Source organism: Streptococcus sp. 2100 (genome assembly GCF_013276335.1).
Lineage (GTDB): Bacteria > Bacillota > Bacilli > Lactobacillales > Streptococcaceae > Streptococcus > Streptococcus pseudopneumoniae.
In genome coordinates this window covers 1-46,277 of record NZ_VMKV01000066.1, presented here as the reverse complement: position 1 = coordinate 46,277, position 46,277 = coordinate 1, and the positions used below count along the sequence as shown (strand labels likewise).

General features: G+C 40.0%; 39 protein-coding genes and 2 pseudogenes. 9 read left to right on the top strand and 32 right to left on the bottom strand.

What is annotated here, in order from left to right; translation table 11 throughout:
- From HT669_RS09240 to gyrA, 17 genes and pseudogenes are all read right to left on the bottom strand, one after another.
- Positions 1-1,719 (bottom strand): YSIRK-type signal peptide-containing protein (locus HT669_RS09240; RefSeq protein ID WP_172933689.1); only part of this gene is annotated, 1,719 nt, incomplete at its 3' end.
- A 728-nt stretch (positions 1,720-2,447) separates the two neighbouring features.
- Positions 2,448-3,359 (bottom strand): annotated as a pseudogene (locus HT669_RS09235) (Rpn family recombination-promoting nuclease/putative transposase).
- A 337-nt stretch (positions 3,360-3,696) separates the two neighbouring features.
- A complete protein-coding gene (lepA, locus tag HT669_RS09230) occupies positions 3,697-5,520 on the bottom strand; it encodes a translation elongation factor 4 (protein WP_078238629.1) in 1,824 nt (607 codons plus the stop codon).
- A gap of 78 nt (positions 5,521-5,598) precedes the next feature.
- Positions 5,599-6,327: a metallophosphoesterase gene (locus tag HT669_RS09225; protein ID WP_172933688.1), complete on the bottom strand. Its 729-nt coding sequence runs from the start codon at positions 6,325-6,327 to the stop codon at positions 5,599-5,601.
- Position 6,328: 1 nt separating this feature from the next.
- Positions 6,329-7,996 (bottom strand): DNA repair protein RecN, encoded by a 1,668-nt coding sequence (gene recN, locus HT669_RS09220; RefSeq protein ID WP_023940154.1) that lies wholly within the window; start codon positions 7,994-7,996, stop codon positions 6,329-6,331.
- A 6-nt stretch (positions 7,997-8,002) separates the two neighbouring features.
- Complete coding sequence (locus HT669_RS09215) at positions 8,003-8,434, bottom strand: arginine repressor (protein WP_001034403.1); 432 nt, start codon at positions 8,432-8,434, stop codon at positions 8,003-8,005.
- A complete protein-coding gene (locus tag HT669_RS09210; RefSeq protein ID WP_166728209.1) occupies positions 8,427-9,242 on the bottom strand; it encodes a TlyA family RNA methyltransferase in 816 nt (271 codons plus the stop codon). Before HT669_RS09210 ends, HT669_RS09215 begins: the two co-directional genes overlap by 8 nt.
- Positions 9,235-10,110 carry a polyprenyl synthetase family protein gene (locus HT669_RS09205; protein WP_172922718.1) on the bottom strand — a complete coding sequence of 292 codons (876 nt, stop codon included), beginning with the start codon at positions 10,108-10,110 and terminating at the stop codon, positions 9,235-9,237. Before HT669_RS09205 ends, HT669_RS09210 begins: the two co-directional genes overlap by 8 nt.
- Positions 10,107-10,319 carry an exodeoxyribonuclease VII small subunit gene (locus tag HT669_RS09200; protein ID WP_000043226.1) on the bottom strand — a complete coding sequence of 71 codons (213 nt, stop codon included), beginning with the start codon at positions 10,317-10,319 and terminating at the stop codon, positions 10,107-10,109. The genes HT669_RS09205 and HT669_RS09200 overlap by 4 nt, the downstream gene beginning before the upstream one ends.
- Positions 10,297-11,637, bottom strand: coding sequence for an exodeoxyribonuclease VII large subunit (gene xseA, locus HT669_RS09195; protein ID WP_172922719.1), 1,341 nt, complete (start codon positions 11,635-11,637; stop codon positions 10,297-10,299). The genes HT669_RS09200 and xseA overlap by 23 nt, the downstream gene beginning before the upstream one ends.
- A 128-nt stretch (positions 11,638-11,765) precedes the next feature.
- The gene (gene udk / locus HT669_RS09190) at positions 11,766-12,404 is read right to left on the bottom strand and encodes a uridine kinase (RefSeq protein ID WP_001181366.1); all 639 of its coding nucleotides are present in this window, start codon (positions 12,402-12,404) and stop codon (positions 11,766-11,768) included.
- Positions 12,405-12,511: 107 nt separating this feature from the next.
- Entirely contained in the window at positions 12,512-12,814 is a 303-nt protein-coding gene (locus HT669_RS09185; RefSeq protein WP_000983427.1) for a bacteriocin immunity protein, read from the bottom strand.
- A gap of 366 nt (positions 12,815-13,180) precedes the next feature.
- Positions 13,181-14,059: a tRNA pseudouridine(55) synthase TruB gene (gene truB / locus HT669_RS09180; protein WP_172933687.1), complete on the bottom strand. Its 879-nt coding sequence runs from the start codon at positions 14,057-14,059 to the stop codon at positions 13,181-13,183.
- A gap of 9 nt (positions 14,060-14,068) precedes the next feature.
- The gene (locus tag HT669_RS09175) at positions 14,069-15,343 is read right to left on the bottom strand and encodes a DUF2130 domain-containing protein (RefSeq protein ID WP_050207941.1); all 1,275 of its coding nucleotides are present in this window, start codon (positions 15,341-15,343) and stop codon (positions 14,069-14,071) included.
- Positions 15,344-15,438: 95 nt separating this feature from the next.
- Positions 15,439-15,720 (bottom strand): annotated as a pseudogene (locus tag HT669_RS09170) (PLP-dependent transferase); the annotation flags it as partial.
- Positions 15,721-15,879: 159 nt separating this feature from the next.
- Positions 15,880-16,623 (bottom strand): sortase SrtA, encoded by a 744-nt coding sequence (gene srtA, locus HT669_RS09165; protein ID WP_023936196.1) that lies wholly within the window; start codon positions 16,621-16,623, stop codon positions 15,880-15,882.
- Positions 16,623-19,097, bottom strand: coding sequence for a DNA gyrase subunit A (gene gyrA, locus HT669_RS09160; protein ID WP_172922726.1), 2,475 nt, complete (start codon positions 19,095-19,097; stop codon positions 16,623-16,625). The genes srtA and gyrA overlap by 1 nt, the downstream gene beginning before the upstream one ends.
- 193 nt (positions 19,098-19,290) lie before the next feature.
- Between gyrA and HT669_RS09155 the strand changes: the two genes are divergently transcribed.
- On the top strand, positions 19,291-20,259 hold the full coding sequence (locus HT669_RS09155; RefSeq protein ID WP_172922721.1) for an L-lactate dehydrogenase: 969 nt from the start codon (positions 19,291-19,293) through the stop codon (positions 20,257-20,259).
- Between the two features lie 259 nt (positions 20,260-20,518).
- On the opposite strand, the gene HT669_RS09150 is transcribed toward HT669_RS09155, so the two are convergent.
- From HT669_RS09150 to HT669_RS09105, 10 genes are all read right to left on the bottom strand, one after another.
- Positions 20,519-23,776, bottom strand: coding sequence for a DEAD/DEAH box helicase family protein (locus HT669_RS09150; protein ID WP_172922722.1), 3,258 nt, complete (start codon positions 23,774-23,776; stop codon positions 20,519-20,521).
- A 22-nt stretch (positions 23,777-23,798) separates the two neighbouring features.
- Positions 23,799-24,749, bottom strand: coding sequence for an Abi family protein (locus HT669_RS09145; RefSeq protein WP_172922723.1), 951 nt, complete (start codon positions 24,747-24,749; stop codon positions 23,799-23,801).
- A gap of 109 nt (positions 24,750-24,858) precedes the next feature.
- Positions 24,859-26,742: an Eco57I restriction-modification methylase domain-containing protein gene (locus HT669_RS09140; RefSeq protein ID WP_172922724.1), complete on the bottom strand. Its 1,884-nt coding sequence runs from the start codon at positions 26,740-26,742 to the stop codon at positions 24,859-24,861.
- A 75-nt stretch (positions 26,743-26,817) separates the two neighbouring features.
- A complete protein-coding gene (locus HT669_RS09135; RefSeq protein ID WP_014017264.1) occupies positions 26,818-27,072 on the bottom strand; it encodes a type II toxin-antitoxin system RelE/ParE family toxin in 255 nt (84 codons plus the stop codon).
- Position 27,073: 1 nt separating this feature from the next.
- Positions 27,074-27,316 (bottom strand): DUF6290 family protein, encoded by a 243-nt coding sequence (locus HT669_RS09130; RefSeq protein WP_000208079.1) that lies wholly within the window; start codon positions 27,314-27,316, stop codon positions 27,074-27,076.
- 90 nt (positions 27,317-27,406) lie between these two features.
- The gene (locus HT669_RS09125) at positions 27,407-28,216 is read right to left on the bottom strand and encodes an MBL fold metallo-hydrolase (RefSeq protein WP_055356800.1); all 810 of its coding nucleotides are present in this window, start codon (positions 28,214-28,216) and stop codon (positions 27,407-27,409) included.
- Between the two features lies 1 nt (position 28,217).
- A complete protein-coding gene (gene vicK, locus HT669_RS09120) occupies positions 28,218-29,567 on the bottom strand; it encodes a cell wall metabolism sensor histidine kinase VicK (protein WP_000886221.1) in 1,350 nt (449 codons plus the stop codon).
- Positions 29,560-30,264, bottom strand: a complete 705-nt coding sequence (yycF, locus tag HT669_RS09115) for a response regulator YycF (RefSeq protein ID WP_000722069.1) — start codon at positions 30,262-30,264, stop codon at positions 29,560-29,562. The genes vicK and yycF overlap by 8 nt, the downstream gene beginning before the upstream one ends.
- A 55-nt stretch (positions 30,265-30,319) precedes the next feature.
- Positions 30,320-31,495 (bottom strand): A/G-specific adenine glycosylase, encoded by a 1,176-nt coding sequence (mutY, locus tag HT669_RS09110; protein WP_172922725.1) that lies wholly within the window; start codon positions 31,493-31,495, stop codon positions 30,320-30,322.
- 414 nt (positions 31,496-31,909) lie between these two features.
- The gene (locus HT669_RS09105) at positions 31,910-33,580 is read right to left on the bottom strand and encodes a formate--tetrahydrofolate ligase (RefSeq protein WP_172933686.1); all 1,671 of its coding nucleotides are present in this window, start codon (positions 33,578-33,580) and stop codon (positions 31,910-31,912) included.
- Between the two features lie 229 nt (positions 33,581-33,809).
- Between HT669_RS09105 and coaB the strand changes: the two genes are divergently transcribed.
- The 5 genes from coaB (at position 33,810) to HT669_RS09080 (ending at position 36,839) form a co-directional block, all read left to right on the top strand.
- On the top strand, positions 33,810-34,499 hold the full coding sequence (coaB, locus tag HT669_RS09100; RefSeq protein WP_050975885.1) for a phosphopantothenate--cysteine ligase: 690 nt from the start codon (positions 33,810-33,812) through the stop codon (positions 34,497-34,499).
- 11 nt (positions 34,500-34,510) lie between these two features.
- Positions 34,511-35,062, top strand: a complete 552-nt coding sequence (gene coaC, locus HT669_RS09095; protein WP_050975884.1) for a phosphopantothenoylcysteine decarboxylase — start codon at positions 34,511-34,513, stop codon at positions 35,060-35,062.
- Positions 35,046-35,609, top strand: coding sequence for an ECF transporter S component (locus HT669_RS09090; RefSeq protein ID WP_000747412.1), 564 nt, complete (start codon positions 35,046-35,048; stop codon positions 35,607-35,609). The genes coaC and HT669_RS09090 overlap by 17 nt, the downstream gene beginning before the upstream one ends.
- A 175-nt stretch (positions 35,610-35,784) precedes the next feature.
- Positions 35,785-36,312 (top strand): ECF transporter S component, encoded by a 528-nt coding sequence (locus HT669_RS09085; RefSeq protein ID WP_101514433.1) that lies wholly within the window; start codon positions 35,785-35,787, stop codon positions 36,310-36,312.
- Positions 36,313-36,323: 11 nt separating this feature from the next.
- Complete coding sequence (locus HT669_RS09080) at positions 36,324-36,839, top strand: transcription repressor NadR (protein WP_000159183.1); 516 nt, start codon at positions 36,324-36,326, stop codon at positions 36,837-36,839.
- On the opposite strand, the gene HT669_RS09075 is transcribed toward HT669_RS09080, so the two are convergent.
- From HT669_RS09075 to HT669_RS09055, 5 genes are all read right to left on the bottom strand, one after another.
- Positions 36,836-37,303 (bottom strand): 8-oxo-dGTP diphosphatase, encoded by a 468-nt coding sequence (locus HT669_RS09075; protein WP_101514434.1) that lies wholly within the window; start codon positions 37,301-37,303, stop codon positions 36,836-36,838. The two genes, HT669_RS09080 and HT669_RS09075, sit on opposite strands and share 4 nt — an antisense overlap.
- A gap of 72 nt (positions 37,304-37,375) precedes the next feature.
- On the bottom strand, positions 37,376-37,864 hold the full coding sequence (locus HT669_RS09070) for a GNAT family N-acetyltransferase (RefSeq protein WP_101514435.1): 489 nt from the start codon (positions 37,862-37,864) through the stop codon (positions 37,376-37,378).
- Positions 37,830-38,393 (bottom strand): GNAT family protein, encoded by a 564-nt coding sequence (locus HT669_RS09065; RefSeq protein ID WP_000639828.1) that lies wholly within the window; start codon positions 38,391-38,393, stop codon positions 37,830-37,832. Before HT669_RS09065 ends, HT669_RS09070 begins: the two co-directional genes overlap by 35 nt.
- A 9-nt stretch (positions 38,394-38,402) precedes the next feature.
- Complete coding sequence (gene uvrB, locus HT669_RS09060) at positions 38,403-40,391, bottom strand: excinuclease ABC subunit UvrB (RefSeq protein WP_101514436.1); 1,989 nt, start codon at positions 40,389-40,391, stop codon at positions 38,403-38,405.
- A 76-nt stretch (positions 40,392-40,467) separates the two neighbouring features.
- Complete coding sequence (locus HT669_RS09055) at positions 40,468-41,421, bottom strand: CPBP family intramembrane glutamic endopeptidase (protein WP_101514437.1); 954 nt, start codon at positions 41,419-41,421, stop codon at positions 40,468-40,470.
- Between the two features lie 174 nt (positions 41,422-41,595).
- Between HT669_RS09055 and HT669_RS09050 the strand changes: the two genes are divergently transcribed.
- The 3 genes from HT669_RS09050 to zwf all read left to right on the top strand — a co-directional run bounded on the left by HT669_RS09050 (position 41,596) and on the right by zwf (position 46,142).
- The gene (locus HT669_RS09050; protein WP_000726253.1) at positions 41,596-43,761 is read left to right on the top strand and encodes an ABC transporter permease subunit; all 2,166 of its coding nucleotides are present in this window, start codon (positions 41,596-41,598) and stop codon (positions 43,759-43,761) included.
- The gene (locus HT669_RS09045; RefSeq protein ID WP_001096330.1) at positions 43,761-44,501 is read left to right on the top strand and encodes an amino acid ABC transporter ATP-binding protein; all 741 of its coding nucleotides are present in this window, start codon (positions 43,761-43,763) and stop codon (positions 44,499-44,501) included. Before HT669_RS09050 ends, HT669_RS09045 begins: the two co-directional genes overlap by 1 nt.
- Before the next feature lie 150 nt (positions 44,502-44,651).
- Positions 44,652-46,142, top strand: a complete 1,491-nt coding sequence (gene zwf, locus HT669_RS09040) for a glucose-6-phosphate dehydrogenase (RefSeq protein ID WP_000096154.1) — start codon at positions 44,652-44,654, stop codon at positions 46,140-46,142.
- Positions 46,143-46,277 lie beyond the last annotated feature (135 nt).

The window sequence follows — 46,277 nt, the reverse complement described above, 5'->3', positions numbered from 1 at the left end:
TTTAAGCTTATCTTCTATTACTTTTTTAGCTTTGTCCTTAATTTTCTGACCTTCATCTAATTTTTTCCACTGTTCTACAGCCTCTCCCACTACTGTTTGGTAATCACTAGTACTAGCTCCAGAATCAATCTTCTCCTTAATTTCTTGCAATTTTGCTTCATAAGCAGCCTTGGTTTCAGGAGTTGACCATTTTGTATCTTCTGCTTTTGATTCGGTTAATTTATTATAAACTTTTTCAGATAAGTCCTTGGCTACTTTCCTAGTATCCTGAGTAACTGAAAACCCTGTTCCAACAACTGGTAGAGCATAATGTTCCCAAGGTATTTGATACCCCATACCTAATTTGTTATTATCAGCCGCACTAATACGAACTGTATACTCGGTTACACCTGGTGGCAATTCAATTCCTTTACTTTGAAATGTACCAAAATTCATCCCTAATTTGTTTTTATTAGCATCTTGAGCTAACTTGGAATTTAATTCATCCCGACTAGGAATTGGATTCATATTAGTATCAAATGTTTTAATTCCTGCTGCATCAACTTTTGTTACCTTCTTTTTATCATTATCTATATTATCAGTAGGTTTAAATGTTTCTTCGTAGATAGTTAAAGATGAGCCATCTCCAGCCTTAGTCATAACTACTACCTTATACGCAGCCTTATTCCCGTCAATATCTCCTGTAAATCCCGTTCTAAAAGCAATTGTTACTCCAGTTCCTGTGGAAGAAGAATAAGCTTTAAAAGTTTTCTCGATACCATTGTAACCTACTATCCCTTTTCCTTTATTTCCTTGATTTCCATTATCATATTTTTTGTATTCAGTATTATCAAATACTTGTTTATCTTTAGTTTTTTCCGTTCTAACTTGCCCTAGAAAAAAAGCATAATTTTGTGAACGATCGAAAGAGCTCTCATCTAAATAAGTTTTAAATTTATTATTTGAAATAACCGTATTCACAGTCTCAATGGGAAATACCCCGTTATCTGTCTTTCTTGCAACACCGAATTTTCCGCCATTGACTGCCTTCCAACCGCCAAATTCATCTAAGTCACTCACTTGACCTGGAGTTATATTTTTGGTAGCACCAACTTGGTCTATGTTAGCAAGTTTTTTCTCATTCTCTACTGTTGCAGGCAGTTCTCTTAATTTGTTCGCCAATGTATCTACACTTGCACCATCCCCTGGAGCTGTATAAGTCTGATGTGCATCTGGGTCGTCATCGGTTGCAGTCGCTGGTGGGGCAGATGCATCACGTCTTTTACGTACTTTTGGCTTGTTGCTTGCTTCTTCTGATCTTGTACCTTCACCTTCAGATTTTGGAGAGCTAGAGTCCCCACTCACAGAGTCTTCATCCGATTGAGTCTTTGTTGTAGTTTCGCTTCTTTCAGATGAGTTGGCTTCTTCCTCTTTGGTCTCTGGATGACTCTCTTGCTTGCCTTCATCCCCTGCTTCAGTATTGGTTGCAGATCCTTGTTCCTTTGCAGCAGGAGCAGCGTAGGTTGGCTGCTGATTCTCTGATTTTTTCTCTGTTTCCGAATCCTTATCAGCTGCCACCTCCTCATTTGACTGTACGGCCTGTGCTTCCTCAGCAGATACCGCTCCACTTCCCATAAAGAGATACAGCGCCGCCACGGCTACCGAGGCCGCTCCAAAACTAACCTTCCGAATCGAAAAACGTAATTGTTTTTCTCTATCGTCCTTCTCACTATAAAACATATTAGATGTTCCCCTTTTTAGTTTAAATTTTTTCAAGTGTAATTACTGAGTCCATAACTGTAACACAATGCAAAGGTTTGCCTTGTGAATCAAAAATGCACTCAATCATTCAACCTGATATGACTAAACTATTATACCTTAAATTACTTTAAAAAGATAATCATTTGACTTCTTTATCTCACTTAGTATCAAGAAAAAGACAGCCTATCCATATATATATATATATATGGATAGGCTCTACAAAGCTATTCTATCAAGCTTCCTGACGATTCTGTCTTGAGAAACATATACAAATCAAGGTTTTATTACAATTTGATAACATTTTAGTTACGGTTTGTTTCGAAGTGTTTCCACCTGATGTTAAGCACATCAAAAGCTAATTGATAAAAACAAATCCTAGCATTGTATGATTAAAAAGCCGCTCTTCTGTAGTAGCCACGCCATACCCTCTTTTTAATCATTTATGGATAAAACTAAATCATAGGCCAGTTTATAGATTCTAACCCCTTGCTTAGGGATTCTTATAGATTAGATTATTAGCTAGCCAGCTCCAGTTTTTCTAAGATCACTACTTCTCTTAGGCTTACTTGATTTACAAATGACCTAACTAGCTAACTCCGAAATCACTGTATTTTATCGAACCCTATCTAGGAGATAGAGAGTTACAAAAAACTCCAACCATGGCTTGCAAACCTCGTCTTTGCTGGTTTCTCTATATTTTTTAGGGCTTATTTGTATTTTTTCAATAGCTCCTCAAACTCAGCGACGGTTATGCCCAACTGCTGGCTAGCAACCTCAGAAGTCAGAAGACCTTGGCGGACTAGATTTACTAAACCTACTTTTAATCCCTGTTCAAGCCCCTCTGCACGACCTCTCTCCAACCCTTTTTCTTCAGCTTGTTCCAAGGCATAGTCCTGTGCTAATAAGGCTTGTTCTTCTCGCATACGTAGTTAACTAAACATCTCCCTGTCCTCCTCGGACCAGCTCTTGTAATCTAGCAGTTGGTCTGCTTGGCTGATGGCTCGCTCAGGTTCTTGGGTAAAGGGTTTATTCCCGAAAAACTCCAACCATGGCTTGCGAACCTCGTCTTTGCTGGTTTCTCTGTATTTTTTTAGTTCCAAGAATGCCATCTTAACCAGATGGTTTTCCTGTCCATTGTTTGTAATTGTTAAAACCTCACCTGTCCTATCCTCTCGCATGCTAAAACTATGAAAAGCCAAGTCATCTGAGAACTAGTTACTATCCACAATTGCGATAGCGTATACTGGTGAGATGTGTTTATAACTCTGATGAGTATCACCTTCTCGTTGACGAATTTTTTCAAGATTTTGATTGACCTGACTGCAAAGGTAAGCCCATAAACGATTGATGAAAAAATTCTGATGATGAACCTGAATTTCGATGATAACTTGCGTACCATTATCCAACTCCGCCAAAACATCTATACTGGTATAGAAATCTTGCGCCGAATAGGGCATGGAAGGCAAGACATGAATATTGCTTCCCTCCAAAATGGTCACATTTTTTGCTGGTAAATCCAGCATATCGCGAATAAATTGACAAGTGATTTCCGGATTGCTAAAAATCTTCTTAGCAACCAAATCGTTGGTCGGGCTAATGCCCGGATGACGTACAGTCATATTGCTTCTCCTTTCATTATAGCACATTTTTTAATCTAGATTTGATTATTCTATTTATTTATTCGAAAAAGAGAGGAAAATACAGTCAAGATATGGTCACAAATTTAAAATTTTATAGTGAAATGAAAAAATAAGAACAGGGCAAATCTATCAGGACAGTCAAATCTATTTCTAACAATGTTTTAAAAGTAGAGGTGTACTATTCTAGTTTCAATCTACTATACCATTATTTTCTCCGATTTCTTGATAGTTTATAAAAAAGCAGGCCATTAAAGCCTGCTTTACTATTGATTCTTATATACATTTCCTGTGAACAAGGAAAGACATTTCTGATAACTTATTCTTCATCCATGCTCAAGACGCTGAGGAAGGCTTCTTGTGGGACTTCAACTGATCCAATAGCTTTCATACGTTTCTTACCAGCTTTTTGTTTTTCAAGGAGTTTACGTTTACGAGAAACATCACCACCATAACATTTAGCAAGTACGTTCTTACGAAGGGCCTTAATATCAGTACGAGCGACAATCTTGTGTCCAATTGCTGCTTGGATTGGAACCTCAAATTGTTGACGAGGAATGATTTTCTTGAGCTTATCAACGATGAGTTTCCCACGTTCGTAGGCAAAGTCCTTGTGAACGATAAAGCTGAGGGCATCCACCTTGTCTCCATTGAGAAGGATATCCATTTTCACTAGCTTAGATGGACGATACTCTGACAATTCGTAGTCAAAACTTGCATAACCACGTGTCGAAGATTTGAGTTTATCAAAGAAGTCGAAGACGATTTCAGCCAGCGGAATTTGATAGATAACATTGACACGGTTATCATCAATATAGTCCATAGTCACAAAGTCACCACGCTTGCGCTGAGCTAATTCCATTACTGCCCCGACAAACTCCTGTGGTACCATAATTTGCGCCTTAACATAAGGCTCTTCAATGGTCGCAATCTTAGTTGGGTCTGGAAACTCAGACGGGTTAGACACATCCATTGACTCCCCGTCGGTCAAATTAACCTTATAGATAACGGATGGAGCTGTCATGATGAGGTCAATGTTGAACTCACGTTCCAAACGTTCTTGGATAACATCCATATGGAGAAGTCCAAGGAAACCACAACGGAAACCAAATCCAAGTGCCTGAGATGTTTCTGGTTCAAATTGGAGACTAGCATCATTCAGCTGCAATTTTTCAAGGGCTTCACGTAGGTCATTGTACTTGTTTGATTCGATTGGATAGAGACCCGCAAAGACCATAGGATTCATCTGTTTGTAACCATGTAATGGCTCTGCCGCAGGATTGGTTGCCAAGGTAACGGTATCCCCCACACGAGTATCCTGAACTGTCTTGATAGAAGCCGCAATATAACCAACGTCACCAGTCGCAAGGAAATCACGACCAACTGCCTTGGGTGTAAAAATACCGACTTCGGTCACATCAAAGGTCTTGCCATTGCTCATAAGCTGAATCTTATCGCCAGGTTTGACCACCCCATCCATGACACGCACTTGGAGGATAACCCCACGATAGGCATCGTAAACTGAGTCAAAAATCAAGGCCTTGAGTGGTGCCGTCACATCACCCGTTGGTGCTGGTACTTTTTCTACAATTTGCTCAAGGATGTCTTCGATCCCAATACCAGCCTTGGCAGAAGCCAAAACTGCTTCACTGGCATCCAAACCAATGACATCTTCAATCTCCGTACGCACGCGCTCTGGATCTGCAGCTGGCAGGTCAATCTTGTTAATGACAGGCATGATTTCCAAATCATTGTCCAAGGCCAGATAAACATTGGCAAGAGTTTGAGCCTCAATCCCTTGGGCAGCATCGACCACCAAAATCGCTCCCTCACAGGCAGCTAGCGAACGGGAAACTTCATAGGTGAAGTCTACGTGTCCTGGTGTGTCAATCAAGTGAAAAATATAAGTTTCCCCGTCTTTTGCAGTGTAATTGAGCTCGATGGCATTTAACTTAATGGTAATCCCACGTTCCCGTTCTAAATCCATACTATCCAAAAGCTGAGCTTGCATTTCACGACTGGAGACTGTCTCAGTTTTTTCCAAAATGCGGTCTGCTAGAGTCGACTTCCCGTGGTCAATATGGGCAATAATAGAGAAGTTACGGATCTTCTCCTGTCGTTTTTTCAATTCTTCTAAGTTCATGAGTCTCTTCCTTTCAGGGTATCTATTTATTATAAATTGTTTTTGATATTTTGACAAGACCATCCCCTGCTAGGAGTACTAATCTTCAGCGACAAAGCCGTCATTTTCGATAAAGTGGTGTTCTGTCATCCCTTGGTCTGTAAAGACAATCCCGTGAAGGACACCACCATAAACAGCTCCTCCGTCCATTCCAATCTTACCATTTTCTGCAATCCAAAGCTCAGCTGTACCACGCTCTTGCTTTAACAAACCATAGACCGGTGTATGACCGAAGACAATGGTTTTTCCAGTATGATTTTCGGCTTCGTGGAATGGTTTTCTAAGCCATACTTTCTTGTAATCTGTGGTTTCATGCCAGTCGTCCAAGGTCAGATCAATACCAGCATGTACAAAGATACACTTGTCTGTCTCTACTACAAATGGCATTTGACGAATGAATTCGACCAAGTCTGCCGCTTCAGTAGCAACACGCTTGGCATCCTCCACTCCGTCAACTGGTGCATCCAAGGGACGACCTAGGATAGAGTTAATAGTTGTATCACCACCATTACGACGATAGTGGTCATAGCTTTCTTCTGGATCATCTAGCCAAGTCAAAAACATATACTCATGATTTCCTGATAAACAGATAGCCCCTTGATTGTCCACTAAATCCTTGACCATTTCAAGGACACGGCAACTATCTTCACCACGGTCAATTAAATCCCCTAGAAAGAGCAACTGGGTCTGACCATCCCAGGTTTTGAGAAGGTCTTCCAGCATCCCAGCTTTTCCGTGAACATCTCCAATTACATAATAGTCAGTCATCTTATTTCTCTCTGTTTCTCAACAATTCTCTGGCTTGCGTCAGGGCTGCTTCGGTCACATCATCACCTGCCAACATCTTAGCAACTTCCTCCACTCGCTCTTCGACCGTCAAGAGACGAACAGTCGAAACCGTTGAATGGTCATTACTAATCTTCTCAATAAAGAATTGATAATCCGCAATCGCAATCACTTGTGGTAAATGGGAAATAGCTAGAACCTGCCCATGTTGGCCAATCTTGTGAATCTTCTGTGCAATAGCTTGAGCTACACGACCTGAAACTCCTGTGTCCACCTCATCAAAGACTATGCTGGTCTTGCCTTCTTTACGTGAAAAGGTAGACTTAATGGCTAACATGAGACGAGATAATTCCCCTCCAGAAGCAACCTTAACCAAGGGTTTAAAGTCTTCTCCAGGGTTGGTTGAAATATAAAACTCAACCATTTCATTGCCCTCACGACTGAATTTGCCCTTGCTAAAACGAACCTGAAACTGGGCTTTTTCCATATAAAGGTCTTGCAGTTCTTGTTTAATCTCAACTTCGAGCTGCTGAGCCAAGTCATGACGAGCAGAGGCAAGCTGACCTGCCAAGTCGACAAGATTGACTTCCAACTTCTTGAGCTCTGCTTCCATGTCCTCAGACGAAAGATTATTGCCTGTCAAGAGATTGTATTCTTCCGTGATCTTGGCAAAATAAAGCAAGATATCGTCTACAGTCCCACCGTACTTACGGGTAATGGTATGAAGGAAATCCAAACGATTCTCAACCTGCATGAGACGATTGCCGTCAAAATCAAGATCCTCGATAATAGCTTCCAAACGTTTGCTAATGTCTTCTAAGACATAGTAGGTCTCAGACAGTGAGCTTGAAATTTCACGGTATTCAGGGTCATACTCTTCGACACTTTCCATGTCATTCATGGCTGAACGAACATTGGCCAGACTTGAAAAGTCTTCATTGTCCAACATACTGTAGGCATTGGTCAGTGTATCCGCAATATTTTTATGATTGAGAAGTTTATCACGCACTTGATTGAGAGACAAGTCTTCTCCAGCCTGCAAGTTTGCTGCCTCAATCTCTGCCATTTGAAATTCCAACATTTCGATACGTGCCTTGTGTTCCTGTTGGTTTTTCTTGACTTCCAGAACCTGCTTGCGCATTTTTCGATAGGCATCAAAACTTGTTTGATAGGTTTCTTTTAAGTCCCAAAAGGCTGTATCACCAAATTCATCCAGCATCTGGATATGCAGTTGGGGACGCATTAACTCTTCTTGATCATGCTGACCATGAATGTCCACCAGATGTTGCCCAATAGCACGCAAAACAGACAGATTAACCATCTGGCCATTGACACGACTAATACTCCGACCATTTTGCAAGATTTCCCGACGGATGATAATTTCATCACCCAATTCCAAACCTTGCTCATCAAAAATTTCCTGTAAAAGACGACTATTCTCAACTGAGAAAAGCCCCTCAATCTCTGCCTTTGGTGCACCATGACGAATAACATCTGTCGTCGCACGAGCTCCCAACATCATATTCATGGCATCAATGATAATCGACTTCCCTGCGCCTGTTTCACCAGTCAGGACTGTCATCCCCTTTTCAAAATGGAGGGAAATAGCCTCAATAATGGCAAAGTTTTTTATCGAAATTTCAAGTAACATATAGACCTACCATTTTTTTACTTGTTCAAAGATTTCCTCAGCTAGACTTTCACTTCTGGCCATGACTAAAATCGAGCTATCATCAGCCAAACAGCTGAAAATCTTATCCGCAAAAGTCTCAATTAACTGAGCTTTTACAAAAGCCGTATTTCCTGGAATAACTTGGAGATTGATCATCTTGTCCATCAATTGAGCCGATTCGATATTATATTCAGCTAGTTGCAAACTTTTTACGATTGATTTTGGCAATTCATAGACATAGGTGTTATCTCTCAAAGGAATTTTGACAATGCCTAGCTCTTTGATATCACGTGATACTGTCGCCTGAGTGGCAGTGATGCCTGCCTCTTTCAAATGTTCTACAATTTCTTCTTGTGTACCGATTTGATAATCTGTCACAAATCGTCTAATTTTTTCAAGTCTCTCTTTTTTATTCATTTTTAAATTGACTATGCGCCCTTTCTACTATTTCTTCAATCTCAGCAAGAACCTGATTGCTTGCTGACTCTTCTTTTTTCAAATACGCTAAAAACTCGATATTTCCATGTCCACCTTGGATGGGAGAAAAATCCAATCCAAGGACTGAAAAGCCTTCCTCTACTGCCATAGCTGTGACAGATTCAAGGACATGTTGATGGACCTTGGCATCACGAATGATTCCATTTTTCCCAATCTGCTCACGTCCTGCCTCAAACTGGGGCTTAACCAAAGCCACAACCTGACCCTGATTAGCCAAGACACGGTGCAAGGCCGGAAGAATCAGACTGAGGGAAATGAAACTCACGTCAATACTGGCAAAGCTCGGTTCCTTTTCAAAATCAGTCTTTTCTGCATAACGAAAATTGAACTGCTCCATGCTGACCACTCGTGGGTCTTGGCGTAGTTTCCAAGCCAACTGATTGGTGCCGACATCAACTGCAAAGACTAACTCAGCACCATTCTGCAACATGACATCGGTAAAGCCTCCAGTAGAAGCACCGATATCAATCGTGGTCGCTCCATCAACTGACAAATCAAATACCTGCAAGGCCTTTTCTAATTTCAAGCCACCACGGCTGACATACTTGAGTTTTTCACCCTTGAGTTTTAGCTCGGTGTCATCTGGAATTTTCTCTCCTGGCTTGTCAAACCGTTCTCCGTTCAGGACTGCAACGACTAGTCCAGCCATGACGCCGCGTTTGGCTTGTTCTCGCGTTTCAAACAAGCCCTGTTTATAAGCTAGTACATCCACTCTTTCCTTAGCCATTGATTCTCAAACTTTCTACTACACTTACAATTGATTCTGTTTCAAAGGGAACCTGCTGGGCAATGTCGTCTAATTTGGCATTGGCTTGATCCAAGGTTTGGTTACAAAAGGCAATGGCCTCTTCCAAGCCCAACAAGGCAGGATAGGTTGACTTTTCTGCCTGTAGATCCTTTTGTGGTGTCTTGCCGATTTCCTCAAAACTAGCTGTCACATCCAGCACATCATCTCTGACCTGAAAAGCAAGTCCAATCAATTCACCAACAGTTTTCAGCTTTGCCTGCATTTCAGGTTCCAATTCAGCTATGATAGCAGCTGCTTGGAAAGGAAAGGCTAGTAGTTTTCCAGTCTTATTGGCATGAATAGTCTGGAGTTCTTCCAAAGACAAGTGCTGGTGTTCACCCTCCATGTCCAAAACCTGCCCTGCTACCATACCCAGACTACCTGAAGCAAGGGATAAGTTGGCAATCAAGTCCACTTTGATCTGACTTGGCAAATCTGCCTGCGCTATCAAAGCATAAGGATCTAGGAATAAAGCATCTCCAGCCAAAATTGCCATAGCTTCACCAAATTTCTTATGATTGGTCAAACGTCCCCGACGGTAATCATCATCATCCATAGCTGGAAGATCATCATGAATCAAGCTCCCTGTATGAATCATTTCCAAGGCTGCAGCCACCTGCGCGTGAGCAAGTTTGATGGCAACTTGTAAAGCTTCCAAAACTTCCAACAAGAGAAAAGGCCGAATACGCTTGCCACCAGCATGAATGGAATAGAGAACCGACTCTCTCAAACTAGAGGCAAACTGCTGGTCTCCATAAAAGTCTTCCAAAGCCGACTCAACAAGAGCTAATTTTTCTTGCTTTTTCATTCAAAATCACTTTCTGTTCCGTCTTCTTGCATGACCTTGACCAAGGTCTTTTCAGCCTTGTCCAGCGTCGCTTGGAGCTCTTTTGACAAGACCATGCCCTTTTGAAAGGCAGCAATCGCATCTTCCAGAGCAATTTCACCATTTTCCAAACTTTGGACAATGGTCTCCAGTTCTGCTAGATTTTCCTCAAATTTCTTTTGTTTTGACATCTTTAACCTCTAATTCTACTTGACCATCTCGCATCAAAAGCGTTACTTGGTCTTTTTTCTTCAAACTCTCAACCGAATCTACAACGGACTCTTCTTTTTTGACAATAGCATAACCACGCGCCACGATTCGACTGGTATCCAACATGAGCAAGGCTTCTGAAAGTCTTTTCACCTCAGCAACCTTGGCATCATAAACCAAAGCCATTTGGCTGCGGAGAAGCTTGTCCAACTGACCTAGACGATCTTGATAACGTTGAATTTTGGTAGCAGGTGATAACTGAACCAGTAGATGCATCCGTGCTTGGACGACTTGCTTGTTATCAGAAATCCGTGTTCGCAAACTCTGTTTTAATCGCAGTTGCAGTTGATCCAAGCGTTGCAAATAGCCATCATACAAACGTTCTGGTTGTCTAAAGATAACAGACTGACTGCATTTTTTCAAAGCTTCTTGTTTCTTCGATAGGACATTTCGAACTGCTGTTGCCATCCGTTTTTCCTGATTTTGCAAATGAGCTAATAGATCCAACTTGGTCACAGGTGTTGCTAGTTCAGCAGCAGCTGTTGGTGTCGCAGCCCGTCGATCTGCCACAAAATCTGCCAAGGTCACATCCGTCTCATGCCCCACACTAGAAATAACTGGCAAACGAGACTCAAAAATAGCTCGTACCACAATTTCTTCGTTAAAGGCCCAGAGATCCTCGATGGAACCACCACCACGACCAATAATCAACAAATCCAAATCGTCTCGTTGATTAGCACGCGAAATATTCCGTGCTATTTCCTCTGCCGCTCCATCTCCTTGAACCTTGGTCGGATAGAGAAGAATATCGACACCTGGGAATCGCCTGCTGACGGTCGTGATAATATCTCGAATCACGGCTCCACTGCGACTGGTCACTACACCAATTCTCTTAGAAAATTGGGGCAGAGGTTGCTTGAAACGTTCTTGAAACAGGCCTTCTTCTGTCAATTTTTTCTTGAGTTGTTCAAACTGAATCGCAAGCGCCCCAACCCCATCAGGCTCAGCCTTTTCAATGATGATGGAGTAGCTACCACTCGGTTCATAAACCTGAACACGCCCAATCACATTGATCTTCATTCCTTCTTCCAGATCGAAGCCTAATTTCTGATAAATCCCAGACCAGATGGTCGCTTGAATAACTGCCTGGTCATCCTTTAGGGAGAAATATTGGTGAGTAGGTCGTTTACGAAAGTTGGAAACTTGACCAGTTAAATAGACCCGTTCCAAGTAAGGGTCTTTATCGAATTTCATTTTCAGATACTTGGTCAAAGTTGTTACCGATAAATACTTTTCCATCTCCACCTACTATTCATTTCCTTGCTCTTTCATGGGTATTATTATACCAAAAATATGCCTAAAAATCTCCATTTATGTACCATGTATGAAGGAAAAATAGAAAAAGGAGGCAAGGCCTCCAATTCTGTTTATTTGCTATTTCGAGCTTCTTCCAAAATCTTAGCAATCTTGGTCGTCAACAGGTCGATAGCTACTGTATTGCTGACTCCCTCAGGAATGACGATATCAGCATAACGCTTAGTCGGCTCGATAAACTGATGGTACATGGGTTTAACCACACCTAGATACTGGTCAATAACGCTATCAAGGCTACGGCCACGTTCTTCCATATCGCGCTTGATACGACGAATAATGCGCACATCGTCATCCGTATCCACAAAAATCTTGATATCCATCAAATCGCGTAGACGCTTGTCCTCCAAGACCAAAATCCCCTCAACGATAAAGACATCTTGAGGCTCCTGCCGATAGGTCTTGCTGCTCCGTGTATGTTCAGTATAGTCATAAGTCGGAATGTCCACCGGACGCCCTGCCAACAATTCCTTCATCTGCTCAATCATCAAGTCTGTATCAAAGGCAAATGGATGGTCATAGTTGGTTTTGATACGCTCTTCAAAGGTCAAATGAGACTGATCCTTGTAGTATGAATCATGCTCAATCATGGAAATCTTTTCATCAGGAAAATGCGATAAAATGGCTCTTGAAACACTGGTTTTACCACCACCAGAACCACCTGTCACTCCAATAATGATTGGTCTATTTTGCATGCTATCCTCCGTTATTTTATCCGTCGTCTATTCTATCACATTTTTTACAAAATTTATAGTCTCATCAGCAAAAAACACCAGAGTCTTCCCTCTGATGTTCGATAGTTTTAACGAAAGCCCTGTAGGGTTTGAGCAAGCATCTGCAAGAAAGCCAGTCTCCCTCTTTCCTGGCTAGGAGCTTTGGCAATCCATAAACCAAAATCAATGACAGACTTAGGTGCCTGGTAATGATGCGTCATGAGGTAAAGCGACAACCCTTGACTCAAATTGGCCATGACCGATTGGTATTTTTCATTTCTGTCTAAATTTTGTATAGCAAGACGAAACAGGTGACTCAACTCACTATTTTCATTTATTTCTTTTTGTTGAAGAAGTTGCTCCACCCTTTCTCGAAACTCATTTTGCATCATGGAATTATCACACCAAATCCTGGTCTAGGTGCCCATGGACCATAATTAATCCAGCCATTGACTATTACACTTCCCGTGTACCCCCAAAACTCTCCATGATTGATACTGCATTTTGCTCGACCTTTAACGTCTACACAATATACTCCTGGGCCTGAGTTCCCACCAGAACCTGTAATGGACTCTAAATATTTATCTGAAAGAATTTTAAATTGCTTCATTTCACACCTCTAAATTTCTATATAGATTATTTGAGTATCTACAACTCGCAACAATTGGAATATTATAATTCCCAACCCCATTCTACTATTAGTATGGGGTTTTATCAAGCAATTGTTATCTATCACCCGATTTTTATTCCTAAACGATCTAGCTAAAAACCTTCCTTGGCTTGTAGAGTTTGTCCCGTTTTTCTAGAATGGCTAACAATTTATCATCTTCAAAGGCAGCCAGTTCTTTGTCCGTTTGGTCTAGCTCAATAAAACGACCAAAGCGAACTTCTGTAGCTTCTTCTGGACTTAGGAAAACTTTGACAAGATCACCTGTCCCAATCTCTATAGGATGGAGAAAGTCCAATTGGCCAGCCTCTACTTTTTCAGCAATTTCCTCCAAGGTCAGTGCGTCTTCTAATTGTAAGCCAGCAGCACTAGTACGAGTTAACTGAGACATATGAGCCGCATAACCAAGCTTTTCACCCAAATCAACTGACAAAGTACGGATGTAAGTCCCTTTACTGCATTTTACACGAAAAGTGAATCGGGCAAGTTGGCCATCATAAGAAATCGGACTTGTTCGCTCAAATTGATAAATGGTCACCTGACGTTCTGGACGCTCCACTTCCTGACCAGCACGCGCATACTCATAGAGCTTGCGACCATTAACCTTAACTGCCGAATACATAGGGGGAATCTGGGTAATAGGTCCAGTCAAGCTCGCAATCGCTTCATCAACAATGGTTTCATCTAAAGGTGACAAAACAGGCGTCTCTGCGACAACTTCCCCACTAGCATCCTCGGTCGTCGTTGAATAGCCCAGAGTGATTTCCCCCTCATAGACCTTGCCCTCGTCCTGCATAAACTCGACCATGCGGGTCGCCTTGCCAACCGCAATGGGCAAAACACCCACTACATCTGGATCCAAGGTCCCACCATGACCAATTTTCTTGGTGCCCAAAATCTTACGCAGTTTAAAAACCGCATCATGCGAGGTCATTCCTGCTTCTTTTTTTAAGTTGATAATACCGTTCATTTTTGCTTTCTACTCCCCCTTCAATGCTTCAAATTTCGCTTTCATGGTTGGATTTTTCCGGGTCAATTTTTTAACAGAGACATCTTCCAATTTGTTGTTAGCTAAACGGAGTTGGTTTTCAGATGTGGTCAGGAATTTCTTAACCTCTTCCATGCGTTTGATGGCCTTGTCGATTTCATCAATAGCTTTTCCAAAGTTTGTCGAAGCTGAATTATAGTTCTTAGCAAAAGCTAGTTTAAAAGCATCCAAGTCTTCCTCAAAATGTGTAATGTCGATATTTTGCTCGCGAACAAGCGCTAACTCCTGCTTGTATTTTAAAGAATTAAGAGCCGCATTACGTAAGAGCCCAATCAACTGAATAAAGAATTGAGGACGAACCACATACATCTTTTCATACTCGTGACTGACGTCAACAATCCCTGTGTTAAAGTAGTCATTATCAGCCTCAAGCATGGTCACCAAAACGGCATACTCACAGTTCTTCTCCCGACGGTCCTTGTCCAATTCCTTGTAAAAATCTGCATTCTTGTGCTTCTTCTCCGTTCCGTCAGCTTCATTCTTCATCTCAAACATGATGGAGATAATCTCTACCCCATTTTCATCACACTCACGGAAGATGAAGTCTCCCTTAGACCCACGCGCAGAGACCTTGTTATCCTTCTCAAAGTAGGCATTTGGAAAGGCGAAACTACGGACCTTGTTAAACTCACTCTCTGCATACTGTTCCAGACTTTCCCCGATCGCTTTTGTAGATTGCTGGGCTTTGAAATTCTTATAGAACTCGACTTGTTCACTAGCTGCTTTAAGCTGGGCTTCATAGTTTTGCTTAACAGAAGCCAAAGACAACTCATTTTCCTTTTCTTGCAATAGTAACTGATTTTTAACCTGATCACGTTCTTTTTCTAGGTCAGAAAGGGTCTTTTGCAGTTGATTTTCATGCTCTAAACGCAAAGTGGCCAATTGGTTCTCCAAAGCCTGTACTTCCTTGTCCTTAGCCAAGAGGGCCTGATGGCTTGTCTCTTCAACTTCTTTCTTGGCCAATTCTTTTTCTGTATCAAAGTTTTGGATCTGACTCTGTAATTGCGCAATTTCTTGATCCTTCTGAGCCAGTTTAGTCTGTTGCTCATTCATAGCCTTTTGCTCAGCCAAGGCCAGTTCTTGCCTCATCCTATCGTGTAGTTCCTTATCAAACTCTGCCGTTCTCACTTGGGACAAAAGTTCAGCATACTGGCTTTCATTTACTGTAAAGACTTCCCCACAGTTGGGACATTTGATTTCGTTCATATCGTTCCTCTTTCTAGACTTCTTTATCCATTATATCATGCCTGAAGGAAAATCAAAAACAGCGAGTCGAAACCCACTGTTTATCTTCTTTTACTTTAAATTTTCTCCAAGGCCAAGCGCAAGTCTTCAATCAAATCATCTACATTTTCAAGTCCGATTGACAAACGAATTTGGTTTGGTGTGACACCTGCCGCTTCTAGGTCTTTTTCTGACAATTGACCGTGAGTGGTTGTTGCTGGATGGACAACAAGCGATTTAGCATCTGCCACATTTGCAAGATCAGAGAAGATTTCTAAATGATCAATGACCTTGCGTGCTTCTGCCTCCCCACCTTTGACATGGAAGGTAAAGATGGAGCCGACACCTTTTGGCAAGTATAGTAGATTGAAACTAGAATAGTACACATATACTTCTAAAACATTGTTAGAAATCGATTTGACTGTCCTGATCGATTCGTCCTATTCTTATTTCATTTTACTATATTTTTATGAAAATCTTAAAAAAATCAGTGAAATTCTGGATTTCACTGATTTGTATTAATAAAATTGTTTATATGGTTGATTGAAAGCTGTTAGGATTTCATCAGATGTTTGTGAATAATCTTTTGTTTCTTTCAAATCACCTTTGACAATAATACGTTCTGTAGCAGCAAGGTCTTCACAGGTTACTAATGTGATTTCATTGACCCCTTCTCTATCATCAACTTCATCAACACGATCCGGTGTCACACGTTTGACTTCACGTATTTCATAAGTATAAACTTTATTTTTATCGGTTAGATAAATCTTCATGCCATTTTTAGCATTATCTAAAGGAGAAAATAACATTTTATTAGCATTATCAACACCAAAGATATGGTGACTAGCTAGACTATAATTTCCTTCCCCCATTACTTGCTCGCGTTTCATTGTACCAGCTCCGTAGAAGAGATTAACATTATCAAGTCCTTTAAAAATCGGCAAATTCATTTCCAATTCAGGAATTGCAATTCCCCCAATAACTGGTAATTTTTGAGCATCCCATTGAGAAGTTAGAACAGCTTCCGAAGAGATAGCTTTGACAGAATCAAAGTCAAAATTGCCTTCTGTATCCTGATTTTCTTCTAATTTTTCTTTTGATACCTGGCTAACTTGATACTTATTGGTATTCCAGACTATGAAAATATTTCGAATTTGCGCATTAAAAATCAAAGCTAGTGATAGTACTATCAGAAATCCTGCTAGGATATTTGTCAGCAAATTTTTTCGCTTGTTTTTCTTTTTATTATTTTTTTGAGACATTATGCTTCACCTTCTGTTTCTGTTTCGTTTTCTGTCCCAACTTCTTCTTTTTCTGCCACCGCAACCGTTGTGAAAGTCACTATCTGAGCATCTTGATCCAGGCGCATTACTTTAACTCCCATAGTTGCACGTCCTGTTTGTGAAATATTGGCAAGATTGGTTCGAATCATGACACCTGTATCAGTGATAATCATCAAATCCTCATCCCCTTGAACAGTCATAAGACCGGCCAGCAAGCCATTTTTTTCGGTAATTTTAGCTGTCTGCATTCCCTTACCACCACGACCTTTTGTTGGGTATTCAGTAGCGACTGTACGCTTACCATATCCTTTTTCTGTGATAATAAGAACCTCATCTTGATCAGTAATCAAGCTGGCACCAACAACTGTGTCTCCTTCACGAAGGTTAACACCTTTCACACCAGTGGCGATACGACTCATACCACGAACGGCTGATTGATTAAAGCGAACTGCATAACCAAACTTGGTACCAATGATAATATCCATATCTCCTTCCGCCAACAAGACATTGATTAACTCATCTTCATCCTTTAAATTCAGCGCTTTGAGACCATTTTGACGAATATTGGCAAATTCCTTAACACTGGTTCTCTTCACAATACCGTGACAGGTTGTAAAGAAGAGATAAGCATCATCACTGCGATCAGACTCAACATTGATAACCGTCTGAATATTTTCGTCTTCATCCAATTTCAAGAGATTGACTACTGGTAGCCCTTTGGCAGTCCGACCATACTCAGGAATTTCATAACCTTTCAAACGATAAACTCGTCCTTTATTTGTGAAGAAGAGCAGATGATCATGGGTGCTAGTTGACACTAACTCACGAACAAAGTCATCATCTTTCACTCCTGTTCCTTGGACACCACGACCTCCACGTTTTTGAGCAGTAAATTCAGCTTGGTCCAGACGTTTAATGTATCCTTTGTTAGAAAGGGTAATCAAGACATCCGATTCTTCAATCAAATCTTCATCTTCAAGACTCAAGACTTCACCAACCATCAACTCTGTACGGCGTTTATCGGAAAATTTACGTTTAACTTCATCTAATTCGTCTTTGATAATTTGAGAAACACGTTCTGGCTTAGCAAGAATATCCGCTAAATCCGCAATCAGAGCCAAGAGGTCATCATACTCAGACTGAATCTTATCTCGTTCCAAACCTGTCAAACGACGAAGACGCATATCAAGGATAGCTTGACTTTGACGTTCAGAAAGCTTAAACTTACTCATCAACTCAGCTTGTGCTTCCGCATCCGTTTCACTAGCACGAATGATACGAATCACTTCGTCGATATGGTCTAGCGCAATCAAGAGACCTTCTAAGATATGAGCGCGCGCTTCCGCTTTTTCCTTATCAAAACGTGTACGACGAACAACCACTTCTTTTTGGTGCTCGATATAAGCATCCAAAATCTGACGAAGAGATAAAATCTTCGGTACACCATTTTGAATCGCTAACATATTGAAACCAAAGTTGGTTTGCATCTGGGTCATCTTGAAGAGATTATTAAGGATAACATTGGCTGAGGCATCACGCTTGACTTCAATAACAAATCGAACCCCTTCACGGTTTGACTCATCACGTACTGCTGTAATCCCCTCAATACGTTTTTCCTGAACCAAACGAACAATATGCTCATGTACCTTGGTTTTATTAACCATGTAAGGAAATTCTGTTACAACGATTCGTTCACGACCAGTCTTAGTTTCTTCGATTTCAGTACGAGAACGTAGGACAATCGAACCTTTACCTGTTTCATAAGCCTTGTGGATACCTGATTTCCCCATGACAAGAGCACCAGTTGGAAAATCTGGTCCAGGCAAGACTTCCATCAATTCCTTGGTAGTCACTTCAGGATTATCCATGACCAACTTCACTGCATCAATGGTTTCACCTAGATTATGAGGTGGAATATTGGTTGCCATCCCAACAGCAATACCAGTTGCTCCATTAACCAAAAGGTTTGGAAAACGCGCTGGCAAGACCAAGGGTTCCCGTTCGTTGGCATCATAGTTATCAACGAAATCAACTGTATTTTTGTTGATATCACGAAGCATTTCCAGAGCAATCTTGCTCATACGTGCCTCGGTATAACGTTGAGCGGCAGCACTATCTCCATCCATGGAACCAAAATTCCCATGACCATCTACAAGCATGTAACGGTAGCTCCACCATTGAGCCATACGGACCATGGCTTCATAGATAGAGGAATCCCCGTGTGGGTGGTATTTACCCATGACATCCCCTGTAATACGAGCAGATTTTTTATGGGGTTTGTCTGGAGTAACACCCAATTCATTCATTCCGTAGAGAATGCGACGGTGAACAGGTTTTAAGCCATCTCGAACATCAGGAAGAGCTCGCGCTACGATAACACTCATGGCGTAGTCGATAAAGCTAGCCTTCATCTCCTTTGTCAGATTGACATTCACTAAATTTTTATCCTGCATTAATAAATGCCTCATTTCACAATTAGTAAGTAACAACATTATACCATAAATTTCCATCTATTTCAGCCTCTAAACCACTAAAACGTTTACATAGAGAACTATACGGCATATTCGTGACAAAGTTTTTTAAAAGTGATAGAATGAAGTTGTCTAGGGAAAATCCCCTAATAAAATTAAGGAGATGTTTAGAACAATGACTTCAACTAAACAACACAAAAAAGTTATCCTTGTCGGTGATGGTGCTGTAGGTTCATCTTACGCTTTTGCACTTGTTAACCAAGGAATTGCACAAGAGCTTGGAATTATCGAAATTCCACAATTGCATGAAAAAGCTGTTGGTGATGCGCTTGACCTTAGTCACGCCCTTGCCTTCACTTCACCTAAAAAAATCTATGCAGCTCAATACTCTGACTGTGCAGACGCTGACCTTGTTGTGATCACTGCAGGTGCACCTCAAAAACCAGGTGAAACTCGTCTTGACCTTGTAGGTAAAAACCTTGCTATCAACAAATCAATCGTAACTCAAGTTGTTGAATCAGGTTTCAAAGGTATCTTCCTTGTTGCTGCTAACCCAGTTGACGTTTTGACTTACTCAACTTGGAAATTCTCTGGTTTCCCTAAAGAACGCGTTATCGGTTCAGGTACTTCACTTGACTCAGCTCGTTTCCGTCAAGCCCTTGCTGAAAAAATCGGTGTTGACGCTCGTTCAGTTCACGCCTATATCATGGGTGAACACGGTGACTCTGAGTTTGCCGTTTGGTCACATGCTAACGTTGCCGGTGTAAAATTGGAACAATGGTTGCAAGCTAACCGTGACTTGAATGAAGCTGACCTTGTAGAACTCTTCATTTCTGTTCGCGACGCTGCATACTCAATCATTAACAAGAAAGGTGCTACATACTACGGTATCGCTGTAGCCCTCGCTCGTATCACTAAAGCAATCCTTGACGATGAAAACGCAGTACTTCCACTTTCCGTATTCCAAGAAGGTCAATACGGAATTGAGAACGTCTTTATCGGTCAACCAGCTATCGTTGGAGCACACGGTATCGTTCGTCCAGTAAACATTCCATTGAACGATGCAGAAACTCAAAAAATGCAAGCATCTGCTAAAGAATTGCAAGCTATTATTGACGAAGCATGGAAAAATCCAGAACTCTAAGAAGCTTCTAAAAATTAATTTAACTATAGACAACTCCTTGAATCATCAGGGAGTTGTTTTTTTCCTGTATCATATGAAATAGTACCCCGTTACTCTAAAACGTTGTTATAAAATGCTTTAAATTCCTAATCGATTTGTTCATATCTTATTTCAATCCATTATACATCTTCCCACAATAAAACGCATAATACCAAGGATTGTCAATACCTTATCTTATGCGTTTTTTCTGATTTCAAAGAATTTTGACTCAGCCTTCTTTTTAATTATTTTCAAAATAGGAATCAACCAACTCCTGAATTCTTCCTTCTTTAGCTGCTGGAATAGTATCTTCTAAAACAAAATTCTTCCTACTGATATCTTTAGAAAGATTTCCAAAGATAAAATTAGTGGAAATGTTATAGATAATTTCTGAAGGGGCAAATCCATAAACTTGATTTTCTAGGATATGTTTTAATCGCTCTTCAGGATTTTGAAAGGCTTCTTGCATACCTACGCTATTATATAGTCGCTTAACCAATTCTGCAATATAGAGGCCTGACTTCATGTACAAATCAATAAAAGTCTTAGATGGATCATCAAAAATCCCTGGATTTTCCTTTTCCAAATCATCCACCATCCTTTTCACCACTCGTTTAGGAGTGAAAATTTGGTTGGTCTTCTGCGGTGGAATATAGTCAAAAATGTCTTCTTTTTGATCTTTAAAATAATCCGCCAACTCCTCTTTCTTACGAAGAAATTCTTGGATAGCTTCGTCAAATGTTGCTCGATCAAAGAGATGTCCTGCAAAATCTTGTCCACCATCTCTCAAATAACGAAATTGGTCAATCGTAATAGCAGTCACTTCAAAGAAAACATGCTCAGGAACAAAGGTATCAAAATTATCAAGTGTTAGAGATTGATTGCCATAGGCCATGATGAAACTTGGAATTGTTCGTGCAAATCCTCGAAGATGGTCACGAATCTCATCTTGAGCTGATTGTTTTAACTGTTCAACACGTTTTATCTCAACCTGTTCGATAAACTTCTCAGGCATTTTTTCCACTTCTTTTTTGAGTGTTTGCTCTAGTTTTTCTTTGTGAATGAGATTATTTTCTTCTAAACGTTTATCAAAATCTTCTTGAATCTTATCCTTTTGCTCCTTATCAACCGCTTCCTTGATTTGTTGCTGCAATTCTTGCTTGATACGAGCTTCAGAAATTTTTCTTTCAATGTCATTTTTTCGAATTTCATTCTCAAATATTGCTGTAATTTGTTTCTTGATGTGATCTGCTTCTCGAGTTTTAAGGTCTTCATATCCAACTTTCAATTCCTCTACAATCACTGAAGAAACTGTCTTGCTCAAGTCATTGACTAGTTGCTTTTGAGTTTTATCTTCGTCCTTAGTGATCAGTTCAACAACAGACTGACCGAGTCCATAGACTTTTTCTCCAAAAAGTCGCATTTGCTGATTCACTACGATTTCATGGTCTACTACTGCATTCCCCTCATCATCTACTGTAACATCTGAAAAGTCTAATAGTTCAGATGATGTTTGTAACTTCCCTTCCTTTTCAACTGGGAGTTCATTTAAAATGTCTAGAACTGTTTGACTAGCTTGGAAAATACCGCTGATATTATCAAATAAGAGATTGGACATAAAGCCACGTTTAAGAACTTCTCTAGCTTTTATCTGGCGAGGAATGGTTAGAACCGCCTTAGCATCAATTTCAACCATCTTACCAGCACTATCTTCAGCTATGACAGGGAAGAAATTTAGTAATTCTCTGATATTTTCTTCACGAGTTGTCGAAGTCCCGCCGCCTCCTGCAGTTGCAAGCGATAAGTTGTTGGCAAACTCATCAAAGAGAATCAAGGTTCTTTCCGGCGCAAAGTCAAATACATAGGCTCTTTCTTTGCGAAAGTGATTTCCTTTGTTATCGGTCCATGAGTAAGGATTTTGAGCACGGAAGGCGGCCTGCATATAAAGTGCAGGTGATTTCAAATTTGATAACATCAATACGCCCGTCCATTCAGGGATAGTGACACCTGTCGTCAATTGACCGACGGATAGGGTGATGGTTTTGTCATTCTCTGCTATCGCTTTTCTAACCAAATCTAAGGATTTGAGTTTGACTTTATCGTCATCCTCAGACATACGCCCGTCGCCAGCAGCTAACACAATCTCATAATTTTCATAGATGGGATGTTCTTCTAGTAGAGCTTTTAAAGCTTTAGCTGAGGCTACACGTTCTAACAGCCAAAAAGTATGCTTGAGTTCATTTCGAAGTTCTTTAGTTGAAAATGGATATTTTTCATTGCTCGATAGAGTATCTAACCAATTTCTGACATCTTGCTCATGGATAAATTTCCCTTTATCATCTGTGGCGAAAAATTCACTCAAGTCAAAAGCATAGTCGATATTTTCGCCATCCAGTTGAACACCTTTTTCTAACTCCTCACCAATCATCTGAGACATTTGATAGGTAAAGAGATTTAACTGAGGTAAGGTTTCATATGGATTTTCCTCTTCTTGCTCAGAAGACCAAGTCGATTTAGCAGACTGTTCATCCGCATAAGACCAGTTGTAGATTTGATCCTCTGTAAAATCTCCTTTGGCCAATGCTTTAAATGGTGTACCTGACAAATGCAGAGTAAAATTCCGTCGAATCTTATTAAAGGCTTGATCAGTCTTGAAGGTATCAACTCCTTCATGAGCCTCGTCAATAACCAACAAATCCCAATGCAGATCAGTCACCCATTTGAGTTTATCGTGCTCGCCACCTAAATAAACAGAACCTTTCAAGTCTTGAAGACTGATAAAAGCAAGTTGTCTTACATCGTCATCTAAAATACCAACAAATTCTTTACGTGATAAGGTTGGACGACTCTTAAGGCTATCTGATTCAGAAACAAACTTATAAGTTGTTTGACCTGCTATGAATGTTTCAAAATCATCATACCATGAATTAGCAATGGCAGGCCTGTTGGTTACAATTAGGACATTAACAGCTTCCATTCGACGAGCTAGGTCATAGGTAGACAAGGTTTTACCAAATCGTGGCTTGGCATTCCAGAGAAATTTGCCTCCAGCATGTTCTTGGAAATAAGCTAATGTATTAGCAACTGCTTCTTCCTGCTCTTGTCGCAAGGTATAGTCCTGTCCTTGTCCAGGCTGATAACCTGATAAATCATGCTTAACAAACTTATCGAAGAGATTTTTTGATTTTTCAGGAGTTCCATTAAAATAGAACCATTCCGTCTTAGGACGACGCTCCACATCATGAAAAGAAAGGAAATGGTGGAAATCATGATCCTTAAAGGTCTTTCCTTTATCAGGTTCTTCCGTATAAGTCGCATCTCCAGTCCATAAGACATCTGTATCAATATGAGCTGTATGCGTTTGTTCTTTAATCCGTTGTCTGACATCACGCTCCGTATAACCAATCTTAATCCAGCCCTCATTGCTGGTTACCGTCGGTGTAGTGTAGGCATAGATTTTAGGATGAATTTCTTTAGTTGTTTTAATTTCTACTGGCATAAGTATTCCTTTTTTTAAAAAACTAAGATAATTTTTCTAACTCTGTTAAATTGATTCCCATCGTGTTTAAAATGTCATCAAACACTACAGTTTTAAATTCATCAGCATACTGATTGAATAGATTCATTAAAGCTTTATATAATCTTTGAAAATCTTTCTTATCAAGTACAATTTTTAAAAATAGAATAACCACTATAAAACGTTTATTATCATATCTCCTTATCCCAAAATGATTTGCTATTTGAGATATTCTGACATTTCTTAAATTAACATTATACAGTCGTTCATCATGTGCACAGATATTTCTAACTAGATTAGCCACTTTCAAACATGCACTTAAATCTGCACTAGATAGTCTAAATGTATTGTCTTTATTTTGTGTTCTATATTTATCTGTATAAAATTTTGCAATGATATTCTTTGTACTATCCGTTAAAATATTGTAAAAATTAGCAATGTTTCCCATTGTAAGAAAATTAACTAAAACCCAAAGTGGTACTTCCCCATGTTCCTCAATGTAATGTTTAATAGCGCCAGTTCTATCTACCTTATCATGAATCGTCTTGGTTAAGATAGAGATTTGTTGAAGAACTTTTTTAGGATCATTGTCTACAAAATTTGCAATATCTAAATAAGCATTCTTACGAGGGTGTTTTTTAGAGAATTCATATGCAACTGTGGTCTTTATTGAATTTTCGAATATCAATAAATATTTCAATAATAATATCCTTAGTTCTCTATCAAATAAAAACAAGGCCTTTAGTTCGTTAAAGTGAGTTCCTTTTTGATAAATTTCAGGTTCAACAGGTCGATTATTACTGTCCTTTACTAAAAATAAATCTTTATAACCGTTTATAACATTGTAATAGTTTTCTTGTTCTAAAAATCTCTTTGGCTTCCCATTCGTTGGTACTACAACACCCCTATTTCTTAAGATTGTTAACTGTTGATTAAATGTTTTATGTTCCTTCAAACTTATCTCCTATAAAATAAAAAGGGTCAGGGCATCGTATGCTTCCTGACCTAATCCTATGTATCTATTATAGATCACTGAGCGCTATTTGTCAAATAAAAATACTTCTCTAATCCATCTCCCTTACATGTGTCTCAATAAAGGCAATTTCCTCTGGAGAAAGGTCATATTTTTGATAGATCTGACGGTCAATATCAGCCACTGATTGTGTCCAATCAATGTCTGAATTGACCGTAAAGTCTTGGAGAGGGACTTTGGCCCAAGTTGCTGGAGGATTATCTTGCGTTAATTTCAAAATACCTAACATAACTCTAGCAAATTTAGTTTTAATATACTTAAAACAAGCCTCTGCTTCTATTTTTGTGTCAAATTTTCCAATAGATATAAACGTCTGAGAATACCCGATTAGGGGTTCCCCGATTAGGGGTGTTGAAAGCACTTCACCTAAAGCACCACTTCCGTTAGCTTTAGGTAAAATAATTTTCCAAAAGAGCAAGTTAGGATGCTCTCGTAAGTATTCTTTTTTTAGATATTTTACAGAGCGCCCGTTTTTCTCTCGTCCAATTATTTGAACGTATTCTGTATTTGAATCTACTTTATCTTTAAATACCTCAGGGTATCGTTCAAAAATATTTGTAGAAACAGCTTTTCTGTGACTTGAATCAGTTCTAGAGATTAGTTCCGGAAAATCTTCAAACATAATGTCTGTCAACTTGTGACTATCTGAGCCAAACATAATTTCTGATAGTGATGGTTCTTGCAACTTTTTAACTTTTCTATAGATACTATCAAGTAAAGGCTCAGAGATAAATGTCTCTATTGGTTCAAAATCTTTATTTTTATCATGATAAGTGATGACAACACCGCCTTTAATATCAGTCCCAGGAAAAACTTTATTACTCTTTAATTCATAAAATTTAACTTTTAAATGTCTACTATTTAACATTTTATGATTCCATTTTTTGGGAGTTCCTCCTGTATTCGCAAGAAATCTAGCTGGGGTCACTAGCACAGTTTTATCTGAAATTTTATAAGATTCCTCCATAAAGAAATGATAAATAGGCCTTGTCTGAGTATTCTCCCCTTCAATTTCCTCCTGATAAGGCGGATTTCCTATCACGACATCAAATTTCATTTCACTTTCCTCACTTGATAGGCGCTCAAAACCTATCATTTTATTCTTTTTCCAGTCTTTGATTTGGGTTTTAGATTCTTCTACTTCTTGAATTTCTAGCTCATCTGTAAACAAGCTTAGTTGTTGAGATTGTCCTTGGCTAGCTGAATAAGGACTATTTTTTTCCAATCCATCCATCTGAAAGACATTGTAGGATATAATAGTCGCAATTTCTTTCTTTTGCTCTAAGGTTGGTTGATTTCCAATCTTTGCAAGATAGTAGTCCTCAAATGTTGCTAAAAGATTTTCACGCGCCAAAAGGAGAGAATCTCCTTGATACTCATAACCATAAGAAGCTCGATAAGCTTTTTTTACAAGTTCATAGAAGGTAGCTTCGTCCGAAACCTCACGACTAATGCGCTGCAATTTTCTATCTACAAACCCAACACGCTCAGATAATGGAATTTCCTCACCAGTTACCGTATCATATCGCGTTACCATATAGGGTGCTTCACCACAGGTAATTTCTAGCCAAAGCACTTGGATATAATCTTCAAGATTCAGAGTTTCAAGTTTAGCTTCCACGTAACCATTTTGCTTTTCAACTAACCAAGTTGGTGTAAACACTTCTGCCCTTATTTTTGTACGATCTTTTTGCTCATACTTGGATTTTTCAGATCTGGGCTGAATCAAGTTAGCATAGTTTCCAGTAACCTTACTTGGACTAATACTATCACTAGGACTAAAGCCTTTTCCTAACAAGCTATAAGAATGCGTCGCCCAAACTATATTTTTCTTTGTTGTTCTATCTTTTAAAAGTATTTTTAATAAATCAGCAGACTCCTTAGCCAACTGCTCTTCACTAATATCTATTGCCATAAAGCAACCTCTCTTGTATTGTAAGCCCTATTATATCATATTTAAAAGAATGAAAATTTACTTGAAAAAAGTAATTCAATAAATATCTCTCCTATGACCAACTTCTAGAGTAGCAATGACTAATTCATCATCTACAATTTGTACGATAACTCGATAATTACCAATTCTATAGCACCATTGACCAACGCGATTACCAACCAAAGCCTTTCCGTGTCGTCTTGGGTCTTCCAAAACATTGGATTGTAAATAGTTTGTAATTAGCTTCTGCGTATAACGGTCCAATTTTTTCAATTGCTTGATGAATCGTCTTGTCGGAACTAATTTATACAAATTATTCATCCTCCAAGCCTAAATCATGCATCATTTCTTCCCAAGTAATGGGTTCAACTCCTTTTTCCAAGTCTTCTAAATACTCTTGATAGGCTAAATCTGCCACACGAGCATCGTATTCGTCTTCTAGAGCTTCAAGAGTTTTGGTGCGGATCAGTTCCGACAGGGAAACTCCTTCAAACTTAGCCATTGCTTTCATAAATGTTTTATCAGCTTCAGAAACTTTTAATGTAATAGTAGTCATCTTTTGCACTCCCTTTTTTAATGGTAACACCATTGTATTACTTTTTAGGTGTTCAGTCAATATAAAAAGAACACCTTCTCAGCGTTCTTTCTATATGTCCGTCAATGGTGTTGCGGTATCTGGTGAGGTATCATAAACCTTAAAGTCTACTCCGACTCCCAGATCAGCTTGAGCCAGCTGATTGACCATGGTCATATGAGCCAGTTCCTTGATATTGTTTTCCTTAGATAAATGCCCAAGGTAAATCTTCTTAGTACGATTTCCTAGCGTCCGAATCATAGCTTCAGCACCGTCCTCGTTAGAAAGGTGACCAAGGTCAGATAGGATTCGTTGTTTGAGGCGCCAAGCGTAAGAACCTGATCGCAAAATCTCTACATCATGGTTGGCCTCGATAAGATAACCATCCGCATTTTCGACAATGCCCGCCATACGGTCACTGACATAACCTGTATCTGTCAAGAGGACAAAACTCTTATCATCCTTCATAAAGCGATAGAACTGCGGTGCGACTGCATCATGGCTTACACCAAAACTCTCGATGTCGATATCTCCAAAGGTTTTGGTTTTACCCATTTCAAAAATATGCTTTTGCGAAGAATCCACCTTGCCAAGATATTTACTATTTTCCATAGCTTGCCAGGTCTTTTCATTGGCATAAAGATCCATACCATACTTGCGAGCCAAAACGCCTACTCCATGGATATGATCTGAATGCTCATGGGTAATCAAGATGGCATCCAGGTCTTCTGGCTTACGGTTAATTTCAGCTAGCAGACTGGTAATTTTCTTGCCAGACAAGCCTGCATCTACTAAAAGCTTCTTTTTTGAGGTTTCCAGATAAAAAGAATTTCCACTGGAACCCGACGCTAAAATACTGTATTTAAAGCCTATTTCACTCATTCTAGTCTTCTACTTCGTCCTCCCATACTTCTTCTTTCACTGCATCCTTATCATAAGGGAGCACAATGGTAAAGGTTGAACCCTTGCCGTATTCACTCTTGGCCCAAATAAAGCCCTTATGTTGTTTGATAATTTCTTTAGCGATAGACAGTCCTAGACCTGTACCACCTTGTGCACGACTTCTAGCACGATCCACACGATAGAAACGGTCAAAGATACGTGGTAAATCTTGCTTAGGAATCCCTAAACCCTGGTCAGAAATGGATAAAATCATCTGGTCTTCAGTTGTCTTCATTCTGACAGTGATTTTACCCCCATCTGGCGAATACTTAATAGCATTATTTAAAATATTGTCGACAACCTGTGTCATCTTATCTGTATCAATTTCCATCCAGATAGAATTGATGGGATAATCTCTCACCAACTCATATTTTTTTTCCTTTTCCTGTCCTTTCATCTTGTCAAAACGATTGAGGATAAAGGTAATAAAAGCAGTGAAGTTAATCAGTTCCACATCTAGATGACTGGTAGCATTATCAATCCGTGAAAGATGAAGGAGGTCCGTCACCATGCGCATCATACGGTTGGTTTCATCAAGAGAAACCTTGATAAAGTCTGGTGCTACAGTTTCACACAAAGCTCCCTCATCCAAGGCTTCAAGATAGGATTTCACGCTGGTTAAAGGAGTCCGTAACTCATGGCTAACATTGGAAACAAAGAGTCTCCGTTCGCGTTCTTCCTTCTCCTGCTCCGTCGTATCATGCAAAACAGCCACCAAACCTGAAATAAAGCCAGACTCTCGACGTATCAAGGCAAAGCGAACTCGAAGGTTCAAATATTCGCCATTGATATCTTGGGAATCTAGCAACAATTCTGGACTTTGGGTAATCAAATCACGCAATTCATAGTCTTCTTCTATCTTGAGTACTTCCAAAATGCTTCTATTCAGAACATCTTCCTGAACCAGCCCCAGTTGCTTCTTGGCTGTATCGTTAATCATGATAATCTGCCCCCGACGATTGGTCGCAAGAACCCCATCTGTCATATAAAACAGAATACTATTTAGCCTCTTACTTTCTTGTTCTAGATTTTCCTGAGTGAGACGAATAACCTCCGACAAGTCATTCAAATTATTGGTAATATTGGTGATTTCAGACCCACCTTGCATATCAAGAACCTTGGAATAATCTCCTGCAATCAAATCTTTAACCTTTTGATTGACTTGCTTCAATCGAATATTATCACGTCTATTCTCCAGTAATAGGAGGGTCACAACAAGGATGAAACCTAACAAAATCAGGATAAAGATAAAATCTCTGGTAAAAATGGTTTGTTTCAGTAAATCAAGCATTATTTCTCATGTAATACCCTACACCACGGCGCGTCAAGATATACTCTGGTCGGCTGGGCGTATCTTCAATCTTCTCACGCAGACGTCGGACAGTCACATCAACCGTACGGACATCACCAAAATAGTCATAACCCCAGACAGTCTCAAGCAAGTGTTCGCGCGTAATGACTTGACCTGCATGCGATGCCAAATGATACAAAAGCTCAAATTCACGATGGGTTAAGTCTAGTTCTTCGCCATATTTTTTAGCCACGTAGGCGTCTGGAACAATTTCTAAATCCCCAATTTGGATAGGTTGAGGTTTACTTTCTGCTTCCTGCCCATCTACTGGCATAGGTTGAGAACGACGCAGAAGAGCTTTAACACGCGCCTGCAACTCACGATTTGAGAAGGGTTTGGTTACATAGTCATCCGCCCCAAGCTCCAAACCGATAACCTTATCAAATTCGCTGTCTTTAGCCGACAGCATGATAATAGGTACACTACTTGTCTTACGAATGGTCTTAGCAACTTCTAAACCATCAATTTCCGGAAGCATCAAATCCAAAATAATAATATCTGGCTGCTCTGCTTCAAATTGCTCTAGCGCTTCACGACCGTTAAAAGCAGTTACAACTTCGTAACCTTCCTTGGTCATATTAAACTTGATAATATCCGAGATTGGTTTCTCATCATCTACAATTAGTATTTTTTTCATATGTTCACCTTTTTCTCTACTATTATACCAAAAAAATAACAAGAAGACACGATAGCTAGTCTTTGTTACTGTCTAAGTTGGCTTTTGCATAAGCCTGCCAGATTTTTTGTTGGGGTTTGGCAAGTGGGTAATTCTTAAATTCTTCTGGTGAAAGCCAGCGAACTTCCCTATCTGAAAAATCATGGAAGTCAGTCACCTGACCGGCTACAATTTGAACATGCCACTTGCGATGGCTAAAGACATGCTTGACAGTCTCAAAATAAACATCAAGCCAAGCAACATCTAGGTCATAGTCCTGCTGGAAACTCTCCTCTGGACTGGGGCCAAAATTCACACTTTCTTCTGCAACCTGATGAAAGAGGTCAAACTGCTCTTCTTGCGAAAAGTTATCAACTTCTATCAATGGGAAATGCCAAAAACCTGCCAATAGCTTTTCACTTTCATTTTTTTCAAGTAAAAATTGTCCCTGAGTATTTTTGACCACCAAGGCTTTTAGATAAATGGGAACTGGCTTTTTCTTGGGAGCCTTGATTGGATAACGGTCCATGGTTCCATTCTGATATGCCGCACTAAAGTCCTTGACTGGGCTTTCTTCAGGTCTGGGATTTACAGGAGACTCAATATCAGACCCCAAGTCCATCAAAGCTTGATTAAAATCACCCGGACGATCCGGATCAATCAAGATTTCCATCATTGCCTGAAAAATTTTGCGATTACTTGGAATCCCAATATCATGGTTGACTTCAAACAGACGCGCCAAGACCCGCATGACATTACCATCTACAGCTGGCTCAGGCAAGTTAAAAGCGATACTGGAAATAGCTCCTGCTGTGTAAGGGCCAATCCCTTTCAAACTGGAAATTCCTTCATAGGTATTTGGAAATTGGCCACCAAAATCAGTCATAATCTGCTGGGCTGCAGCCTGCATATTGCGTACTCGAGAATAATATCCCAGTCCCTCCCAAGCCTTCAACAAACGCTCTTCAGGCGCATTCGCCAAACTTTCGACAGTTGGAAACCAGTCCAGGAATCTTTCGTAGTAAGGGATAACTGTATCCACCCTGGTCTGCTGGAGCATAATTTCAGAAACCCAGATATGATAAGGATTTTTACTTCTACGCCACGGTAAATCTCTTTTGTTTTCATCATACCAACTGAGAAGTTTCTGACGAAAAGAAACAATCTTCTCCTCCGGCCACATGACAATACCGTATTCTTTCAAATCTAACATATCTCTAGTATAACACAGAAGGTTTTAACTGTCCTTTTCCTAGTATTAATACTCTTCGAAAATCTCTTCAAACCACGTCAACGTCGCCTTGCCGTATATATGTGACTGACTTCGTCAGTCTTATCTGCAACCTCAAAACAGTGTTTTGAGCAATCTGCGGCTAGTTTCCTAGTTTGCTCTTTGATTTTTATTGAGTATAAAAAGCCTCTTCCCAAGGGAAAGAGGACTAAATTTTATTGATGAACTGCTTGCAGCAAATAAGAAATAGGTAGGGCAAAAATATTTAAACTCAAAAAACGCATAATATCCGGTGTTGAAAAACCTTGATATTATGCGCTCTATTATGGGAAAATTTACTTCATTTTCTCCTGAAATTGAGTTTTTACCCAGTCTCTCAAAGTCAATTTCAATCCACTAGAACAAGCCTAGGACAATTCCGTCACTTTCAACATCCATATTAAGAGCTGCTGGTCGTTTTGGAAGTCCAGGCATGGTCATGACATCACCAGTTAGGGCAACGATGAAGCCTGCACCTAATTTTGGTACCAATTCACGAATGGTAATTTCAAAGTTTTCAGGTGCTCCAAGGGCATTTGGATTGTCTGAGAAGCTATACTGGGTCTTAGCCATACAGATTGGTAATTTGTCCCATCCGTTTTGAACGATTTGAGCGATTTGTATTTGAGCTTTCTTCTCAAAGTTCACTTTGCTACCACGGTAGATTTCAGTAACAATCTTTTCAATCTTTTCTTGGACAGAAAGGTCATTATCATACAAACGTTTATAGTTAGATGGGTTTTCAGCGATAGTCTTGACAACCGTTTCAGCAAGTGCTACTCCACCTTCTGCACCATCAGCCCAGACACTTGCTAGTTCAACTGGCACATCAATAGAAGCACAAAGTTCTTTCAAGGCTGCGATTTCAGCTTCTGTATCAGATACAAATTCGTTGATAGCTACGACTGCTGGAATACCGAACTTACGGATGTTCTCAACATGGCGTTTCAAGTTGGCAAAACCTGCTCTAACTGCCTCTACATTTTCTTCAGTCAGAGCGTCTTTAGCCACACCACCATTCATCTTAAGGGCACGAAGAGTTGCTACAATAACTACTGCATCTGGAGAAGTTGGCAAGTTTGGTGTCTTGATATCAAGGAATTTCTCAGCACCAAGGTCTGCACCAAAACCAGCTTCAGTAACTGTGTAATCAGCCAAGTGAAGGGCTGTGCTTGTTGCCAAGACAGAGTTACATCCGTGAGCGATATTGGCAAATGGACCACCGTGTACAAAGGCAGGTGTACCGTAAATTGTCTGAACCAGGTTCGGTTTAATCGCATCCTTCAAAATCAAAGCCAAGGCACCTTCAAACTGCAAATCACCTACAGAAACAGGTGTTCGGTCATAGCGATAACCGATAACAATATTAGCCAAACGGCGTTTCAAGTCCTCGATGTCCGTTGCTAAGCAAAGAATTGCCATGATTTCGGAAGCAACGGTAATGTCAAAGCCATCCTCACGTGGAATACCGTTTAGAGGGCCACCAAGGCCAACAGTCACATGGCGGAGCGCACGGTCGTTCAAGTCCACAACACGTTTCCAAAGGATACGACGTTGGTCAATTCCTAGCTCATTTCCTTGGTGCAAGTGGTTGTCAATCAAAGCAGAAAGAGCGTTGTTGGCAGTTGTAATGGCATGCATATCTCCAGTAAAATGAAGGTTGATGTCTTCCATTGGCAAAACTTGAGCATAACCACCACCAGCGGCACCACCCTTAATCCCCATTACTGGACCAAGAGATGGTTCGCGAATAGCAATCATGGTTTTCTTGCCAATCTTGTTCAAGGCATCCGCAAGACCAATGGTAATAGTTGATTTTCCTTCACCTGCAGGTGTTGGATTGATGGCAGTAACCAAAATCAATTTCCCAACTGGATTGCTCTCAACTGCACGAATTTTATCAAAGCTAAGCTTAGCCTTGTACTTTCCATACAACTCCAAATCATCGTAAGAAATACCAAGTTTCTCTACAACATCAACGATTGGCTTCAACTCAATACTCTGTGCGATTTCAATATCTGTTTTCATTCAAAACTCCTCTAACCTCTTATATGATAATTCATTATATCACAAAACAAGATTTTTAACATCCTCAAACTCTCTAAACGTTCGTAAATATCCATTTTTTTAAGATTTTTAGAGCCCTTTCTTAAATTTTATATGGCTTTATAGTTTGAAACTATAGTAAATATTCGTTTCTACCAAAAATTTATCACTTTCATTTTACTTACCGTTTATTTTTGTGTACAATAGTGCTATGAAAATTTTAGTTACATCGGGCGGTACCAGCGAAGCTATCGATAGCGTCCGCTCTATCACTAACCATTCTACAGGTCGCTTGGGCAAAATCATCACAGAGACTTTGCTTGCTTCAGGACATGAAGTTTGTTTAATGACGACAAAACGAGCTTTGAAGCCAAAAGCCCATCCCAACCTAAGCATTCAAGAAATTAACAATACAAACGACCTTCTCCTTGAAATGCAAGAACGTATTCAGGATTATCAGGTCTTGATTCACTCAATGGCCGTATCTGACTACACTCCTGTTTATATGACAGGGCTTGAGGAAGTTCAGGCTAGCTCCAATCTAGAAGAATTTTTAAACAAGCAGAATCATCAGGCCAAGATTTCTTCAACTGATGAGGTTCAGGTTTTGTTCCTTAAAAAGACACCCAAAATCATATCCCTAGTCAAGGAATGGAATCCTACTATTCATCTGATTGGTTTCAAACTGCTGGTTGATGTTACCGAAGATCATCTGGTTGACATTGCACGAAAAAGTCTTATCAAGAATCAAGCAGATTTAATCATCGCGAATGACCTGACTCAAATTTCAGCAGATCAGCACCGAGCTATCTTTGTCGAGAAAGATTATCTTCAAATGGTTAACACTAAAGAAGAAATTGCAGAACTCCTCCTTGAAAAAATTCAAGACTATCATTCATAGAAAGGAAAGCTATGGCAAACATTCTCTTGGCTGTAACGGGCTCAATCGCCTCTTACAAGTCGGCAGATTTAGTTAGTTCGCTTAAAAAACAAGGCCATCAAGTCACTGTTCTAATGACCCAGGCTGCTACAGAGTTTATCCAACCTTTGACTCTACAGGTCTTATCACAGAATCCTGTCCACCTGGATGTCATGAAGGAACCCTATCCTGAACAGGTTAATCATATCGAACTTGGAAAAGAAACTGATCTATTCATCGTGGCCCCTGCAACTGCTAACACTATCGCAAAACTAGCCCTTGGCTTTGCGGACAACATGGTTACCAGTACAGCTTTAGCCTTGCCCAGTCATATTCCTAAACTAATAGCTCCTGCTATGAATACAAAAATGTATGACCATCCAGCAACTCAGGCTAATCTAAAAACATTAGAAACCTACGGCTATCAGCTGATTGCTCCTAAGGAATCCCTACTAGCTTGTGGAGACCACGGACGAGGAGCTTTAGCCGACCTCACAATTATTTTAGAAAGAATAAAGGAAACTCTCGATGAAAAAACGCTCTAATATTGCACCCATTGCTATCTTTTTTGCAACCATGCTCGTGATACACTTTCTGAGCTCGCTTATCTTTAACCTTTTTCCATTCCCAATCAAACCGACTATCGTTCATATTCCTGTCATTATTGCCAGCATTATTTACGGTCCACGAGTTGGGGTTACACTTGGATTTTTAATGGGACTACTTAGCTTGACAGTTAATACGATTACAATTCTACCAACAAGCTACCTCTTCTCACCTTTTGTACCAAACGGAAACATCTACTCAGCTATCATAGCTATCGTCCCACGTATTTTGATTGGTTTAACTCCGTATCTAGTCTATAAACTAATGAAAAACAAGACTGGTCTGATTTTAGCTGGTGCCCTGGGTTCACTTACCAACACAGTCTTTGTACTTGGTGGAATTTTCTACCTTTTTGGAAATGTCTTTGATGGTAATATCCAAAAACTCCTAGCAACTGTTATCTCAACAAATTCAATCGCCGAATTAGTTATTTCTGCAGTTCTAACCCTAGCTATTGTTCCAAGACTACAAACCTTAAAGAAATAAACACAATCTCCACTTTCAAACTTGAAGGTGGAGATTTTGCTCTATACAGTTTCTTTTCAGTGAAATCTTTACTAACTTTTAACTAAAAAATGATCTATAAACCCAAGTAAATCCTTGCTTTATTGTCTATTTTATTGTACTATACTAGTGTATATACAATAAAAAGGAGATTCTTATGAATACACGGAAAAAGACACAATTTATGACAATGACTGCCCTTTTAACGGCTATTGCAATTTTGATTCCAATTGTTATGCCTTTCAAGATTGTCATTCCACCTGCTTCTTACACTCTGGGGAGCCATATCGCTATTTTTATTGCCATGTTCTTGTCGCCCTTGATGGCAGTTTTTGTCATCCTAGCCTCTAGTTTTGGATTTTTGATGGCTGGCTATCCTATGGTTATCGTATTTAGAGCTTTTTCCCATATCTTTTTTGGGACTTTGGGAGCTCTTTACCTACAAAAATTCCCCGATACCCTAGATAAACCAAAAGCTTCCTGGATTTTCAACTTTGTTTTGGCTGTTGTTCATGCCCTTGCTGAAGTATTAGCCTGTGTCCTTTTTTACGCAACTTCTGGTACCAATGTAGAAAATATGTTTTATGTTCTATTTGTGCTAGTTGGCTTTGGCACAATTATCCATAGTATGGTAGACTATACATTAGCACTGGCTGTCTATAAAGTGCTTCGAAAACGCCATTAAAAGGAAGAACTATGACAAAAGATCGCAAACAAGCCCTGCTCCAACTCTTGAAAGAAGCTCCTAAAGCCCTTAATGGCCAAAGTTTGGCGGAACATTTTCATGTCACACGTCAGGTCATTGTGCAGGACATTGCAATTTTGAGAGCCGATGGCGCTCCTATCCTATCCACCAATCGTGGCTACATCTATAAGCAAATTGAAACCAATCCTTATGTTCACAAACTTTTCAAAGTGAAACATGAAGTTGAAGAAATCGGTCAAGAACTCCTTGCTATCGTTGATAATGGTGGGCGTGTTCAAAATACCTTGATTGACCATCCCGTCTATGGAGAAATTGAAACCTTGCTGAAACTGTCTTGTCGTAGAGATGTGCAACATTTTCTAGAACAAGTCGAGCATTCTGACTTTAGACCCCTATCTGAATTGACAGATGGTATCCATTACCACCTAGTCGAAGCCGAAACACAACAAGACCTCCACTATATCGAGGAGGCCTTGGATCAGCTCGGTTATTTGGTAAAGGATTAGAAAATTTTCTTTTCCCAATCGTCTTCTGTACGGCGAGGGTAGAAAAACTCTGACTTGTCAGGATCTTCCATCATCTCCATCAAGGGTAGCATATCATAGGCCAGATCTAAGTTTGGAATCTGGTCTTTTTGCACCCAAGAAACTTCGCCCTCTTCTGAGGATTGAAGGGTACCAGAGAACTCAGTCGCCTTATAACAAATGACAATGTAGCGCCCACCTGTATCCAGTGGCCAATTTTTAATACCGACAAGTTGAGGATTTTGGATAGTCAATCCTGTTTCTTCATAGATTTCACGAATGACTGACTCTGCAAAAGACTCGCCATTTTCTACATGACCTCCTGGAAAGGCATAACCAGACCAGCGATTGTTTTCAGGAGCGCGGTACTGCATCACCACGCGCTGGTTTTCTAGGTCTTCAATCAGACAAATATTTGTTAAAATCGTTAATTGGGAACGGGACATAAATTTACTCACTTTCTAATTTATTAAATTTTTAGACTTGGTACCAGTGCCATTAGCTTCTACTTTTTAAAATTATTTAGAATAGAGTACCATCCGTTTTTCCTTTATAGGCTTTCCAAGTTCAAGTATTTTTTCTTGTCCATCAAAAGTAAAACCCATTTTTTGATAGAAAGCAATGGCTCGCTTGTTATCTTTCAATACCCATAAGAAAATTTCAGAAAAATGATTCAGAGCAGTCAAAGCTGTTTTCATTAACTTTTGTGCTATGCCTTTTCCGTAATAGTCTTTTAAAACATATAAAGCAGTAATTTCACCAGCTTGAATAGTCTCATCACGAAAGTTACCATAACTGATAAAACCAACTACCTTCAGATCACCTATCGCAATCAATGTATTTTCTGGATACTTTTGACTAAAGAATCGACATCTTTCTAATGTCATTGTCTCCTGAAATTCTGCAGGCAAAAGGTCATCATAAGCCTCTCTCCACGTTTGCCAGTGAACGAGGGATTTACCTTCTATCTCTTCAGGAGTTTCCATTGATTTGATAATAACCGTCATTTATTTTCTCCCAGTCTTCTCTCAAAATACCATATTTAATACTATCAAAATATTTACCTTGATAATAACGAACTTTTGGAATATGAGCTTCTTTTTTCATTCTTAATTTTTCAGCAAGTTTCATCATACCAAGATTTCCTGACCAAGTTGTCAAACCCAGATGCTCCAACTCCAAGTAATCCTGAAACGTCCTATCTATCCACTGCAACATAGCAACTTTCCCAATACCAGTGTTCCAGAATTTTTTATCATAAATACCAATTCCCAATTCCATCCATCTTGTTTCTTTACATACCCAATAACGCGAAACAGTCCCAACTAGTTTATCATCAACAAAAATACCAAGGCGATTTGAGTGGCTTAAAATGGATTCTGATTTTTGTAGTTCGAATTCTTTAAAATTTGAAAAATACTGATAATCATCATAATAGGGAGCATCATACTGTTTCCAAACTGGATTAAGCTGTGAATAAGCCATTTCCCATAAAGACATCAAATCTTCTTTCTTTAACTTTCTTAAATAAATCATACTATTCCCCTAATCCAAGGCCTTGACTTCCAGCATCATATCACGAATCTGAGCTGCTAGTTCAAAGTCAAGCACTTCAACTGCTTCTTGCATTTGTTTCTCAAGCTTTTTGACTAGTTCTTTGCACTCTTGTTTGTTGAGGCTATTGATGTCGACTTCCTTGTCCTCTTCCTTAGCAACTGCCTTGGTCACAGCAATCAGGTCACGGATTTCTTTCTTGATTGTCTGAGGCACAATACCGTGTTCTTCATTATAAGCCATCTGGATTTTGCGACGACGGGCAGTTTCATCGATAGCACGTTGCATAGACTGGGTAACCGTGTCCGCATACATGATGACATGCCCTTCACTGTTACGGGCAGCACGACCAATGGTCTGGATGAGTCCACGTTCGTTACGAAGGAAACCTTCCTTGTCAGCATCGAGAATAGCTACGAGACTCACTTCAGGAACATCAATCCCTTCACGTAGGAGGTTGATTCCAACCAAGACGTCAAAGACACCCAAGCGCAGGTCACGGATGATCTCCGTCCGTTCCAAAGTCTTGATATCCGAGTGCATGTACTTGACCTTGATGCCCATTTCCTTGAAGTAGTCAGTCAAGTCTTCTGCCATTTTCTTAGTCAAAGTTGTGATAAAGGTTCGTTCGTTCTTTTCAACACGGGCATTGATTTCACCCAAAAGGTCATCAATCTGTCCCATAGTCGGACGGACTTCCACCTCAGGATCCAAGAGTCCCGTTGGACGAATGATTTGCTCAATTACTGTCTCGGTCTGTTCATTTTCATAGTCGCCCGGTGTCGCTGAAACGTAAACAATCTGATGGACATGGCTTTCAAACTCTTCACGACGGAGAGGACGATTATCCAGAGCAGACGGCAAACGAAAACCATAATTTACTAGCATTTCTTTACGCGAACGGTCTCCATTGTACATGCCCTTGATTTGTCCCATGGTCATGTGGCTCTCATCAATCATGATCAAGAAATCATCTGGGAAGAAATCGAGAAGGGTATAAGGAGGCTCACCCTCACTCCGTCCATCCATGTGACGTGAATAGTTCTCAACCCCGTTGGTATAGCCCATCTCACGCAACATTTCGATATCATACTCTGTCCGCTGTTTCAAACGTTGGGCTTCAAGTAGTTTGCCTTCCTTTTCAAAGACAGCTAGTTGCTCTTCTAATTCGCCCTGAATTTTAGCAATGGCAACTTCCATGTGGTCGTCATTGGTCACAAAGTGTGTCGCTGGAAAAATCGCCAAATGATCCACTTCTCCTAAGACCTGTCCTGTCAGAGCCTCAACCTCACGAATACGGTCAATTTCGTCTCCAAAAAATTCTACTCGAAAAGCGTGCTCATCACGAGAGGCTGGGAAAATCTCTACCACATCCCCACGCACACGAAATCTTCCCCGTTGGAAATCAATATCGTTTCGCTCAAACTGGATGTCAACTAAGTCATTCAAGAGTTTATCACGAGAAATCTCTAGACCAGGACGGAGACTAACGACACTGTCAGCGTATTCCTTGGGCGAACCCAGACCATAGATACAAGAGACCGAGGCCACGACAATAACATCATTACGCTCCAAAAGGGCTGAAGTCGCTGAGTGGCGGAGCTTGTCAATCTCGTCATTGACAGAACTATCCTTCTCAATGTAGGTATCACTAGAAGGGACATAGGCCTCAGGTTGGTAATAATCATAGTAAGACACAAAGTACTCAACTGCATTTTCAGGGAAAAATTCCTTAAACTCCCCATAGAGCTGGCCTGCTAGAGTTTTATTGTGGGCAATAACCAGAGTTGGTTTATTGACTTTGGAAATGACCTGACTCATGGTATAGGTCTTCCCTGTTCCGGTCGCCCCCATCAGAATCTGAGCTTTTTCTCCACCCTCAATGTTATCAACCAACTGTTCGATAGCTTGTGGTTGATCTCCTGATGGTTGATATTTTGATACTAGTTTAAATTGATTATCTGTAATGCGGTTAATCATAAGAATCCTCTCTCCATGTGCTATTCCTATTTTAGCATACTTGTAGCATTTTCACGAAGAAAAGGACGGACCGAAGTCACATCCTTTCATTTTCTTTCTTTAATTGATAAGCGAGATAAAGAATCAGCAGAAACAAAATAATACTGGACACGATGGAACCCTCAATACCAAAAGACCCACCAGATAGCCAGTCTTGATTGCCTTGTGGAGTAAATTTCATGATTGAGGTTCCTGAAGACTGACCACTAACTAATACTCCAAAGAGGTTTCCCTGTGCGAAATTCCAGGCTCCATGAATACCACCTATACCCCATATAGTATCTGTTTTAAGAAGATATAGGGACATGGCAACTCCGAATAAAAAGAGATTCACTAAAGATAGAGGGGTGAGACCAGAATTTCCCACATGAAGCAGGGTAAAAAATATGCTAGATATGACAACAGCAAGTTTTAGATTGGTTCTTGAGGCCAATTGAGGAAGGAGCCAAGCACGGGCCACCACTTCTTCTGCTGTCCCCTGTAAAATCCAAAATGGGATAGTAAAGACAACAAAGGTAAGCGAATAAGGATTCAAATGAATAGACTCAAAACGATATTGCCCCAAGGCTACTAAACCTAACAAAGTAAGAAGAAAAAGTGCCAAACCTAGACCAAATCCTTTAAGGAGATTGCTGAGGAAATTCTCTCTATAAAATCCCAAAGTTCGAATAGGTCTTTTCTCAACTTTTCTAGTCCATCTAAACACAGTATTGAGAATGAAACCAAAGGCCAGTAAATCTAAAATTAAATGAAAGTCACCTGTTTTATCCGTCAAGCTCTGATGCAAGGTCTGCAAATAGGTTGCAAGATTTTGACCAACCTCTCCAAAATTTCTAGCAAGTCCGATGAGAGCTAACAAACTAATACCATACAGAGTATAAGCCACAAACTCTCCTATGAAGACAAAAGCAAAGGCTAACAAGGGGCTTGTGTAAATGTTTAAACTCATTTTTGAAGCTTGGAAGTCTTTAAATATTCTTTTGTTCTTCATATCCCTATCCTCTTTTCTTCTATATATACTATTATTATAGCACTTTTTAATAGCAATTCAAGAAAGAAAGAAAAGAAAAAACAATGTTACATTTTCTGACACAGGAATATAAAAATTTGCCTTTTTTTACTTTTTCTGATATAATGGGAAAATATTCGGAAAAGGAGACTAAAAATGAAGAAAAAATTTCTAGCATTTTTGCTAATTTTATTCCCAATTTTCTCATTAGGTATTGCAAAAGCTGAGACGATTAAGATTGTGTCTGATACTGCCTATGCGCCTTTTGAGTTTAAAGATTCAGATCAAACTTATAAAGGAATTGATGTTGACATTATTAACAAAGTCGCTGAGATTAAAGGATGGAACATTCAGATGTCCTATCCTGGATTTGACGCAGCGGTCAATGCGGTTCAAGCTGGTCAAGCTGACGCTATCATGGCAGGGATGACAAAGACAAAAGAACGTGAAAAAGTTTTCACCATGTCTGATACTTACTATGATACAAAAGTTGTCATTGCAACTACTAAGTCACACAAGATTAGTAAATATGACCAATTAAAAGGAAAAACTGTTGGTGTTAAAAACGGAACAGCCGCTCAACGTTTCCTTGAAAGTATCAAGGATAAATACGGTTTTACTATTAAAACATTTGACACTGGTGATTTGATGAACAACAGCTTGACTGCTGGTGCCATCGATGCCATGATGGATGACAAACCTGTTATCGAGTATGCCATTAACCAAGGTCAAGACCTTCATATTGAAATGGATGGGGAAGCTGTAGGAAGTTTTGCTTTCGGTGTTAAAAAAGGAAGCAAATACGAACACCTGGTTACTGAATTTAACCAAGCCTTAGCTGAAATGAAAAAAGATGGTAGTCTTGATAAAATCATCAAGAAATGGACTGCTTCATCATCTTCAGCAGTGCCAACTACAACTACTCTTGCAGGCTTCAAAGCCATTCCTGTTAAAGCTAAATACATCATTGCCAGCGATTCTTCTTTTGCACCTTTTGTTTTCCAAAATTCAAGCAACCAATACACTGGTATTGATATGGAATTGATTAAGGCAATCGCTAAAGATCAAGGTTTTGAAATTGAAATCACCAACCCTGGTTTTGATGCCGCTATCAGTGCTGTTCAAGCTGGACAAGCTGATGGTATCATTGCTGGTATGTCTGTCACAGATGCTCGTAAGGCAACTTTTGACTTCTCAGAATCATACTACACTGCCAATACCATTCTTGGTGTCAAAGAATCAAGCAATATTGCTTCTTATGAAGATCTAAAAGGAAAGACAGTTGGTGTTAAAAACGGAACTGCTTCTCAAACCTTCCTAACAGAAAATCAAAGCAAATACGGCTACAAAATCAAAACCTTCGCTGATGGTTCGTCAATGTATGACAGTTTAAACACTGGTGCCATTGATGCCGTTATGGATGATGAGCCTGTTCTCAAATATTCTATCAGCCAAGGGCAAAAATTGAAAACACCAATCGCTGGAACTCCAATCGGTGAAACAGCCTTTGCTGTTAAAAAAGGAGCAAATCCAGAATTGATTGAGATGTTCAACAACGGACTTGCAAACCTTAAAGCAAACGGAGAATTCCAAAAGATTCTTGATAAATACCTAGCTAGCGAATCTTCAACTGCTTCAACAAGCACTGTTGATGAGACAACTATCTGGGGCTTGCTTCAAAACAACTACAAACAACTCCTTAGCGGGCTTGGTATCACTCTTGCTCTAGCTCTTATCTCATTTGCTATTGCCATTGTTATCGGGATTATCTTTGGTATGTTTAGTGTCAGCCCATACAAATCTCTTCGTGTGATCTCTGAGATTTTCGTTGACGTTATCCGTGGTATTCCTTTGATGATTCTTGCAGCCTTCATCTTCTGGGGAATTCCAAACTTCATCGAGTCTATCACAGGTCTACAAAGTCCAATTAACGACTTTGTAGCTGGTACCATTGCCCTCTCACTCAATGCAGCCGCCTATATCGCTGAGATCGTTCGTGGTGGTATTCAGGCCGTTCCGGTTGGTCAAATGGAAGCCAGCCGAAGCTTGGGGATCTCTTATGGAAAAACCATGCGTAAGATTATCTTGCCACAAGCAACTAAATTGATGTTGCCAAACTTTGTTAACCAATTCGTTATCGCTCTTAAAGATACAACTATCGTATCTGCTATCGGTTTGGTTGAACTCTTCCAAACTGGTAAGATTATCATTGCCCGTAACTACCAAAGTTTCAAGATGTATGCAATCCTTGCTATCTTCTATCTTGTAATTATCACGCTTTTGACTAAACTAGCGAAACGCTTAGAAAAGAGGATTCGTTAATGGCAAAATTAAAAATTGATGTAAATGATTTACACAAAAGCTACGGAAAAAATGAAGTTTTAAAAGGAATTACGACCAAGTTCTATGAAGGAGATGTTGTTTGTATCATCGGTCCTTCGGGTTCTGGTAAGTCAACTTTCCTTCGTAGCCTAAATCTTTTGGAAGAAGTTACTAGCGGTCACATCACTGTGAACGGTTATGACTTAACTGAAAAAACAACCAACGTTGACCACGTCCGTGAAAATATCGGAATGGTGTTCCAACACTTCAATCTCTTCCCACACATGTCTGTTTTGGACAACATCACCTTTGCTCCTATTGAGCACAAGTTGATGACCAAGGAAGAAGCTGAAAAATTGGGAATGGAGTTGCTTGAAAAGGTTGGTCTAGCAGATAAGGCTAAGGCCTGTCCAGATAGCCTATCAGGTGGTCAAAAACAACGTGTGGCCATCGCTCGTGGTCTAGCAATGAATCCAGACATCATGCTCTTTGATGAACCAACTTCTGCCCTTGACCCTGAAATGGTCGGAGACGTACTAAACGTTATGAAGGAATTGGCTGAGCAAGGTATGACCATGATTATCGTAACCCATGAGATGGGATTCGCTCGTCAGGTTGCCAACCGAGTTATCTTTACTGCGGACGGTGAATTCCTAGAAGACGGAACACCTGATCAAATCTTTGATACCCCACAACACCCACGTCTGAAAGATTTCTTGGACAAGGTCTTAAACGTCTAAACGCAAACTGTAAGGATTTCCTTGCAGTTTTTTTCTACCTCGTATTGGATTTTTTGATTTTTCGGAAAATTATGTTAGAATTAAGTTTATGAAATGAGGTTTCCTCATACCTAGCAAGACTAGGAATAAAAATAGAAATTAGGTAGCTAGATGTCATCTAAGGTTATTGTTACAATTTTCGGTGCGAGTGGAGACCTGGCTAAACGCAAGCTCTACCCTTCCCTATTTAGACTATATAAATCCGGCAATCTTTCCAAACATTTTGCCGTCATTGGAACTGCCCGTCGTCCTTGGAGCAAGGAATATTTTGAATCTGTTGTAGTCGAATCGATCCTTGATTTGGCAGATAGTACCGAACAGGCTCAAGAGTTCGCTAGCCACTTCTACTATCAAAGTCATGATGTCAATGATACGGAGCACTACATTGCTTTGCGTCAATTGCAGACTGAGCTAAATGACAAGTACCAAGCTGAACACAACAAGCTCTTCTTCTTGTCTATGGCGCCTCAGTTCTTTGGAACTATTGCCAAACACCTCAAGTCTGAAAACATTGTTGACGGTAAAGGTTTTGAACGTTTAATCGTTGAAAAACCATTTGGTACAGATTACGCAAGCGCAAGCAAGTTGAATGACGAGCTCCTAGCAACATTTGACGAAGAACAAATTTTCCGTATCGACCATTATCTTGGGAAGGAAATGATTCAAAGTATCTTTGCAGTTCGCTTTGCAAACTTGATTTTTGAAAACGTTTGGAACAAGGACTTTATCGATAATGTTCAAATTACCTTTGCGGAGCGCTTGGGTGTAGAAGAACGTGGTGGCTACTATGACCAATCTGGTGCCCTCCGTGACATGGTACAAAACCATACACTACAACTTCTTTCTCTCCTTGCTATGGACAAGCCAGCCAGCTTCACAAAAGACGAGATTCGTGCCGAAAAGATTAAGGTCTTTAAAAACCTCTATCATCCAACGGATGAAGAGCTTAAAGAACACTTTATCCGTGGTCAATACCGTTCAGGTAAGATTGATGGCATGAAATATATCTCTTATCGTAGCGAGCCAAATGTGAATCCAGAATCCACAACTGAAACCTTTGCATCTGGTGCTTTCTTTGTAGACAGCGATCGATTCCGTGGTGTTCCTTTCTTTTTCCGTACAGGTAAACGACTAACTGAAAAAGGAACTCATGTCAACATCGTCTTTAAACAAATGGACTCTATCTTTGGAGAACCACTTGCTCCAAACATTTTGACCATCTATATCCAACCAACAGAAGGCTTCTCTCTCAGTCTAAATGGGAAGCAAGTAGGAGAAGAATTCAACTTGGCTCCTAACTCACTTGATTACCGTACAGATGCAACAGCAACTGGTGCTTCTCCAGAACCATACGAGAAATTGATTTATGATGTCCTAAATAACAACTCAACTAACTTTAGCCACTGGGATGAAGTTGGTGCGTCATGGAAATTGATTGACCGTATCGAAGAGCTCTGGGCTGAAAATGGTGCCCCACTTCATGACTATAAAGCTGGAAGCATGGGACCTCAAGCCAGCTTTGACTTACTTGAAAAATTTGGTGCTAAATGGACTTGGCAACCAGATATCGCCTATCGTCAAGATGGTCGTTTAGAATCATAACCACCCGTCAAACGGGTGGTTTGTCCCAGGGCTATAAGCCCAAATTACCAGCCAGCGCCTAAAGACGCTGGCTTTCACTTTGTTCAAGCCTCATTGCTCTTGACTCGTCACTTGCCTCGTAAGCGCGTCATAACA

Excerpts from the sequence above, each read along its gene's own strand:
- lepA (WP_078238629.1), bottom strand. The coding sequence starts at position 5,520 with ATGAACTTAGAAGAATTGAAAAAACGACAGGAGAAGATCCGTAACTTC.
- HT669_RS09225 (WP_172933688.1), bottom strand. The coding sequence starts at position 6,327 with ATGACTGACTATTATGTAATTGGAGATGTTCACGGAAAAGCTGGGATG.
- recN (WP_023940154.1), bottom strand. The coding sequence starts at position 7,996 with ATGTTACTTGAAATTTCGATAAAAAACTTTGCCATTATTGAGGCTATT.
- HT669_RS09215 (WP_001034403.1), bottom strand. The coding sequence starts at position 8,434 with ATGAATAAAAAAGAGAGACTTGAAAAAATTAGACGATTTGTGACAGAT.
- HT669_RS09210 (WP_166728209.1), bottom strand. The coding sequence starts at position 9,242 with ATGGCTAAGGAAAGAGTGGATGTACTAGCTTATAAACAGGGCTTGTTT.
- HT669_RS09205 (WP_172922718.1), bottom strand. The coding sequence starts at position 10,110 with ATGAAAAAGCAAGAAAAATTAGCTCTTGTTGAGTCGGCTTTGGAAGAC.
- HT669_RS09200 (WP_000043226.1), bottom strand. The coding sequence starts at position 10,319 with ATGTCAAAACAAAAGAAATTTGAGGAAAATCTAGCAGAACTGGAGACC.
- xseA (WP_172922719.1), bottom strand. The coding sequence starts at position 11,637 with ATGGAAAAGTATTTATCGGTAACAACTTTGACCAAGTATCTGAAAATG.
- udk (WP_001181366.1), bottom strand. The coding sequence starts at position 12,404 with ATGCAAAATAGACCAATCATTATTGGAGTGACAGGTGGTTCTGGTGGT.
- HT669_RS09185 (WP_000983427.1), bottom strand. The coding sequence starts at position 12,814 with ATGATGCAAAATGAGTTTCGAGAAAGGGTGGAGCAACTTCTTCAACAA.
- truB (WP_172933687.1), bottom strand. The coding sequence starts at position 14,059 with ATGAACGGTATTATCAACTTAAAAAAAGAAGCAGGAATGACCTCGCAT.
- HT669_RS09175 (WP_050207941.1), bottom strand. The coding sequence starts at position 15,343 with ATGAACGAAATCAAATGTCCCAACTGTGGGGAAGTCTTTACAGTAAAT.
- srtA (WP_023936196.1), bottom strand. The coding sequence starts at position 16,623 with ATGTCTCAAAAAAATAATAAAAAGAAAAACAAGCGAAAAAATTTGCTG.
- gyrA (WP_172922726.1), bottom strand. The coding sequence starts at position 19,097 with ATGCAGGATAAAAATTTAGTGAATGTCAATCTGACAAAGGAGATGAAG.
- HT669_RS09155 (WP_172922721.1), top strand. The coding sequence starts at position 19,291 with ATGACTTCAACTAAACAACACAAAAAAGTTATCCTTGTCGGTGATGGT.
- HT669_RS09150 (WP_172922722.1), bottom strand. The coding sequence starts at position 23,776 with ATGCCAGTAGAAATTAAAACAACTAAAGAAATTCATCCTAAAATCTAT.
- HT669_RS09140 (WP_172922724.1), bottom strand. The coding sequence starts at position 26,742 with ATGGCAATAGATATTAGTGAAGAGCAGTTGGCTAAGGAGTCTGCTGAT.
- HT669_RS09130 (WP_000208079.1), bottom strand. The coding sequence starts at position 27,316 with ATGACTACTATTACATTAAAAGTTTCTGAAGCTGATAAAACATTTATG.
- HT669_RS09125 (WP_055356800.1), bottom strand. The coding sequence starts at position 28,216 with ATGAGTGAAATAGGCTTTAAATACAGTATTTTAGCGTCGGGTTCCAGT.
- vicK (WP_000886221.1), bottom strand. The coding sequence starts at position 29,567 with ATGCTTGATTTACTGAAACAAACCATTTTTACCAGAGATTTTATCTTT.
- yycF (WP_000722069.1), bottom strand. The coding sequence starts at position 30,264 with ATGAAAAAAATACTAATTGTAGATGATGAGAAACCAATCTCGGATATT.
- mutY (WP_172922725.1), bottom strand. The coding sequence starts at position 31,495 with ATGTTAGATTTGAAAGAATACGGTATTGTCATGTGGCCGGAGGAGAAG.
- HT669_RS09105 (WP_172933686.1), bottom strand. The coding sequence starts at position 33,580 with ATGAAAACAGATATTGAAATCGCACAGAGTATTGAGTTGAAGCCAATC.
- coaB (WP_050975885.1), top strand. The coding sequence starts at position 33,810 with ATGAAAATTTTAGTTACATCGGGCGGTACCAGCGAAGCTATCGATAGC.
- coaC (WP_050975884.1), top strand. The coding sequence starts at position 34,511 with ATGGCAAACATTCTCTTGGCTGTAACGGGCTCAATCGCCTCTTACAAG.
- HT669_RS09090 (WP_000747412.1), top strand. The coding sequence starts at position 35,046 with ATGAAAAAACGCTCTAATATTGCACCCATTGCTATCTTTTTTGCAACC.
- HT669_RS09085 (WP_101514433.1), top strand. The coding sequence starts at position 35,785 with ATGAATACACGGAAAAAGACACAATTTATGACAATGACTGCCCTTTTA.
- HT669_RS09080 (WP_000159183.1), top strand. The coding sequence starts at position 36,324 with ATGACAAAAGATCGCAAACAAGCCCTGCTCCAACTCTTGAAAGAAGCT.
- HT669_RS09075 (WP_101514434.1), bottom strand. The coding sequence starts at position 37,303 with ATGTCCCGTTCCCAATTAACGATTTTAACAAATATTTGTCTGATTGAA.
- HT669_RS09070 (WP_101514435.1), bottom strand. The coding sequence starts at position 37,864 with ATGACGGTTATTATCAAATCAATGGAAACTCCTGAAGAGATAGAAGGT.
- HT669_RS09065 (WP_000639828.1), bottom strand. The coding sequence starts at position 38,393 with ATGATTTATTTAAGAAAGTTAAAGAAAGAAGATTTGATGTCTTTATGG.
- uvrB (WP_101514436.1), bottom strand. The coding sequence starts at position 40,391 with ATGATTAACCGCATTACAGATAATCAATTTAAACTAGTATCAAAATAT.
- HT669_RS09055 (WP_101514437.1), bottom strand. The coding sequence starts at position 41,421 with ATGAAGAACAAAAGAATATTTAAAGACTTCCAAGCTTCAAAAATGAGT.
- HT669_RS09050 (WP_000726253.1), top strand. The coding sequence starts at position 41,596 with ATGAAGAAAAAATTTCTAGCATTTTTGCTAATTTTATTCCCAATTTTC.
- HT669_RS09045 (WP_001096330.1), top strand. The coding sequence starts at position 43,761 with ATGGCAAAATTAAAAATTGATGTAAATGATTTACACAAAAGCTACGGA.
- zwf (WP_000096154.1), top strand. The coding sequence starts at position 44,652 with ATGTCATCTAAGGTTATTGTTACAATTTTCGGTGCGAGTGGAGACCTG.